We start from the raw sequence: 49,818 nt of genomic DNA on the forward strand, positions 1-49,818 counted from the left end.
TTTTTAGGCTTGATGCTCATCAGCAGTTGTTTAAGGCGGGCGCGTTCTTCGCTCGATTTAATTTTTTGTGATACCGAAACCTTGTCGTTGAAAGGGATTAATACCAAATAACGTCCGGCGAATGACAATTCGCAGGTTAGTCTGGGCCCCTTGGTCGAGATAGGTTCCTTTACAATCTGCACAATAACTTCCTGACCTTGCTGGAGGGTGGTTGAAACCGTCCCTTCCTTTTCGATATCAGGCAGCATAGTAGCTTTTGTGATGGGAAAAAGTTTTTTACGGTCGCTTAAAACTTGCTTCAGATACTTCTGATAAGAATGAAATTGAGGACCTAGGTCTAGATAATGAAGAAAAGCATCTTTTTCAAAGCCGACATCCACGAAACAGGCATTAAGGCCGGGCATCAGTTTCTTTACCCGTCCCAAATACATATTTCCCACATTGAAGGAAGCACTTCTCCCTTCTTTCTGAAATTCCACCAACGCTTTATCTTCAAGGAGTGCGATGGAAATCTCTTTGGGTTGTACGTCTACTACTAGTTCGCTTGTCACTTTTGTATTCTTAAATTGTTCACTTTCCTCATTAAACAAAGAACAAACCCGAAAGACTTTTGTTGCTTTGCAAGGTTTGTTCTTTATTTGTCGTCACAGACAGACTACAAATTATTTTTTGCTTTTATGTCTGTTCTTTCTTAGTCTTTTTTTACGCTTGTGAGTAGACATTTTGTGTCTTTTCTTCTTCTTTCCGCTTGGCATAGCTTCAAATTTTATGGGTTAATACTCTTGTTTATTATTTCTTTACTGATAATGTAAATGTCTTAGCTGGTTTAAATGCCGGAATATTGTGCTCCGGAATAATGATTGTAGTGTTCTTTGAAATATTGCGAGCAGTCTTCTGAGCTCTTTTCTTTACTACAAAACTTCCAAAACCACGCAGGTACACATTTTCCTCTTTAGACAATGAATCCTTTACTGTATCCATGAAAGCCTCAAGTGTGGTTAACACTGTCACCTTGTCAATACCGGTATTTTTCGTAATTTCGTTTACGATATCTGCTTTAGTCATTTCGCTAAATAATTATTGTTATACTTATATCTTAATTTTTTGGACTGCAAATATATAGCTTTTCTCCCTCTTTAAGAAATATATTCAGAATAAATTTCCTAAAAAAAGCATCTTCTTCCATTTTCTTGGTTTACTTTTGCGGAAATATTGCATAGAATGTACTTTTATATAATACTGATATGGAGAATTTTAGCAGAAAATTGATAGATTGGTACAGGGAAAACGGACGTGATTTGCCGTGGAGAAGGACAAAAAATCCTTATTTGATATGGATTTCGGAGATTATTCTACAACAAACCCGTGTGGCTCAGGGATATGATTACTATCAACGTTTCGTAACTCGTTTTCCTGATGTGTTCGCACTGGCTGCAGCCGATGAGGATGAGGTGATGAAATATTGGCAGGGGCTGGGGTACTATTCTCGTGCGAGAAATTTGCATGCTGCGGCCAGAAGGATGGCAGAGGCAGGAGGGTTTCCTGTAACATACGCCGGGGTGCGTGCTTTGAAAGGAGTGGGGGAATATACGGCGGCGGCTATTTGTTCATTTGCTTACGATATGCCATACGCTGTGGTGGATGGTAATGTGTACCGGGTACTGTCCCGCTGGTTGGGCATTGATACTCCCATTGATTCGACGGAAGGAAAGAAACTGTTTGTCCGGATTGCCGATGAGTTGCTGGACTGTGAGTGTCCCGGTCTCTATAACCAGGCTATCATGGATTTTGGAGCTTTGCAGTGTACTCCGGTGGCGCCCGACTGCCTGTTTTGTCCGCTAAGCGATTCTTGTGTGGCGCGCCTGAAGGGGATTGCCAGCTCTTTGCCTGTGAAGCAACATAAAATCAAGGTGACCAATCGTTATTTTAATTATATATATGTACGCATGGGCGCGTATACCTTTATACATAAGCGCAGCGGAAATGATATATGGAAAAATTTGTATGAACCGCCTTTGGTAGAAACAGATCGTGAATGGACGGAAGAGGAACTGTATGCATCGCCACAGTTTCGCGGGATGCTGTCTGGGGGAGAGGAGCCCATAGTGCGGCTGGTGCGGAAAGGGGTGAAGCACGTGTTGTCCCACCGGGTGATTTACGCAAATTTTTATGAAGTGATTCTCCCTGAGAATTCGGCTTCTTTTGCGAAGTATCAGAGAATAAGCGTGGAAGATTTGCATAAATTTGCCGTATCGCGTTTGGTGAATCAGTTTTTTTCGCTAATTTTGGAGCCTAATAATTAAAAAGGAATAATAGAATGTCAGTAAATAAAGTCATTTTGATTGGAAATGTAGGAAAGGACCCTGATGTGAGATATTTGGATACCGGCATTGCCGTTGCCACTTTCTCGTTGGCTACCACCGATCGTGCCTATACGTTGCAGAATGGAACACAGGTTCCCGAACGTACGGAATGGCATAATATCGTGTTATGGAGAGGGCTGGCTCAAACTGCGGAAAAATATGTCCGTAAGGGCGACAAACTCTACATAGAAGGAAAAATCCGTAGCCGTTCATACGATGATCAGAATGGTATAAAACGCACCATTGTCGAGATTTTTGCTGATAATATGGAGATGTTGACCCCGCGTAACGCCTCACAGCAACCGGGTACGGGATATGTGCAGGCACAAGCGGTATCCCGGCAGCAGATGTCTGCACAAGTAGCTCCGCAACAACAGCAAACTTCGGATAATAGCCTGACAGACGATTTACCTTTTTAAGTAAGAGAACTTGATGTTTAACTAAAACCAGATTCCTTGGACCCTGACTCGTATTTATGCCGCTTGGCGGATTTATTTGACGGTGTAACCGTAACGGCTCCTACCATAGGAGCCATCATAGCTATCTTATTAGCTGTTTTATTGTTGTATGCCTCAGGCTTTGTGTCTGCTTCGGAAATAGCTTTCTTTTCCCTTTCACCTGTTGATTTAAGTGAGATAGAGGAAGGAAAACATACTTCGGACAGGCGTATCAGCGCCCTGCTGAATGATTCCGAACGCTTGTTAGCGACTATTCTTATCTCTAATAATTTTGTCAATGTAACCATTATCATGCTGTGCAATTATTTTTTTGCCAGCACCATACACTTTGGAAATTCCGTGATTCTGGAATTCCTGCTAATAACGGTTGTCCTTACTTTTCTGCTATTGCTTTTCGGTGAAATCATGCCTAAAATTTATTCGGCACAGAACACGTTGAAGTTTTGCCGTAAGGCAGCTCCTGCCATTTCTTTTTTAAAGAAATTCTTTTCACCTTTGTCGGCATTGCTGGTCCGTTCTTCCTTTTTGGTGAACAGATGTGTGGCAAAAAGGAATTATAATATTTCTGTCGACGAGCTTTCACAGGCTTTGGAATTGACGGACAAGAGTGAGATTTCAGAGGAAAGCAATATTCTAGAAGGTATTATCCGTTTTGGTGAGGAAACGGCCAAGGAAGTGATGACTTCCCGGCTGGATATGGTGGACTTGGAAATCAATACCCCTTATTCCGAAGTGTTGAAATGCATTGTGGAAAATGCCTATTCCCGTATTCCGGTATATGCCGAATCGCGGGATAATATAAAGGGGATTCTTTACATAAAGGATTTGCTTCCTCATTTGGGCAAAGGCGACAACTTTCGTTGGCAAACATTGGTCCGTCCCGCTTACTTTGTGCCTGAAACAAAGATGATTGATGACCTTTTGCGTGATTTTCAGGCAAACAAGATCCATATTGCCATTGTTGTCGATGAGTTTGGAGGTACTTCGGGTATTGTTACAATGGAGGATATCATCGAGGAGATTGTGGGAGAGATTAATGATGAATACGATGATGAAGAGCGTACGTATGTGAAACTGAATGACCGTACCTATATATTCGAGGCAAAAACCTTACTGTCCGATTTTTATAAAATTATGAAAGCTGATCCCGCTCTTTTCGAGAAAGTGGAAGGAGATGCGGACACTTTGGCCGGTTTGTTGCTGGAAATAAAAGGGGAGTTTCCTGTATTGCACGAGCGGTTGGATTACGGGAATTATCATTTTGAGGTACTTGAAATGAATACGCGCCGCATTTTGAAAGTAAAAGTTATCATTGACCCTTCCCACTCCATGGAAATGGAAGAAGGAAAGAAATAGATTTTATCATGCCTTTATACCGTACTTATAGCGAAGGGGAATTTCTGCTTGGAATATGGAAGTCTGATGAAACAACGGAACAACTGCTGGCATCATTGGAGCATAAAGACTGGTATAGGGAGAAACTGGCTGTTTTTTCCGAAAGACGGAAGCATGAATGGTTGTCGGTACGTGTGCTGCTGAAGGCTTTGTGTGGAGAAGAAAAGGAGATAGCTTATTACTCTTCGGGAAGGCCTTATCTAAAGGATGGAAGCCGGTATATCAGCATCTCGCATACTCGCGGTTATGTAGCGGTGGCACTTCATTCTTCCTGTGAGGTGGGAATGGATATAGAGCAGTATGGAACCAGAGTGCGGAAAGTAGCTTCCCGTTTTATTCGTTCCGATGAAGAGTCCGCAATGATGGAAGGAGATGAAGTTTATGCTTTGTTGCTCCATTGGTCGGCCAAGGAGGCACTGTTCAAACTGATGGGAGTAGAGGAGGTGGATTTCATTCGTCATCTTCGTATTTTTCCTTTCAGCCTGTCGGAAGAGGGGGAGTTCGAGGCATGCGAATATCGTACAGGCCGGCAGGGACGTTACCGGGTCCGTTATGTCACTCATCCCGATTTTGTATTGACTTGGATTATAAAATAATGCTCAGGCGAATCACTTCGGCTGAGCATTCCAAATAAACTTGGCAGAGTTTACTTTAAAATAAATGTTCTTTTTACCTGATACTCTTTTCCGGACAGTGAAACGGAGAAAATAGCGGATGTGATTAAAGGCATCCCTTACGTTCAGTGTTCCAAGCTCTTTCCTCGAAAGCTTCAGATTTGATAAATGCACAGGCAGGTCTTCTGACTCGTTTCCGCTATAAGCACCTTCCCGGAAATTATCCCAGTGGTTATTGGCATTTTGCTTATGCGTTTAGTGAAACATACAGCAGCGGGACTGTTCAGGATTCTCACCTTGATTCCCTTTTAATCATTCACCTCGGAGGGGAGATAAATGAACCGATGCACCGCAAAGATACAGTTTATATTTAAGAAAACAATTATCTTTCTTTATTTTTTAGAGCCTGTTTAAATTTTGAAGAAAATTTAGAAACAGGTGCTTGTCATCTTCTCATTCTTTACTCAGTGTAAATATGAATTCCAGACCTCCACCGGGGGTGTTCTTGGCGAAAATGGTTCCTCCATGCAGAATGACAGCGTTTTTCACAATGGCCAGTCCCAGGCCTGTGCCGCCCAGTTTGCGTGAACGTCCTTTGTCCACCCGGTAGAAACGCTCGAACAAACGGCTTAGATGTTCGGGATCTACTCCTACGCCTGTGTCCGAGAAACTGAAATAGTAAAAACGTTCGTCTTCACGGAAACAGCGGATGGTTACGGAAATATGACTTCCTGCGTATGCAATGGCGTTGTCCGTCAGATTCCGGAAGATGGAATATAGCAGGGAAGAATTGCCTTGTACGGTCAGTCTTTCAGGCAGCATATTGTGGGCAGTGATCTGCTTTTCTTCCAGTTCCAAAGTTACTTCGTTCAGGATATTCCGCATCATGGTGGTGAGGTTTACCGGTTCTGTCTCGATCATGTTCGGAGCTTCTTCCATGCGGGTAAGTACGGAGATATCCCGTAACAGATGTGCCAGCCGGTTACTTTGTGCATAGCTTCTCTCCAAAAAAGCATTGATTTTCTCACGGGGCAGGGTAGGGTTGTTTACTATGGTTTCCAGATATCCCTGTATGCTGCTTACAGGGGTTTTCAATTCGTGGGCAATGTTCTGTGTCAGCTGTTTTTTCAGAAGTGCTTGCTCCTTTTCCTGAGTGATGTCATTGATGGAGATTTCAAAGCTGTCATCTTGAAAGATAATGCACTCCACGGCAAAGATACGTCCGTTTTTGTCTATGTTTAATGACATCCGTTTCTCTCCTTTGCCGATACTGCGTTCCTTGTTTTTTGTAATGAAACGGGTGATGGGCTGCAATTCGGGGATGGAGAAGATTTCTTCCGTAGAACTCAGATTTTTGTCTGAGATAAGGTTGGCATATTGTGTGAACAGGTTATTTACCAGAATCTCTTCTTTGCGGTGGTTGAATACGCCTAAACCTTCGTGCGAGATTTGGAGATGGGTGATCAGTTTCTCGCGTTCGATATATAAATCTTCTTTTGCCTGATGCAGACGTTTGTAAATTTGGATGATATGTTGGGATATCTCGCCCAGTTCGTTTTTGGGAAAGGTATCCTGCATATCAGTGTCTATCGGTTCATTGCGGTCGGCTTTCATGGCGAATTGTTGCAATTTGGTGATAGACATTCCCAATTTATGTGTGAACCGGTAGAATATAATTATTAATATCAGGCTGATTATCAGTGTAAACCATACATAATGGGAGTCTGCTTTCAAGTGTCTCATCAGACTGACATTATAGGGAAGGGCCGAACGAATGATATAGTCCAGGTTAGGATAATACTTGGCCGAATAGAAAAATTCACCGCCCAGGCTTTCCGATTGTCTGTTAATGGAATAGCCGCTGCCATAAGTGATGGCTTCTTTTATTTCCTGACGGTTATGGTGGTTCTCGAAGTGGCTGGGATCTTTTTCCAGATTGTCATAAATTACAGTACCATTCTTGTTGATCAGTGTCACACGTAGATCTTCAAAGGTGTGTTCGCATACATAGTCGTCCAATTGTTGAATATTCAGCGTATCCCTGCCACGGAGAAAATCATTCAGGCGGTCGTTGTAATTCTGGAGTTGTGTGTTCAGCAGCTCTATTTTGTATTCCTTCTCCCTGCGATATTGGAATGCCATGAAACAGATGGCGAATGCTATGAATAAGGAGATTACCGACAAGAATAGTTTCTTGTTGAATGACAGGACGTGGCTGGATAATTCAATAGTCATGGAAAGGTACAGGTTAGGTTATTCGCATTCAAAACAGTATCCGTATCCTAGGCGGGTGACGATGCATTTTCCGTATTCGCCTATTTTCTTACGCAGGCGAGTAATGTTGACGTCAATGGTACGGTCCAGCACATAGACTTCCTCTTGCCATACTTTAGCCAGAATATCTTCGCGTGAGAATACGCGGCCTTTGTTTTGTAACAACAGCAACAGGATTTCGAATTCTTTTTTTGTCAGGGAAATTTCTATACCGTCTATGCTGACTTTCTTCTTGGTGATGTCGACTAAAAGCCCTTTGTATTGCAATTGTTCCTGCACTTCTTTTCCCTGTGTGGGACTGGTACGTCGAAGGACAGCCTTGACGCGTGCTATAACTTCGCGCAGTGAAAATGGCTTCGAGATATAGTCGTCGGCTCCTAGGTTGAATCCTGTCACAGTATCGTTTTCAGTATCTTTAGCAGTGATGAATATAATGGGAATAGAAGCGGTAGCTTTATTCTTTTTCAGCATGTTCGCCATTTTGAATCCTGAAATTTCTCCCATCATCACATCCAGCAACAGCAAGTCGTATTGGGTCAGTTCCATCTTCAGGGCTTCTTCGGCGGAGTTTGCTGTATCCACAAAATACCCTTCGTTTTCTAAATTGAATTTAAGAATCTCGCATAGATCTTCTTCATCGTCAACTACTAAAATGCGGTAATCGTTCATATATCCATCTTTTTAATACTACAAAACTAATCTTTTCTGATCAGCATTGCAAAGATGGAGCATTTTTATTACTATTTGATGAAACAAATATTACAAAAAGATTACATGTTATAAAATCGTTAAGTTTTCATTGCAGATTACACCATTTTAATGATTCTGTAATCATCCCGCCGGATAATAATTGGAACGCAATAAATTATGATTTCGTAAACTCTCCGGCTACTGGAATACTCATTTGGTAACGTATTTCTCTTTCACTTTTTCCGTGTCCCAAAAGGAACATCAGTTTGGTTAGAACGGATTCCACCGTACTGTCGTAGCCGCTGATGACCCCTGCGTCCAGCAGATGGAGTCCGGTTTCATATCTTCCCATTTCCACTGTTCCGGTAGAGCATTGGGAGATGTTGACAATGATGATTCCCCGTGAAGTGGCATCCCTTAGAAGTTCGATGAACCATGGCTTTTGCGGAGCGTTGCCCGAACCGTAGGTTTTTAATACCACTGCGCGTAATCCCGGTGTATGCAGGATATTGCTGATCATGTTTTCCTGGATGCCCGGGAAAAGGGTCAGTATAATTACATTGGTATCATAAAGATAGTGTGGTTTTAATGGCAGATTGGGATCGGCTTTGTGAATACGGTCATATTCATATTTTATGTGGATGCCTGCTGTCGCCAGCGAAGGGAAATTGTATGAACGGAACGCATTGAAATTCTCCGCATTTATTTTTGTGGTACGGTTTCCGCGCAACAGATGGTTTTCGAAGAAGATGCATACTTCGGGTACAATAGCAGTGCCGTTCGGATGTTTGGCAGCGGCTATTTCTATGGAAGTGATCAGATTTTCCTTTCCATCGGTGCGCAACATGCCGATGGGCAGCTGGCTGCCAGTCAGGATAACCGGCTTGCTCAGGTTTTCCAGCATGAAGCTGAGCGCTGAAGCGGTGTATGCCATGGTGTCTGTACCGTGCAGAATGACGAACCCGTCAAAATTATCATAATTGTATTTGATGATCTTGACTAACTTGGCCCACAAGGCAGGTTCCATATCCGAAGAGTCAATGGGGGGATTGAATTGGTAAGAGGAGATGCGATAGTTGAACCGCTTCAATTCGGGGACATTGTCTTGTAACTGGTCGAAATTAAAGGCTTCTAGTGCACCTGTCTCAGGATTTTCAATCATGCCGATCGTACCGCCTGTGTATATTAGCAAAACGGAAGGATATTCACTCTGTATCATGCGCTTCTCTTGTTTAATTTTGGCACAAAGATAGTAATTATGTATAAGTATGACAAAAATAAGAGGGAAAAATAACAAAATGTTTTCTCTATGGACCGAGGCTGGTTTTCCCGGATAGGGTGGGTGGAAGATATGGAAAGATTACGTGTAAGATTATATATCTTATGCTTGTAAGATATATAATCTTATGCCTGCAAGGTACTGTATCTTTCACCTTCATCGTACTGGCCTTTCAGGTGAGCTTTGAAGAGGAGGGCATTATGAGTGAATGCCGTAAACGCAGATGCAGACGCAGCAGACGCAGGCCCTTTTTTCTCACACACGTGCGCGTATAATACAAGGTGGGGAAATAGAATAAACTACCGTAAGGTGGAAGACCCTATTTTAGAGAAAATGAACTTTGAATCTGAAACTTGTACTTTCAACCGACAATAAAAGAGTCGTATTCACTCTACATTTGAATAAGGATACAACTTTTTTATGTTGTTCAGTTACAATCTGTATCTTTTTCAGAGCGTTCATCTTCGTTTTGACCTCCCTCTCTGATGACAGTTAAAACAGGTTATTAAAAATAGATACACATTTACATATATAATGTACGCGCACGTGTGTGAGAAAAAAGGGCCTGCGTCTGCTGCGTCTGCGTCTGCGTTTACGGGTTGTGGAAGATCAGTTTTTCAAAGCTTCCAGCAGCTTGTCTGCCGCTTTTTCCGCATTCCCGTTTTCCTCGTCCAATAAGGTCACGAATTTACTGCCGATGATGGCTCCTGCGGCATGAGCGGATGCGGTTTCGAAGGTTTGTTTATTGGAAATTCCGAAACCTATCATGCGGGGATTGCGTAAATTCATGTCGGCGATGCGTTGGAAATAGGCTTGTTTCTGTGCGTTGAAATCTTTTTGAGCACCGGTGATAGCGGCGGAAGATACCATATAGATAAAACCGTCGGTGTGTTCATCAATCAGGCGGATACGTTCTTCGCTGGTTTCCGGAGTGATGAGCATGATGATTCTCACATCCTGTTCCTCGGCTATGGAACGATACTCTTCCATATAATCTTTGAAAGGCAAGTCGGGGATAATCACCCCGTCGATTCCCGTCTCCCGGCAAGTGCGGCAGAAATCCTTGAATCCATATTGCATGATGGGATTGAGGTATCCCATCAACACCAGCGGAATCTGTACTTCTTTACGGATATCTTTCAGTTGGTCGAAAAGAAGTTTCAGTGTCATGCCGTTTTTCAAGGCGCGGGTGGCGGCGTGCTGGATAACGAGACCGTCAGCCATCGGGTCACTGAAAGGAATGCCGATTTCAATCATGTTAATCCCTTTTTTTTCCAGGACTTTGATGGTGCTTGCCGTACCTTCTAAAGTAGGAAAGCCTGCGCAAAAATAAATAGAGAGGATATCTTTTTGCTTGATACTGAATAACTGGTTGATTCTGTTCATTGTATTTTTTGTTTTAATTGGTTTATAAATGTGTGGACGGCGGCGGCGTCTTTCAACCCCGGAGCAGTCTCGAATCCGCTGTTCAGGTCGATGCCTGCCCACTGTTCATGTTTGAACTGCAACAGAGAGGAAAGGCTGCCGGGACGGAGGCCGCCACTCAGCAGGAAAGGCGTTTTTCCCCGATAGGCTTGCAGGATATTCCAGTTGAAAGTTTTGCCGGAACCGCCATATCCGGAACAGGCAGTGTCGAAAAGAAAGTAATCGCAAATGCCCTCATAACAGCCGACGGGTCGCAGGTCAATTTCCCGTGCAATGGAAAACACCTTAATGATTCCTAATCCGGCGGCTTTTAATTTGCGGCATTGTTCCGGTGTTTCCCTGCCATGCAACTGGATATGGTGCAGACCGAATTCCTGTGCTTTCAGCAGGATGTTTTCGCTGCTTTCGTTGACGAAGACTCCGATCCGGCGGCATTGTTCCGGCAGGTATTCCGGACGATGTGATACGTGGCGGACAGACTGGGGGAAGAAGATGAATCCCATCCAGTCTGCTCCGGCTTGCTCTATGGCGCGTATGTTTTCGGGCTCGCGCATACCGCATACCTTGATAATCATTGTTGTTGCATCCTAACATTTCTCTAGTTTGGTTATAAATTCTTTTAAGGCTTCTCCAGGTGCGGGTGTTTTCATAAAGTTTTCCCCTATCAGGAAGCCTCGGAAGCCGGCAGCTCGGAGTTGTTTAACTGTTTCGGGGCTGGAGATGCCGCTTTCAGAGATCCGGAGTATTTCTTCGGGTAGTTTTTCCGCCAGGCGGAAAGAGTTTTCCACCTCTGTGTGGAAGCTTCCCAGATTACGGTTGTTGACTCCTACCATGTCAATGTTCTCGTCTATATATTCCAGTTCTTGCTCGTTGTGGATTTCCAGCAGGACTTCCAGTTCCAGTTCATGGGCTTTGAGGGCCAGGGCTTTGCATTGCTCTTTCTTCAAAGCGGCGGCTATAAGAAGGATAGCGTCCGCTCCTACGATGCGTGCCTGATAAAGTTGGTATTCATCTATAATGAAATCTTTCCTTAGAATGGGAAGTTGCACGTGGGGGCGTGCCGAACGGATATCTTTCAGAGTGCCGCCGAAGTATTTTTCATCGGTGAGGATGGAAAGTGCGGAGGCTCCGGCCGCCTCGTAAGCGGGAGGAATAGTATCTGCCTGTGCGTCTTCTTTTATCCATCCTTTGGAGGGGGAGCGACGCTTGAACTCGGAGATGATGCCGTAAGGAGAAGAGGCAAGACTGGCACGCATACTGATACGTGGCATGGGTTCGTTACAATTGTTTATCAGCATTTCTTTGCTGATGGCAGCCTTTTGCAGTTCGATCTCGATCTGCTTGCAGGCGATGATTTCTGTTAATATATCTGTCATTGTATGAGGCGTTTGGTAGTGGAATACTGGGTGTGTAATCAACTGTTCAGTTCCACAAATTTTTTCAATGTATTCAATGCTTTTCCGCTTTCCAATGATTCACGGGCGATGGCCACGCATTCTTCTATCGGTTTGGCCGGTTCCATGGCTTGTATGGCAAAAGAAGCATTAATCAGCACACAGTCTGTCTGGGCTTTGGTGGCTTTGTTCTCCAGTACGTTATTGAAGATTTTTGACGCTTCTTCGGGAGTGTTCCCACCATAGAGCTCTTCTTGTCTGGCAAGGGAGAAACCTAGTTCAGATGGCTTGTAGATGGTTTCGTAGCGATTGGTCATCACTTTGAATTCATCGGTCAGTGAGATTTCGTCGTAACCGTCCAGGTTGTTTACTACGGCAAAGCCAATGCCTAGTTTCTGGAATACGTTGGTGTAAAGGCGCATTTGCGGCAGATCGGCGACCCCTAGAAGTTGGTAAGCCGGAAGACATGGATTAACCAGCGGACCTAGCAGGTTGAATATGGTACGTACTTGCAGTGCTTTGCGGACAGGGCCTACACTTTTCATGGCAGGATTGAACAACTGGGCATGCATATAGACCATTCCACATTCTTCCATAGAACGGGTCAGCTTATCCGGATTATTAGTGAATTTTACGCCGTGTTGTTCGATGACATTGCTGGCTCCGCTGACGGAAGTCGCGCCATAGTTGCCATGTTTGGCAACATGATATCCGGCTCCCGCTACAATGAAGCAGGCGCAAGTAGAGATGTTGAAGGTATTTTTTCCATCACCGCCTGTACCTACAATATCAATAGGGGTGTAAGCGGAAAAGTCTATAGGTATGCGGGTGGTGAGCAATGCTTCACGGAAACCTATCAATTCTTCTACTTTGATGCCGCGCATTTGGAAAACGGTCAGCAGAGCGGCTATCTGTGCGTCGTTATACATTCCCCGGGTTATGTTGAGCAGCAAATTCTTTGCTTCTTTTCGGGTCAGTTCCTCGTGATTGAAGAGGCGGGATAATATAGCTTTCATATTTATTATGTACGGTTTGGTTTATGCGTTTAGAAAGTTGGCTATCATGGTTTTACCATCGGGGGTTAGTACGGATTCGGGATGAAACTGGATGCCGTGGATATCGTATTCTTTATGTTTCAATGCCATAACGAGACCTTCCCGGCTTACTGCGGTTATTTCAAGGCACTCAGGGAAACCGTCCGTATCTACCACCCATGAGTGATAACGTCCTACCGGCACTTCATCCGGCAGTCCGTTGAAAATGTAATCGGTTTTCTCTCCTTTGTCTTTTAATTGATTCTTTTTAATTGAGATGGGGGTCTGTACGCCATGAAATACTTCGCTCAGATTGGTCAGTTTGCCGCCAAAAGCTTCTCCTATGGCCTGTTCTCCCAAGCATACACCCAGAATCGGTTTCTTGCCGGCATATCTTTTAATTACTTCGAGCAGCAGGCCTGCTTCTGATGGAATACCGGGACCGGGTGAAAGAATGATTTTATCGAATTTTTCCAATTCTTCCAGTTGGAAAGCATCGTTACGTAATACGGTAACTTCGGCTCCCAGTTCTTTTACCAAATGACTCAAGTTGTAGGTAAATGAGTCATAGTTGTCTATAATTACTGTTTTCATGATGATTCGTTTTTACATTTGTTCTGCCAGGATGATTGCTTTTTTAAGTGCTCCCAGTTTGTTGTTTACTTCTTGTAACTCGTACTCTTCATTGCTCTTAGCTACGATGCCGCCACCGGCTTGAAACCATAGTTCGTTGTTGCGGCTGACGAATGTACGAATGGTAATAGCTTGGTTCAATGTGCCGTTCAGCCCGATAAATCCGATGCAACCTCCATAGGCTCCACGGCTGTGAGGTTCGTATTCGCTGATCAGTTGCATGGCTTTTACCTTCGGAGCGCCACTCAGAGTTCCGGCCGGGAAAGTATCAATAAATGCTTTGATGGGATTGGCTTTGGGGTTCAGTTCGCCACTGACCCGGCTTACCAGATGAATGACGTGGCTGTAATATTGAGCTTCTTTGTAAAATTCTACTTGTACATCGTGACAATTGCGGCTCAAGTCATTGCGTGCCAGATCTACCAGCATTACGTGTTCTGCATTTTCTTTGGGATCAGCCAATAGGTTGGCGGTGAGTTCAGCATCTATTTTCTTGTCTCCGTTGCGGCGGGTGGTTCCGGCGATAGGGTCGATGGTGGCACGTCCGTTTTCTATTTTACAGTGGGTCTCGGGAGAGGAACCGAAAATACGGAAGCCCCCGAAATCGAAGTAAAATAAGTAGGGGGACGGGTTGATGCTGCGTAAAGCACGGTAAAGTTTGAAATCATCTCCTTCGTAACGTTGGATAAAACGGCGTGAAAGGACGATTTGGAAAACATCACCGCGCATACAGTGGGCAATGCCTTTGCGGATGTTCGCCTTATGCTCTTCATCGGTCAGGGTGCTGGTAGTTTCGCCCACGGCACGGAAGTCGTAAGTGGTATAGTTACGGTTGTGGATTGCTTTTTCCACATAATCCAGATGGCTGTCCTCACCGTCCTGCAACATTTCCAGTAATAACATTTCGTTGCGGAAGTCATTGAAGACGATCAGGTATTTATATAAGATATACAACATATCCGGAGCATCGTTCTTAGGGTCACGGCTGTCTTTTACATTGATATGTTCGAAGTAGCGTACGGCATTGAACGTGGTATAACCATACAGTCCGCAGTAGTTGTTGTATTCTCCGCTTACCTTGAAACGATTCAGAAAATCGGAGATCGCATGGTCTGCCCGGAAATGTTCGGTGATGGGATGTTCTTCCATGCTGCCGTCAGGGTAGGTGGCAGTGGCTATGCCATGGTTGATTCCGATGCTGGCTACAGGATTCAGTCCGATGAAAGAACGGTTGTTCTCACTTCCATGATAGTCGGAACTTTCCATCAGCGCACTCTGTGGGAAAATGTCGCGTACTTTCAGATAAGTACTGACCGGTGTATGTAGGTCACCCAGTATGGTTTTGTATCGGGTGGTATAGGTAAAAGTTTTCATTGTTTCTTTTCTGTTTATAGTTGTCCGTATAAGATTTTTACTCTCGTGGGTTTCTATGTGTTATTGCAGGGAGGCCCTTGTGCTGGATTCTTTCAAGTAGGTTTCAATATCCTTATCTCCGCGTCCTGATACGGTGAGAACCACTATATCCGTTGGCTTGAATCTCATTTTGTCCAGTGCTCCCAATGCATGAGCCGATTCCAATGCAGGAATAATACCTTCCAGCCGGGTCAGTTCAAATGCGGCACGGATGGCTTCATCATCGTTTATGGCGAGTACCAAAGCGCGTTGCTGTTTGGCTAGATTGGCATGCATGGGGCCTATGCCCGGATAATCCAGACCGGCAGAGATGGAGTAAGGTTCCTCTATTTGTCCGTCCTCGTTTTGGATAACCAAGGTCTTTGCTCCGTGGATAATTCCCATTTTCCCCAGTTGGATGGTAGCGGCCGAGAAACCGGTGTCTATGCCTTTGCCTCCTGCTTCGGCCAGGACAATCTGCACACGTTCATCATCTATATAGTGATAAATGGTTCCTGCCGCATTGCTTCCTCCTCCTATACAAGCCATCAAGTAATCGGGATATTCCCTTCCTTCCTGTTCTTTCAGCTGCTTTTTGATTTCTTCGCTGATAACGGATTGCAGACGTGCCACCATATCAGGGTAGGGATGAGGGCCTACGGTAGAGCCGATGACATAGTAAGTATCTGCAGGGTGGCAACACCAATCGCGGATGGCTTCGTTTGTAGCATCTTTCAGTGTCATGTTGCCGGAAGTGACCGGGCGGACTTCGGCTCCCAGCATTTTCATCTTTTCTACATTGATATGCTGGCGTTCTACATCGGTCTTGCCCATGTAAACAATGCATTGCATGTTCATCAAAGCGCATACCGTGGCGGTGGCCACACCATGCTGTCCAGCTCCGGTTTCTGCAATGATACGTTTTTTCCCCATACGTTTTGCCAGTAACACCTGGCCGATGGCATTGTTGATTTTGTGTGCTCCGGTGTGGTTCAAATCTTCACGTTTCAGGTAGATTTTACAGCCGTATTGTTCGCTTAGCCGGTTTGCCAGGTATAGAGGTGAAGGGCGTCCCACATAGTCGTGTAGTAACTGGTGGAATTCTTTTTTGAATCCTTCACTTTCCAATACTTTGGAATAGGCATTTTTTAACTCTTCCACACAGCGATGAAGGATTTCGGGAATATAGGCCCCGCCAAATTCGCCATAATAACCTTCTTTGTTTACCTGATAAGTTTTCATTGTCGTTCTATATTAAATTTTGATTGTTAATTGCACTAACGAAAAAAGGCCTGTCGTAAGTACGACAGGCCTTCAGTTTGAATATCCTTATTAGAATGTCAGGTATATATACATGGTCTGGTTCCCTTACGACTTGTTTAGTTGTAAGAAACGCCACCAATATGTATTTACCATGATTCTATTCATAAAATCTGTTTTTATTTTGGGGCAAATGTAAGCGTTTTGTTTTAAACTCCAAAGAAAAACTTACTTTTTTTTTATTTATTTGCAGCCTCGTGTATTTTCCCTTTCACTTCTTCCACTTTCTCACCTACTTTTCCGGCTACTTCACTGCTTACTTGTTCTGCTTTATGTTTTGCATGATGAGCCAGGTCTTTTGCATCTTCTTGTAAGTCCTGAATGGCATCATACACGTCTCTTCTCAATTTGCGGCCTCTGTTGCTGTGCGCAAAACAACTTAATGCACTGCCGACCAGCGCTCCTAGTGCCAGTCCGGCAAAGAATTTTCCATTATTCATAATCTTATTACTTTAAATTGGTTTTATAAATGAACATTTCGGGTGGCGGAATGGTTTTAATACATCAGTTAATAAATCATTAAAATGAAGTGTATGAAACGTAAACTTTGGATAAGGATAGGTGCCGTGTTGTTGGCAGGATTGCTGTTATGGTGGCTCTTTTGGGCTATTTTGATCGATGAGGACGAGAATGAACAAAGTCTGCCTGAAACAGAACAGATAGAGTGATTTGCCATATGATAAAAGGATGATCTTCAGGCATGGGTACGAAAGAACATATTGGAATAGTCGGTAGAATATTCTGTTTGCTAAAGTCTATAGAACAATAGAATGTAGTTCTAAGCTTATGACAGGAAAATCTGTTCCGGCTTTCTTCTTTTGTTCTTCTGTCTGAAAAATTAATATCCATTTTGCATCTGTCTTCTCAGAAATAATCAGTATATTCGCTTCATTAACCAATTAGACATGATTGAATATGAAAACAATGAATTATTCTATAATCAGATGTATCTGTGCATTGGTCATCGGTGTGTTGCTGGTGGCATGGCCTGAAGCTGCCATTCTTTATCTGGTTATTACAATCGGTGTCCTGTTTCTAGTACCGGGACTCTTTTCTGTATTTGGGTATTTGATTCGTGGCAAGCAGGATGGCAGCAGTTTCCCTATTGCCGGGCTTGGTAGCCTTTTGTTCGGATTATGGTTGATGATTATGCCGGCATTTTTTGTCGGTATTCTGATGTATGTGCTGGGTGCTGTTTTGGTACTGGCGGGAATCAGTCAGATTGTGAATTTGTCTGCTGCGCGTAGTTGGACGGTGGTACCGGGAGGTTTCTTTGTGATACCTGTGTTGGTGCTGATTGCAGGTATTGTGGTATTATTTAATCCATTTACGGCGGCGGCTGTTCCATTCATCATTCTGGGAGTGAGCAGCATTGTATACGGACTGTCCGATTTGATAAACATCATCCGCTTCCGTCAGAAGAAAGAACCGGGTATGCCTGAAATAGAGGATATTACTCCTATAGAAGAGATAAAAGACTAATCCGATTGATATGAAAATACGAGGGGGCTATATTTTATATCTTTTGATTTTATGTGCGGTTGTAGGTTGTAAGGGAACTTCTTCACCTTCCACCGCATCCGAAACGGATAAGTATGCTGGGACATGTGAGGGGGAAAAAGCGAAAGCTATTTTGTGGGTGGATTATAAAAGAGGACGTAAGATAGCGGACGGGACTCCGATAAGAACGGTAAAAGTCTATGCGGATGTTCATGCCGATGGAAGTCTGAAAGTGCTTTCTTGGTGTAAAAAGCAGCCGATGAAGGTAGAAAATTACTTATTGAAAAGGGTGGCAGTTTACCGGATCAGGAAAGAAATGTTCGAAGGGGGGTATCTGAAACCGGGAGAACAGTATTTGCAGTTGCGCTATCTGCCGGGAGAGGTGAAATAATATGTTGTAGGAAGCATTGAAATTCGTAGAAAAAGGTTTTTGTTTCTTTTATATTTCGTATCTTTGTGTAACACAAATTGTTAGAAATATGAAGAAACAAATCTTATTGTCTTGTGCTCTTGCCTGGGCTGTGATGGCAGGTGCTGAAACGATTGACATTACTACTTTCCGTTATGCCGGACCCTACATTGTACAGGCTCCTTTTCAGGTAGACAGCGTGGATGTGAATTCAAAGACTTTTGTATCCGGACGTTTGTTAGATACTCATCTTTCTGTGGACGTATTGCAGCAGGGAACTTTATTTACAGGCGGAGTTTTGCCGGGAAGTGACTCGGGATATGCCTTGCACATGGTGGGCTTTGTGTTGGAGAATACTCGTTATGCTACGGCCAAGTTGAAGATTGACGGTCTGAAAAAATACCAACTTTATGTAGATGGGAAAAAGCAGGAAGGGACTGAACTCGCTTTGGAGCCGGCCACCCATTCTGTAGTTGTTAAATATCTTTCTGAAACAGGGAAAACAGATTCCTTGAAAGTGAGTGTGGATACGGATCAAGAGGGAAGCATTTCACTTAAGCAAGATAACAAAAAGCTATATACTTTAGCGGATGTGTTGCATGGAACTCGTTTTGCCGGAGTAGGACTTTCTCCTGATGGCAGATATCTGATTACTAATTATCGTACGACTTGTGTAGGTGGCCGGTCGGCCGGCAGTACGCGTATTACTGAACTTGCCAGCGGTAAGGTTTTGGCGGAGCGTACTGAGAATATGCAATGGATGCCTCGTTCTAACCGTTATTATTATACCCGTACAGGAGTGGATGGCAGGCAGCTGATAGTTGTGGATCCACTTACCGGAGTGGAGGCCGTGCTGGTGAATAAATTACCTGACGGGTATTTCCAGTTCGCACCTACGGAAGACTACCTGCTTTTCACCATGACCCAGGAAGGACCGAAAGAACGTAAAGAAATTTATGAGGTACTGGAGCCGGATGACCGCCAGCCGGGATGGCGTAACCGTTCTTATCTGGCTAAATATGATTTGAAGATCGGTTTGTTGCAGCCACTGACTTTCGGTTATCACAATGTCTGGGCTGCCGATATTTCCAATGACGGCCGGTATCTTTTGATGATGACCAGTCAGAGCCGTCTGACCAAGCGTCCTACTACTTTATTCTCACTATATCGGTTGGATATGCAGACTTTACAGGCGGAATTGCTGATAGATAAAGATGGTTTTATCAGTGGAGCCCGTTTTTCACCTGACGGAACGCAGGTATTGGTATCCGGCTCGCCTGAATCGCTGGGTGGAATAGGGAAAAATGTAAAGGAGGGGCAGACTCCGAGTATGACGGACGGTCAGCTTTATTTGCTGAATATAGCTGATAAGAGGGTCACTCCGCTGACGAAAGATTTTAATCCCAGCGTACAGCGTGCCGTGTGGAATAAGGCCGACGGGCAAATATATTTCACGGCCGAGAACCGTGACTGTTACAGTTTGTACCGGATGAATCCCGCTGATGGGAAAATTCTGCAACTGGAGGTTGCAGAAGATTTGGTCAATTCATTCTCATTGGCGCAAAATGCTCCGGTTATGGCCTATTATGGACAAAGCGCCTCAAATTCCGACCGTTTGTACACCATGAATACCAAAAAGATGAAATCATCTTTGTTGGAAGACTTAAGTAAGGACATCTTGAAAGATGTGGAGCTGGGCGAATGCAAGGCTTGGAGTTTTACCAATTCGCGTGGTGATACCATTTACGGCCGTTATTACCTGCCGCCTCATTTTGACGCTAACCGGAAATATCCTATGATTGTGAATTATTATGGTGGGTGCAGTCCGGTCAGCCGTAATTTTGAAAGCCGTTATCCGCATCATGCATACGCGGCATTGGGCTATGTGGTGTATGTGATAGAACCTAGCGGTGCTACCGGTTTCGGACAGGAATTCTCTGCCCGCCACGTCAATACAGCCGGGGAAGGGGTGGCACAGGATATTATAGAAGGTACAAAGCTGTTTTGTAAAGAACATGCTTTTGTCAATGACAAGAAAATAGGCTGTATAGGTGCGTCCTATGGCGGCTTTATGACACAATACCTGCAAACACAGACCGATATTTTTGCAGCGGCCATCTCTCATGCCGGTATCAGTGACCATACCAGTTATTGGGGGGAAGGATATTGGGGATATTCGTACAGTGAAGTTTCCATGGCGGATAGTTATCCGTGGAGCAATCCTGATCTTTTTGTAAAACAAAGCCCGTTGTTCAATGCGGACAAGATACATACGCCTTTGCTGTTCCTGCATGGTGATGCGGATGTGAATGTACCGGTGGGAGAGAGTATTCAGATGTTTACAGCACTGAAATTGCTGGGACGCGAAACAGCTTTTGTGGCGGTAACGGGGCAAGATCATCATATTGTAGACTATGGCAAGAGGATCCAGTGGCAGAATACAATCTTTGCCTGGTTTGCCAAATGGTTGCAGGACGATGCGACTTGGTGGAACGCTATTTATAAGCCGAAAAACTTATAACTTTTATGGTGTAAGAGACTTTGGACATGTGTTTTTACATTGTTAGTATGTATAAGCTTATACGTTAGTATATGTAGGCTTATACGTACTGATGTATGACCTTACACGTACTAACGTGGGCTGAGTCTGTTTTCACTATCCGTTTTCCCTATACTGTTTCGGTGACATTCCTGTATATCTTTTAAAATATTTCCCAAAGAATGAGATATCTGGGAAATTAAGTGAATAGGCTATCTCCTGAATAGTAAGATCGGTGGATTTTAGTTTGGCTTCCGCATCTGTTATCACTAGTTTGGCGATGATATCTGTAACAGTTTTTCCCGTAATCTTATTGACAGTAGTGCTGAGGTGCTGAGGGGATATATGAAGCAGATCGGCATAAAAAGCTACACTCCGTTCTTTCGTATAATGTTTGATGATATATTGGACCAGACGTTTTACAATTTCTTCTCCACGATTGAAAGTACGTGTGGTTACATTGGTGTTCTGATGAATGCTGCCTACACCATGCAATATAGTGAGCAGCATGGTGCTGATTAAGTCTTTATTGGGCTTGGCTCCCATACGTTTCATTTTTATCAGCAACATAAAATAGTCTTGAAACAACTCGGTTATTTCGGGACGCAGAGGAATAATGGGCGTGTCAATCAGGGCTGAAAGATAGTTCATGGTGGAATTGAAGAGGTTTATTCCATTCAGCAACTCTTTGTTGAACCCTATCAGGTACAGACGGCAGTCGGGACTTTGCCGGTGGACATGTACAAAGGTTTCTGGCAAAATAGTGACAATGTCGTTCTTTTGTATCTTGTGTTCAGACAGATGGATCGTTATGTCACATTCACCTCGCAGGCACAGAAGGAACAAGCATCCTTCCATTCGTTGCGGGTAGTGGTAAATACGGCCTAATGATCCTGTCATGTCAATTTCTGCAACGAAATCCTTATTTGATTTAAATAGGTTAATGTCATCTATATACTTCATAAAAATAAAGAAGATTTTGATTATGCACCACAAATATAGGACAGTTAAAGCAGATAACAAAGAAAATGCTTAAAAATAGACTAATATATCTTACTGTTAGCACTTGTACGCCTTTAATAATTATGAGAACTTTGCAGCGGAAACTAATAGTGAAGATTAACAGTATGAAAGGTAAAAATTTGTCTATCATGGCAATGATTGCAGCAGTGTTCTGTTCTTGCGGACAGCAACCTGCACAAGAACGCGGTCCCCGTCCCGTGAAATTGGCGGAAGTGACCTCGTTAAGCAGGATCGAAAAATCGTATTCAGGTGTTGTGTCGCCTGATCAGTTCAGTGACTTGGCCTTTAAAATGTCCGGTCCGCTGGTAGCAATGAATGTACTCGAAGGACAGCGGGTAAAGAAAGGACAGGTAGTGGCCGAAATTGATCCGACAGATTACAAATTGGATTATGACGCTAAGAGGGCTTCATTTCAAAAGGCGGCATCACAGATGCAACGCGCGGAGAAACTATTGGCTAAGAACGCCATTTCCATGCAAGAATTTGAAACGACCCAAGCTTCGTATACCAATGCCAAATCGGCATTTGAAGATGCGCAAAACACATTGAATGACACAAAGCTACGCGCTCCATTTGATGGTTTCATCCAAAAAAAATACGTTGAAAACTATCAGCGTGTACAACCAGGACAAGGAGTAGTGTGTTTGATTAATCCGGCTAAATTGCAAGTGGAGTTCACTATCCCCGAAACGAATATTTCTTATGTAACTTCTCCTTCTACTATTTACGTAGAATTTGATGCCTATAAAGGAAAATTATTTCAAGCAAAAGTAAAGGAGTATGTAGAGGCTTCTCCTGATGGGGCAGGAGTTCCTGTATTCCTTTACATTGATGATCCGGAATTTGATTTGAAAAAATACAAGGTATCGGTGGGGTTCTCATGTCGTGTTATTGTCAATATTGAGAATGATGTGGTAAAAGAAGGGATTACAGTACCTTTGTCTGCTGTAGTGTTTGACAATACATTGAATAGTAAAAAAGTATTTGTTTATAATCCATCCACACAGAAAGTGGAACAACGCAAAGTCAACGATAAGGGTACTATTGTTGGACGTAATGACTTGATTGTTACCGGAGATGTGAAAGCGGGTGAACAGGTCGTTTCTGCCGGAGCCTCTTATCTTGTGGATGGCCAGCAAGTAAAAATATTAACAGAATAAAAAAGGAGAAAGCATATCATGAATATTCCAAAATATTCTTTGGAGAACCGGAAGGTTATCTATTTCTTTTTGGCTATTTTGCTGATAGGTGGAGTAATCTCCTTCTTCAAGCTGCCTAAGAAAGAAGATGCGCCTTTTGTGATAAAGACTGCGGTATTGGTTACCCAGTATCCGGGAGCGAACCCACATGAAGTGGAGAAACTGATTACGGAACCGATTGAACGCGAAATTCAGTCCATGACAGATGTATATCAGATTAAATCGGAATCTTATTTCGGACTGTCCAAGATTTCTATTGAACTTCAGCCTACGATTGATCCGGATTATATGCCTGTGAAATGGGATGAATTACGTCGTAAAGTGGCGAATATACAACCCAAATTGCCCAGTGGGGCGTCTACCATTACAGTGAATGATGACTTTGGTGATGTGTATGGCATTTATTATGCTTTGACCGCTGATGAGGGATTCTCGTATACTGATTTGCGTGACTGGGCCCAGCGTATCCGTACCCAGTTGACTCCGATTGAGGGAGTGCAGAAAGTGATGTTGTATGGGGAACAGACAGAAGTGATCAATGTCAAGATATCCACCTCCAAACTTTCGGCACTGGGCATTGATCCCACTTCAATTATGGGCATCTTGCAGAAGCAGAATATACAGGTGAATACGGGAGATATAGCGACAGAAATTTATCAGTTGCGCTTGCGTACGGAAGGAACTTATACCAGTCTGGAAGATATAGAAAATCAGTTGATTATCAGTAAGGACGGACGGGAAGTCCGTTTGGGGGATATTGCAACAGTGGAGCGTGGATACTATGATCCGCCTTCAACCTTGATGCGGGTCAATGGTAAACGTGCTATTGGTATAGGTGTGGCCAGTGGAGCAAAGGATAATGTGGTAGCTGTGGGTAAAGCAGTGGACGAAAGGTTGGCGGAAATAGAGCAATTGTTGCCTATCGGTATTGAACTTGCCTCCCTTTATCCTGAGGATAAGATTGCCGATGAGGCGAATAATGGCTTTATCCTGAATTTGATAGAATCATTGGTTATTGTTATCCTGATTATCTTTGTGGTGATGGGATCGCGTGCCGGTATGCTGATAGGTAGTTCGTTACTTTTCTCAGTAGGTGGTACTTTGCTTATTATGTTGATGTGGGGAGTAGGATTGAACCGTACTTCTTTGGCGGCATTTATTATCGCCATGGGTATGCTGGTGGATAATGCCATTGTGGTGACAGATAATGCGCAAATAGGTATCAAGCGCGGAAAATCACGTTATCAGTCATTGATAGAGGGGGCCATCAAGCCGCAGTGGGCATTGCTGGGCGCTACTTTTATTGCTATCTGCTCTTTCTTGCCTTTGTATCTGGCACCGGCATCCGTGGCTGAGATTGTGAAACCGCTATTTGTTGTATTGGCTGTGTCACTGGGATTGAGTTGGATTCTGGCTTTGTGCCAGACTACGACTTTTGGTAATTTTATTTTGAAAGAAGCTGTTCCCGGCGGTGCAATGAAAGATCCGTATGATACTAAACTCTATCATAAATTCGAGAAGTTTCTGACCTTGCTGATTAAACGCCGTTTTGTGACATTGACCACCGTCTTTGTGACTTTGGTGCTTTCTTTGGTTATTATGGCTGTTATGCCTCAGAGTTTTTTTCCGAAAATGAATAAGCCTTATTTTCGTGCTGATCTGGTATTCCCTGAGGGATTCAGTATTCATGCGGTAGATCAGGATGTGATGAAGGTGGAGGGTTATTTGAAGAATCATGAGAAAGTTAAATCATATTCGGTGACATTGGGTGGTACTCCGTTGCGTTACTATTTGGCAAGTTCTTCTTTTGGACCGAAGTCTAACTATGCTAATGTGATGGTGGAAACTAAAGACCCCGAAGATGCAGCCGAAGTAGAACAGCAGTTTTATGAGCACATGACCCAGAACTTTCCCAATATCATTACCCGTTCGGCACTTTTTGCTTTGTCTCCGGTGCCTGAAGCTGCTATTGAGATCGGTTTTATCGGTGAGAATCCCGATACATTGACCGCATTGGTTGAAAGGGCGAAGAAAATAGCCCGCCAGTGTGATATGGTGACGGATATCCGTTCTAATTGGGGAGATAAGGTGCCTGTGTGGAAACCGATGTTCTCTCAACAGAAAGGTTTACGCTTGGGAATTACCCGTCAGCAGGTTGCTAATTCATTCCGTACGGCTACCAATGGTTTGCCTTTGGGAGAATATCGTGAGGGGGATGTTTCCTTGCCTATTCTGTTGAAAGATGAGGATGTGGAAAAAATGAACTTGAATGATGTGAAAAGTGTGCCTGTATTCAGTACGAAAGGAAATTCCGTGAAAGTGGAACAGGTGATCGATAATTTTGCTTTGGGTTATGATTATAATGTAGTCCGCCGCTTTAACCGCGAGCGTTGTATGATGATGCAATGTGAACCTAGACGTGGAGCCAATACGATGGCTGCGTTTAAACAGGTGCTCACTGCCGTACAAGAGCAGATGCGGTTGCCCGAAGGGTATAAAATGAAATATTTCGGCGAGCAGGAAACACAGGATGTGAGTAACGCTGCATTGGCGAAGAATATTCCGCTGACCTTCCTGTTGATTTATGTGGTTCTGCTGTTTCTTTTCCCCAGCAACTACCGCAAGCCGGTATTGATTATGCTTATGTTGCCGCTGGTGTTTATTGGTGTGGTATGGGGATTGCTTTTGTTTGGTAAGTCATTGGACTTCTTTGCCATCCTCGGTCTGTTGGGATTGATTGGTATGAATATCAAGAACGCCATTGTGCTGGTCGATGAAATCGGACTTCAGTTGAAGGATGGAAAGGGTGCTGTGCCTGCCGTGGTCGAGGCTACCAAGACGCGTATCGTTCCGGTGACCATGGCTTCCGGAACTACTATTCTGGGTATGCTTCCATTGTTGGGCGATGCCATGTTTGCAGGTATGGCGGCTACCATTATGGGTGGTTTGTTCGTATCAACGATACTGACCATTTTTGTTCTTCCGGTAACTTATTGTATTTTCTTTAAAATCAGAGCAGACAGATAATGAAAACTAAGATGATCTATATTATAAGTATGGCTTGTATGACCGGTACACTTTCGGCTCAGACTGTCGTGGATTATTCTACCTTTGAACAAAAGGTACTGGATTATAGCCAAACCTTAAAACAGAGTGTGGCGCAACGTACAGCTATGCAGAAGGCTATGAAAGCGGCAAAAACCGCTTTCTTTCCGGCTGTTGATGCAACGGGAAGCTATCAGTATCGTATTAACAAATACGAGATGGATTTTGGCGGAATGGCTGTTCCTATGGAGCACGATTCATACAGTGCCGAAGTAGGGGTATCACAACCTATTTATGCCGGTGGCAGTATCTATCACAATTATAAGGCTTCCCAAATACAAACTCAGATGGCGGATAAGTCGGTGGATTTGACAACGGATAATATTATCTATGCCGCTGAAGCCAGTTATTGGGGAACAGCCGCACAAAAAGAAATGTATGAAACGATGTGCCAGTATGTACAGATTATTGAGCAGTTGACCAAAGTGCTGCAAGATAAGTACGATGATGGCTATATCAGCAAGACGGATCTCATTCAGATGCAGACTCGTTTGAAAGAGGCTGAATTGCAACGTTCCAGCAGCTATCAGTCTTATCAGGTCGCCTTGCAGAATATGAATGTACTGATGGGATTGGAACCGCTGGCTGAAATGGATTTGACGGATTCTATTTCTACCATATTGCCTATGCCTGCCTTTGTTGGAGCGGAAACAGCCTTGAATGTGCGTCCCGATTATGCTATCTCCCAATTGGATGTGGATTATCAGAAAAGACAGGTAAGTCTGGCTGCCGCCAAGTACAACCCTTCTCTTTCTATCGGTTTTAAAGAGACATGGGGAACACAGATGTTGAACATTTCGGGCGAAACTATGTTTAATAGTAATGTGTATGCCTCTATTAAATTGCCGATTTTCCATTGGGGAGCCCGCTTTAAATCGACGGCTGCACAGAAGGCTATTTTATTGGGCAAGCAGTATGCATTGCAAGATAAGCAAGACCAAATAAGCAAAGAAGTGGCGAAGGCGTGGACTAGTCTGACAGAGAATACCCGTCAGATAAGTATTGCCGAGGAGAACTGCAAACTGGCAGAAGAGAATTTGGATTTGAACACTTTTAGTTATACTGAAGGTAAGTTGACTATTTTGGATGTGCTTTCTGCACAGCTGACATGGATACAGGCATATACAAACCTTATCCAATCTTATTATGAGCAGAAGATTGCGTTGGCTGATTACAGAAAAGCGACCGGTATAAGGTATTTAGGACAGAAATAGGTAAATTCAGACCAGATTCTTATTATAAAAAAAGTCACAATAAAGCAGGTTTGGCTATCTTTGTATCCCAATCTGCTTTATTTGTTTTTATCAGTTTATGTTTACTGTAAAGCTTGTTTTAACAGTGGAAAAAATAACAGGTTACAATGAAGAAAATATCATTTTTGATCGTAATCTTTATATGTATGGCAGATGCGGCTTTGGCAGTCACGCAAGAGGGCGGTCTGTTTTATTTGCCTGAAGATACGACAACGCAACACAAAGACAGCACAGTACAGAAAAGGACTTTTTTCAAAAGATTTCTGGACTATTTTAATGATGCTAATAAAGATAAGAATCATAAGAAATTTGATTTTAGTATTATTGGCGGACCACATTACAGTACGGATACCAAACTGGGGCTTGGACTGGTGGCAGCGGGGCTTTATCGTGCTGATAGAAGTGACATGCTTCTTCCCCCGTCCAATGTATCTTTATTTGGAGATGTTTCCACTGTTGGCTTCTATATGTTGGGGATACGCGGAACTCATATCTTTCCGCAGGACAAATACCGGCTGGATTATACTCTTTATTTTTATTCCTTTCCTTCCAAGTTTTGGGGAATAGGGTACGATATGGGTAATGTAGATGCCAATGAATCTGATTTAGATCGCTGGCAAGCACAAATTAAAGCTAGTTTTTTGTTTCGGATAGCGGATAATTTATATATAGGTCCTATGGCATCTTATGATTATGTGCATGGTAAGAATATGGAACGCCCCGGATTACTGGAGGGAATGAACCTTACTACTGCTAATTATGGAGTGGGCCTTTCTTTGGCATATGATTCGCGCGATGTGTTGACTAATCCCCATAAGGGATATTATTTGAATATTACCCAATGTTTCCGTCCTAAGTTTTTAGGAAACGATTATGCATTCAGTACTACGGATTTGCGTACCAGTTATTATCATCCTGTATGGGAAGGAGGATTGTTGGCAGGAGAATTACGCGGTACTTTTAATTTCGGTAATCCGTCGTGGGCTATGATGGCGCTGTTGGGAAATTCGTATTCCATGCGTGGTTATTACGAAGGGCGCTATCGTGACAAGCATAAAATAGAGGGGCAGGTGGAATTGCGTCAGCATGTATGGAAACGTAATGGTGTTGTAGTTTGGATAGGGGCCGGAACTGTATTCAATAAGTTCAGTGCTTTGCGCATGGACAGAGTGTTGCCTAATTATGGAATAGGTTATCGTTGGGAGTTTAAAAAGAATGTAAATGTTCGTCTGGACTATGGATTTGGAAAAAATGGACAGTCTGGTTTTATTTTTAATATAAATGAAGCATTTTAAAGAATTTATTCAGTGGTGTTGTGAGCCACAACGATTGTTCGTTCTGTTCATCGTTGTCTTGGCCATTCCCAATGTGGCATTGTTTTTTACAGAACAACAAATGACACTTTTGGCACGTATTTGTAATGTCATTCTGCCGGTATCGGTTTATTGGTTGATTATGACATTGGGGCGTAAACCTGGAAAGACTATTTGGATCTTATTTCCGTTTGTTTTCTTTGCGGCATTCCAATTGGTATTGCTATACCTGTTCGGGCGTTCTATCATTGCAGTAGATATGTTCCTGAATCTGACAACTACTAATTCCGGGGAGGTGATGGAACTGTTGGATAATTTACTGCCGGCTGTAATTGGTGTTTTTGTTGTTTACATTCCTGCTTTGGTCTTGGGAGGTTTCTCATGGGCCCGAGGTAATCAGTTGGAATATTCTTTTATTCGTTCTCAACGTAAGTATGCCTTGGCAGGCATTGTTGCAGGAGTGTTATTGACTGTTATCTGCTATGCGACGCAACGTGATTATCAAGTAAAGATTGAAATGTATCCGGCTAATGTATGTTATAATTTAGTATTGGCTGCAGAACGTGCGGGCGAAACTGCCGGATATGCGGAAACTTCAAGGGATTTTACTTTTAATGCCAGTGCCGCACATGATGAAGACAGCCGGGAAGTTTATGTCTTGGTGATAGGGGAAACGGCCCGTGCCTGTAATTTCGGACTTTATGGTTATGAAAGGAATACCACTCCATTACTTGATAAAATGGAGGGGTTGGTAACTTTCACGGATGTGCTTACCCAGTCTAATACTACTCATAAAAGTGTGCCTATGTTGCTTTCGGCAGCTTCGGCTGAGGATTATGACTGTCTTTATAGACAGAAAGGAATCATTACCGCTTTCAAGGAGGCAGGATTTCATACAGCCTTTTTTTCGAACCAGCTTCCTAACCATTCTTTTATTGATTTTTTGGGGATGGAGGCAGATGATTGGAAGTTTATCAAGAAAGACACTCCGAAAGGAGCCAATATTTCGGATGACGAACTATTGTTTCTAGTAGAAGAGGAGCTAAAGGCAGGTCATCAAAAATTATTTATCGTGCTGCATGCCTATGGATCACATTTTAATTATAAAGAACGTTATCCCGAATCCATGTCTGTCTTTAAACCGGATAATCTGACAGACGCCAAATATGAGAATAAAGAGTATTTGATGAATGCATACGATAACACTATCCGTTATACAGATGGTTTTCTGGCTTCTTTGATCACTTTATTGCAGAAAATGAACTCTTTTTCGGCTATGCTTTATACTTCGGATCATGGAGAGGATATTTTTGATGATAATCGAAAATTATTTTTACATGCATCCCCGGTCCCGTCTTATTATCAACTGCATGTACCATTTTTAATTTGGTTGTCCAAAGCATATAGAGAAGAGAATGTGGAAGTACATGAAGCTATATTGCAGAACCGTGAAAAACCGGTAGCAGGAAATGCTTCTGTGTTTCATACCATGCTGAATTTGGCAGGGATACAGACACCTTATAGGGCAGATAGCCTATCGGTAGCAAATAGACAATATCTCATTCGTCCGCGTTATTATCTTAATGATCATAATCTTCCTAAGTCATTGGATAAGATAGGATTAAAAAAGGAAGACATAGAACAGTTCAGACGAAATAATCTTGTTTATCCTTGATGTGAAAAAGATTTAAAATGGTTGGAGAATTATAATAGAATTACGTATTAATGATTAATTTCGCACAGCTTTGTTATTGTATTTATTACGAAAACTATTATAATTCTTTTATTATGAAAAACAAGAAAAACAATTTCTATCTGATGGGAGTGGTGTTTATAGCCATTCTCGGCGGTTTACTTTTCGGTTATGATACAGCTGTTATTTCGGGAGCGGAGCAGGCTCTGCAAAAACATTTGGGATTAGATGCTTTCTGGCATGGCGTGACTGCTTCCAGTGCATTGATAGGTTGTGTCATTGGTAGTGCTTTTTCCGGTTATTTTGCTTCGGGGTTAGGACGTCGTAATTCGTTGCGTCTGGCTGCTTTATTGTTCTTTCTGTCTGCTTTAGGCTCTTATTATCCCGAATTTTTATTTTTCTCTAAAGGAGATACTTCGTTTGCATTGATCCTTGCTTTTAACTTTTATCGTATCATCGGGGGGATCGGTGTAGGACTTGCCTCTGCTGTTTGTCCGATGTACATTGCCGAAATTGCTCCTTCCGAAATTCGTGGTAAATTGGTTTCTTGTAATCAGTTTGCTATTATTTTTGGCATGTTGGTAGTCTATTTTGTGAATTATATGATTAAAGATGGTATGCCGGATGAAGTGCTTGTTTCCGATGGTTGGAGATATATGTTTGGTTCAGAAGCGGTTCCGGCTGCATTATTTGGCATTTTATTGTTTTTGGTTCCTGAAACTCCGCGCTATTTGGCTATGACCCATCAGGATGATAAAGCGTTTTCTGTACTTGAAAAAGTAAATGGAACAGATAAGGCTAAAACTATTTTGTCTGAAATAAAGGCTGTGACTTCCGAGAAAACAGAGAAACTGCTTACATACGGGTTGACAGTTATTGTAGTCGGTATCTTGCTTTCTGTATTTCAGCAAGCTATCGGTATTAATGCTGTGCTTTATTATGCACCGCGTATTTTTGAGAAAATCGGTGGCGGTGGTGATGGTATGATGCAGACTGTGGTAATGGGGGTAGTTAATATTCTCTTTACATTGGTTGCTATCTTTACCGTAGAGAAGATGGGACGTAAACCCTTGTTGATTGTTGGTTCTATTGGTATGGCTGTAGGTGCATTCTGTGTTGCATTTTGTGATGAGTTTCAGGTGGGAGGTATTCTTCCTGTTCTTTCCATCATTGTTTATGCTGCATTTTTTATGATGTCATGGGGACCTATCTGCTGGGTGTTGATTGCAGAGATATTTCCGAATACTATCCGCGGCAAGGCAGTGGCTATCGCTGTAGCTTTCCAATGGATATTCAATTATCTGGTCTCTTCCACTTTTCCTGCCATGTATGAATTCAGTCCGGTGTTTGCCTATGGGCTTTATGGCGTGATTTGTGTGCTTGCAGCGCTGTTTGTATGGAAGATGGTTCCTGAAACAAAAGGAAAGACTTTGGAAGATATGACTCGTCTTTGGAAAAAAAGAGCGAAGGAGGCTTGAGAATCTTTCTTCTGATCAAGAACTATTTCATATTGTTTCCTTTTGATAATATCGTCCGACGGATATAAAGCGTATGTCTTATATTCATCGGATGATCGCTTTATAAAGGTTGGATGAGCCATCTTTGTCTTGGACGGATGTGAATAGAGCAAGAAAAAAGACAGGCATGCGAAAATATTTTCGCATCTGTCTTTTTTCTTTTTTATCAGGATGGGATTGTTTTATTTCTTTTCCCCTATTGTTTTCAGCATTTCTTGTACGGCTGCTTCCAACTGCTGGTCTTCACCTGCCAATGCCTTTTCTGGAGTATTATAAACTTCAATGTCTGGAGAAAGTTGGTGATTTTCTGCATATTGTCCACGCATATCCATGCAACCCACCTGAGGAATACCGAACACAATGCTCGGATCGATTTGGTTTTCCCACCATACGGCAGTCATTGTGCCCGGAACCGGTGCGCCAATCAGTTTGCCTATCTTTAATTCCTTGTAAACCCATGGGAAGCCATGTGCGTTACTGTAATTGTCCTCGCATACCAATACGCAGGATGGCTTGAGCCATTTATTGAATGGGTCGCTGCCTATGTATTGTCCGCGTGGAACGAAACGCTGATATTCCTTGCCGCTTAATAAAGTGGCCAAGTCATCATGTAGCCAGCCGCCTCCATTGTGGCGTGTGTCTACAATAATAGCTTCTTTGTTGCGGCAGCGTCCCAATACTTCACTATATACTTCGCGGAAACTTTGACTGTCCATACCTTTTACGTGTACATAGCCTATGCGGCCTTCGGATAATTTATCGACTATATTGCGGCAACGTTCTACCCAACGTTTATACAGCAAGTTACTTTGTTCGCCCGTGCTGATAGCTTTGATGGTGATATCAAAACGTTTGCCGGTAGCCGGATTATATATGGCCAGTAACACTTTTCTTCCGGCTTTGCCTTCCAGTAGCGGGAAGTAGTCTTGTCCTTTTACGATAGGTTTGCCGTCAATTTTCTCGATGATGCAACCAGGAGTAACATCCGTTTTTTTCACGGCAAATGGACCTTTTGCTAATATTTCTTTAATTTTTAGCCCGTCACCATCATAAGTTTCGTCATAGAATGCTCCTAGGGTCGCTGTGGATAGTGTAGGACCGTTTGAGTAGTAACGTGCTCCGGTGTGTGAACCGTTTAACTCACCCAGCATTTCACTCAGCATTTCCTGAAAATCATAATTGTTATTGATGTATGGAAGAAAGCGTGCGTATGCTTTGTGATAGCCTTTCCAATCTACTCCGTGCAGATCTTTTACATAGAATTTATCTTCTACTTGTTGCCATACATGATCGAAAATATATTCGCGTTCACCATAGGGTTGGTAGTCGAAGAAAGCTTCGAATTCTACAGGTTTGGTTTCACCACTGCTGACAGTAACTTTCTTGATACCACCTTGGCTGCAAAGGAACAGATTCTCGCCTTTCTTATCAGGAAGCAGGGCTCCGCCACCGACTTTTTTCATGACGATTTTAGTCTTGTTTTCTTTAAGATCGTGTTCCCATAAATCATATCCGCTTTCGAAGGCTGCTTGATAATATAGTTTGTCACCCTTCGGAGTTAATACAGCATCTCCCAATCGTGAAGAATTTACAGTTAGACGAATCACACGGTCACGGCTGTTTTCAAGGTCGAAAACCAGTGGTTTTACTTCCTTCTTGTCATCTTCTTTCTTGGAGTCTTTCTTTTTATCTTTTTTATTATCAGCCTTCTTTTTCTCTTCACTCTTCTCTTTGTCTTTCTTTTCTGATTCCTCCAGCAAAGCAAGTTCTTCCTTGCTCATTCTGAAACGGTCGTATGCGTCCAAGTCGAAGAACATGATGTAGATATCCGCTTCAGCGCCCCAGCTTCCGTGGCTGCGGAATCCTGCGCGGTCACTTTCCCAAATCATGGCTTTTCCATCCAATACCCATTTGGCATTGCCGTCACTGTATCCACTTTCGGTCAGATTATGAATTTCTCCGTTGCCAGATGCGTTGACCAGTGCAACATCCTTGTTATTCCATCCGCCAATACCTATGTAGTTGGTAAGAATCCATTTGCTGTCCGGACTCCATTGATACCATTGGTCACCGTCGCTGTATGAATATTCATAGTTGCCATCCATGACGGTTCGTACAGCTTTTGATTTCAGATTCAGAACACGGATGGTAGTACGGTTTTCAAGAAAGGCTACTTCTTTGCCGTCAGGACTGTATTGAGGTTGGAATGAAGTGATATCCGAATTGGTCAGTCTTTCCTCTTTGATATCGGTTGCGTAAGCGAACTGTTTTTCTTCCTTTTTAGCTAGACTGGTTTGATAAATCTGCCATAATCCGTTTCTTTCGGAAGCGTAAACAATACTTCTTCCGTCCGGAGAAAAGTGAATATCGCGTTCCTGTTGCGGAGTATTGGTGATTTGTTTGGTGGTGCTGTATTCTGTTGATGTGACATATACATCTCCGCGTAGTACAAAAGCAATTTCTTTTGCATCGGGTGAAAGGGATATTTCTGTTGCTCCGCTACGCTTAATCTGGCGGATGAGATCTTTGTCGTTCTTGTCGGTGACAATGGAAATCTGAACTTTTTGCGGAATGGCACCTTCTTTTACCGTGTAGATTTCGCCATCATATCCATAGCATAATGTTCCATTGGAGGCGGCACTCAGGAAGCGTACCGGATGTTTGGTATGGTTGGTGATTTGTTTGGATGTATTACCGTCAATATCACGTTTGAAAATATTAAATGAGCCTTTTTCCTCACTTAAATAATAGAATGATTTATCATCTGAAGCCCAAACGGGAGTGCGGTCCTCACCATTGAAAGTAGTTTGTTTGCGAAAGGTACGGTTTCCATTCAGAGAACACAGCCAAATATCGCGGGTAATGGATGAAGTGTGATGTTTACGCCAAGGATCTTCATATCCTTTTTTGTCATGGTAGAGCAAAGTATTACCTGTGTGATTGATACTGATATCTTCCATCGGCATGGAAGAGAAGAGGGCAGGGCGTCCTCCTTCGGTATTAACTTCATATACTTGTTGGAATTGTCCGGAGGGGAATTGTGCGTCTTCTACAGTTGGCATTATATTGGCTAGAAACAGAATGTGTCCGGCGTCTTTATAAGCCACCGGTGTTTCATTACCCGAATGGGTGGTTAATCTTTTGGGGATACCTCCTTCCTTGTTTACCTCAAAAATATCCATACTTCCCATGCGGTCTGATGCGAAAGCAATTTTTTTTCCGTCAGGACTCCAGATAGGTTTGGTGTCGTGGGCAGGGTTGGTTGTAATCTGACTGGCCCTGCCTCCTGTAGAGGGTACTGTGTAGATGTCACCTTTATAGGTGAATGCGATGGTGGTTCCATCCGGAGAAATGGCACAATAACGCATCCATAATGGATTGTCCTGTGCATACGTGGAAATTGACAACAAAATTGCTGCCACACCTAGTAGCTGTCTTTTCATGTGGATAAAATGTTGTGGTTAATACTAAGTTATTTCTTCTTTTTCAGGAAATATCCTCTGATTCTTTGCATGATCTTGATACCGGTCCGTACTCCGTCATAAACGGCGATTCCTGTATTGATATGTTGCATAATGCCTTCTACGCCTCCTTTTTGTTCTACAGGCGCAAAAAGTTCATGTATGGTTTGTACCATTTCTTTTTTAGCTTGCTGTACTTCTTCCAACTTCTCAGCTTTTCGTTGTGCTATCACTTCCAAAGTGATGATGGGCGTTTTATTAGGAGTATTCTCTTTCATAATCAGTTGTCATTTAAAAGCAGGTTGGCAAGGAAATTTACCATAGGCTGGACAATCAGCCGTTTGCGGAATAAAACGATTAACAGAATCAGCAGAATAATGCATCCGGTAATGATTCCATAGCTAGCCATAAGCCCGCCTACATGAGGTTCGAGTACATAGGCCAATGTAAATGACAAGTAGAAAAGTGCGATAATACCTAATATCAATAATATAAAGACAAGGATGAGGGTTGATATCAGTATAGTAAGTTTTTCTACTAAATGTAATTTTACATAATCCTTTTGTAACTCTGCGTACTTTTTAAGCTCTGCCAGAAGTTGTTGCAGATTATCTATATTTTTATCGTTTGCAAACATGCGTGGAGTTTTGATTTAAAAATTATTGTCATTCCGGATCCAAGTCCGGAATGACAATACACTTTTGTGGGCGTTGCTTATTCTTTTACCTCGGCTGCAATTTCATCGACCAGATTTTCCATATCTGTGCGACTTAATTTGATACCTCTTTTACGTAAAGCATCAGCAATTTTGCTACGAGTGTCTTCTCCGCTTTCAGGAGCAAATAAAATACCTGCTGCTGCACCAACTACGGCTCCGCCTAGGAATGCAGCTAAAATACTTAATCCTTTCATAGTTTTTTTGTTTTTTGTACTTTACAAATCTAACAAATAAAACTGAATGTTGTTGTTTATTTTGTCTATTTTTGAATAGAAATTGGAGATTCTTCTCTGATTAACTAAATTTAACTCCATTCTTGATGTGAAAGCTGTTGATATATTGCTACTTTTGCACCAATATAATGGAATTAAACTAGAGTATTAATTTATAAAAGATTGAGTAATCATGAAAAAATTAGTTGTGTTGGGTATGGGATTGTGCGTAGCCTTGGCATTTTCCTCATGTAAATCTAGCGAAAGTGCTTACAAGAAGGCTTATGAAAAAGCAAAACAACAGGAATTGGCTGAAGCTCCTGCTGATCAGGTAGAAGCAACTCCGGTTGAAGCTGCTCCGGTAGTATCTGCCCCTGTGACAACTGCTCCTGTTGCCGGTCCGGTTCGCGAAGAGAAAGTAGAATTGGTTTCAGGTGACGGCTTAAAAGCATATAGCGTAGTATGTGGTAGCTTTGGTGTGAAAGCGAATGCAGAAGGTTTGAAACAATATTTGGATGGTCAAGGTTATAATGCCAAAGTGGTTTATAATGCTGAAAGAAATATGTATCGCGTTATAGCATCTTCATATGATGACCGTGCGCAGGCTACTCAGGCAAAGGAGGAGTTTAAGGCAAAATATCCTAACCGTGACGATTTCCAGAAGGCATGGTTACTATATAGAGTATATTAATGACTTCTTTTTGGTAAATTAAGAAGAAAATATAGTCTATTTTTCTTTATTAAAAGTGGCAACTGTGAAGTTGCCGCTTTTTTTTATAGCTTTGTCGGTTCTAAACAACAATAAAAACTAAGGGTATGAAATATTATGGCAGATTATCGGTCATTGCTCTTTTGGCTATAGCACCGCTGTATGGCTTTGCCCAGGAAAAGGTGGTGCCTATAAAATACGGAGATATGGATCAGTGGATAATCCGTAAGGTTCATGAGTCCGGTGTTATAGGCGGCAATACCAAACTTCTTTATGAGATAGGTCCTACAAAGGAAATAGATGGTAACAAACCTTATAAAAATATGGGAGGGTCTCCTTGGGGAACCTCTAATGTGATGGCTAAGGTAGTGGGCATTGTTAAAACAAATAATTCTGTTTATAGAGACAAACGGGACAATGGATATTGTGCTCGCCTGGAAACGCATATAGAGAGCGTCAAAGTATTGGGGATGGTGAATATTACTGTATTGGCAGCCGGATCCATTTATTTAGGTGATATGCTGGAGCCTATAACAGGAACTAAGAATGCTGAGAAGAACATGAACTGGGGAGTTCCTTTTACTCAACGTCCCAAAGCTGTCCGTTATGATTATAAGGTAAAGATGTCTGGTGAGAAAGATCGTATCCGGTTGACAGGTTTCAGCAAGAAAGGTCAGGTGGCAGGGCAGGATTGTGCGATAACTGTTTTCTTTTTGCAAAAACGTATGGAGGACGCTGAAGGAAATATTACGGCGAAGAGGGTAGGAACTATGGTGATGAAATATGATAAGGATTCGGATGGTTGGGTAAATGGTGCTACTTATGAAGTGCTGTATGGTGATATAACCAAGCATCCGTCTTATAATCATGAAACAATGGGGTTGAGAGAGAGGGATTATACTAGAAATAGTAAGGGAGAAAGTGTCTTGATTAAAGAAATAGGATGGGCGGAGGCCAATGAAAATCCTACGCACATGATACTGCAATTTTCGTCCAGTCATGGGGGGGCTTTTATCGGTTCTCCTGGAAATACACTTTGGGTTGACAATGTGAAGCTGGTCTATTGAGGATAGTAAATGCTTTTGTTTGTATAATGTTGCTTATATATTAGTCTGTGTCACTATACGATAGAATATTTTAAAATCGTCTTGAGCTTTTTTAAAAACAACAGGATGTATTTAAAAAAGCTCTTGTTCTTTTCTAAATACGTCCTGTTGTTTTTATGTATCAGTTTTTTGCTTGTATAGCCCGATATCTTGTTACAAGATTCGGTAAATACTACCTCAAGTTTCCAGAATTGTATAGCCAAGATCTGTAGATTCTTGTTATATGATTTATTTGCTGTTGCTGCTTATGTGATCAAAAAAGCAGTTGAAGAAAAAGAGGGAGCATCGTTTGTTACGATACTCCCTTCTTTAATCTATCAGAGTTTTATCAGGTATCAATGATTATTTTACTTCCAAGATAACTACGCGGTTCAAATAGTTCTTACCAAACATGTTATCTGTTCCACCCATAGCAACTTTTTCAAGCTGGCTTTCTTTTACGCCTTCTGCAACCAATGCATCGTAAACAGCCTGAGCACGTTTTTCAGACAAAGTCTGGTTGAATGAAGCAGATCCTGTAGCTTTATCAGCGAAACCTGCAATTTTGTACTTAGCGTTAGGATTAGCTTTGATTGCTTTAGCCATTAACTGTACATTAACCATACCTTCCGGACTGATCTTTGCTTTACCGATCTTGAAGAAGATAGCAACTTCTGCAGCGCTAGGAACTTCTTTAATCACTTCCTTAACTACTTCTTTCGGAACTTCGCGGATCACTTCCTTGATCACTTCTTTTTCTACTACACGGTCTTCAACTTTAGCAAACTTCTTGCCACCAAAGATGTAGCTGACACCAGCTGTCAACATACCTGTTCCTTCAGCTTTACGGTGGCTACTGATATTACCAAAGATAGAAGGAGCGATGGCGCCACGAGCTTCAACATCGATAGCCCAATATTTGTTAATGTTGAACTTCAAGCCTACACCGGCGGATGCACCAATACGTGCTCTTGCTTTGCTTTCACCTTCGGGAACCATTGTTCCATCATTCTTGATTGTTACGTTCTGTGACTTAGCTACGGAAAGCATAGGACCAGCAAAACCATATACTTCAAAAAAACGGCTAGGATTAGCACCTGCAAACAGAGTTGACAAGTTTACCATAGCGTCAATGTTAGCTCCTACGTAGTTCTTGTTGTGTTCGTAGTAACTGTTATCCAAACACAAGTGTTGTGTGATACCATTTACCTGACCACGTATCCCCCATGTGGGAGTAATTAACTTACCCAAAGAGATGCTGAAGTGAGGAGCTAGCTTATTGAAACCATCGTTTTCAATAGCGTGGATACCTCCACCTACACTGACAAAAATATTGTCACTCCATTTCGGAGTATAATAATTAGTATCTTGTGCCATAACCGTAGTTGCACAAGCTCCTGCCAACAAAAGTGACAGTGTTAAGAATTTATATTTCATTTTTATTATATTTTTTGGTGAATAACTGAACAAATAACCGATAGATGATTAATTATTATCTTCCACCTGCACCACCACCACCTGCGTTGCCGTTATCTCCATGACCGTGTCCGTGACCGTGATCAATAGATTCTGTAGTAGGTTCTGGAACAAATGTACCTACTTTTTCAATGATAACGCTAGGTATAGAATATGCTTTTCCGTCAACTGTTGTAGTAATAGTACAAGTTGTAGTTGTTGAAGTTGCTTTGGGAGATACAGTAAATATGCTTAATGCAGGAATAGAATAAGAACGTTCTATTGTTGTATTTTGAATTCCCGAATTATATGAATTCACTAAAGCGTTTAATACTTTGTTGACTTCAGCTGAAGACATATTTCTAGCAGAAGGAGCTATTGATTCAATATAGTTTTTCACTTCGTCTATATTCGTAATACGTTGTCCTGCTTTAACAGTGAGGCTCAAGTTTTTATCTATAGCTTTTTCCTCAGTGTTGGTGTAAGAAGTTACTTTCAAAGGTTCATCTACAATGATGGTAGTTTCAGGATCTTCTGTTATGACAGGATCTTTGGCAGCAGACAAATATGATTGCAAATAAATATTAGCAGGAATATAAGCATACTGTCCTTTAGCTAAAGCAGGAATAGAAACTGTTACTGAACCTGAAAAATAACCTTCTTTAGAAGCTTCATATGTTTTGGTTGTTGCAGCAATAGTACCATCAGAAGCGGCTGTAATAGTTTCAGTCTTTGATAAATCACTAATAATATTACCAGTAGCTAAATCATAAACAGTTACAACAACAGTTGCACTTGCATTAGGAAGTTCTACCGGTTCTACATTAAATTCTTCTTTTTCGCAGCTTGTAAACACTACTGTTGTTAAAGCCACTGCAGCTAATGCTAATTTAGCACCAATACCGCTCAAAAAACTTTTCTTTTTCATCTCAATAAAATTAAAAATTTAATAATTCTGATTTAATAAAATATGGATTAAAACTATTTTGTTGCATTATATTGTCACTTGCATTACTATATGGCATTTTATAATAATATTTTTCATTTCCTGCATTATATGTTATACCCGTACCCAATGAGGTAGAAACCCTTGGTATATATTTATGTCTTTTATATTTATAAGGTGGTAATGCGACGATGAATTTAAACCCTCCATTACTATTAGCATGTTCTGCTTTTACAGCGTAGAAACCTATACTGGCATAGCGGAAGTGTCTGATCATTTCAAATCTTACCCCTTTTTCTTTTAATAAATATTGTTCAGCTCTCAATTTAAACTGTGTATTATACCTTGGCCAATAAAAGTTTCCCCCTACAGACCAATAAGTAGTGTATTTATCATTATAGCGAAATTTAAAACCATGCCAATATCCGAATCCAACATAGCCAATTCTTCCTTCCAAAGAAAAACGTTCGTCTTTAAACGGATAAAACAAATTTAAATCTGCACCATATGTATTATAATCAAACATACCAATAGTTACTGTACTTTGTATATTATATGGTAATCTAAATTTTTGTGCTAATGTCAAATATCCTGGATGAATTTTTCCGGCTGTTTCTCCATATCCATCATTGTATACAGGAAATACAATCTGTCCGGTAAATTTCATTCCTGGCCAAAGCGACACCTCTACCGCCGGGCTAAACTCTAATAAAGCCTGATATATCTGTGTAATGATATAGTTCTTAAAGTATAGCTGCGGATATACCAATATATCTACTTTAAACAGCGAACTGTTCTTTTTCTTTTCTTTCTTCACCTTGTCCCAACTGTCACCTATATCATAACTGACTTTCCAATCTTCACCACTTACCACTGTTGTGTCACCGGCAAGAGGCTGATAGGTCAGTGAGACCTGAGGTATATTATAGTTGGTAACAATCAACTTACAAGATTTATCCTTGGGTAATCCCATTGACTGTATGATATCTACAGCCTTTCTAATACCCAACGCTTGAATTTTGTAAGCACTGTTTTCAACCACATAAACTCTTTCTTCAGGAGTATCTGTCCATCTTACATTTTCAAATCCCATTTTTACAAGACTATCTGTTGTTAATTCTCCTGTTGATTGACTGAAACTTTTTAATGGAATCATAACAAGCAACAATATAGCTATACAATACAACAAACATCTATATAAAACTCCTTTTGAAGAGCTCTTATTTTTCATTTTATAACAAATACTTGTTTCAATTTAACATTATGCGACCCTTACGTTAAGCCACATATTCGGTGCAAAAATAAGTACTATTTTTTAAATAGCAAATAAAATTAAACGAAATGAATCGTTTCTTTTGAAAAAACAGTTGAAAAAGCATATTTTAATCTTTATATATAAAATAGGTATGGAATAAATTTGTATTTTTGCAAACTATATGAGTAGAATATTAGCGATAGATTACGGTAAAAAGCGCACAGGTGTGGCTGTGACGGATGTTTTGCAAATTATTGCAAACGGGTTAACGACTGTCCCTACACACCAACTACTGGACTTTATTCTGAAATATGTGGAAAAAGAGCCTGTGGAACGCATCATTGTAGGGCATCCCAAGCAAATGAATAATCAAGAGTCGGAAAATATGCGTAATATTGTCCCTTTTGTCAATCAACTAAGGAAAAAATTACCGGATATACCGATAGAGTTTGTTGACGAGCGATTTACGTCCGTATTGGCCCACCAAGCCATGTTGGATGGAGGTTTGAAGAAAAAAGATAGGCAGAATAAAGCTTTAGTTGATGAAATCAGTGCTACGATAATCTTACAGTCCTATTTGGAGTCGAAGAAATATATTTAATAAATAAAAACAGATTAAGAAAAATGATATTACCTATTTATGTGTATGGACAACCGGTGTTGCGTAAAGAAGCAGAGGATATTACCCCGGATTACCCTAATTTGAAAGAGTTGATAGCAAATATGTTTGAAACCATGAATCGTGCAGATGGTGTGGGTCTGGCTGCTCCGCAAATTGGTTTGCCTATTCGTGTCGTAACTATTGATCTGGATGTGATGTCTGATGAATTGCCCGAATTTAAGGATTTCCGTCGGGCTTATATAAATCCTCATATTTTAGAAGTGGGTGGAGAAGAAGTCAGCATGGAAGAAGGTTGTTTGAGTTTGCCAGGTATCCATGAAACGGTGAAACGTCCGGACCGTATTCATGTGACTTATTTGGATGAGGAGCTGAAAGAACATGACGAGTGGGTGGAAGGCTATTTGGCAAGGGTCATGCAGCATGAATTTGATCATTTGGACGGAAAAATGTTCATTGATCATTTGTCTGCATTACGCAAACAGATGATTAAAGGAAAGCTGGGGGCCATGTTGAAGGGCAAGGCGCGTTGTTCCTATAAGGTCAAGACTATAAAATGATAACTCCGCGATTTTGATTTATGCGCCACAGGTGGCGCATTTGTGGGGAAAACCGTATTTTTATAAATACAAAATGATAAAACGGATACTCTATACATTATTAATAATGTTCCCTGTACTAGCTTCGGCACAGATAAATACGGACAGGGTGATGGCGATAGGGCGTAATGCGCTTTATTTTGAGGATTATGTCCTTTCGATTCAATATTTTAATCAGGTGATTAATGCAAAGCCTTATTTGTCTGATCCTTATTTCTATAGAGGTCTGGCGAAGATAAATTTGGATGATTTTCAGGGGGCGGAGAGTGACTGTTCAGAAGCTATTGAGCGGAATCCGTTTGTGGTAAGTGCTTATCAGGTACGTGGATTGGCACGGATCCAGCAGAATAATTTTGCGGGAGCTATAGAAGATTATACCAAGGCATTGGAGTTTGATCCTGAGAATATAGGGGTATGGCATAATATGGCCCTTTGCCGTATCAGGCAGGAAGATTATAAGGGGGCGAAGAATGATCTGGATAAGCTGATCGCTATTTCCCCCCGATATACAAAGGCCTATTTGATGCGTGGTGAGGTGGATTTGAAGCAGAAGGATACTTTGGCTGCCGAAAAAGACTTTGGTAAGGCGATTGAAATAGACCGTTATGATGCAGATACATGGGCCAGCCGTGCTATCCTTCGTCTGCAGCAACAGAGATATAAAGATGCGGAAGCTGATTTTGATCATGCCATCCGTCTGTCCACCCGGAATTCAGGTGTCTATATCAATCGTGCTTTGGCCCGTTACCATCAGAATAACCTGAGAGGAGCGATGAGTGACTATGATATTGCATTGGATATTGATCCCAATAATTTCATCGGCCATTATAACCGGGGCTTATTACGTGCACAAGTAGGCGATGACAACCGGGCTATTCAAGACTTTAATTTTGTTATCGAAATGGAGCCTGACAATATGATGGCTATTTTCAACCGTGGTCTGTTATTGGATCAGACAGGAGATTATAAAGGGGCAATTAAAGATTATTCTACGGTGATAAATGAATATCCCAATTTTTTGCTGGGCTATCAGTACAGAGCGCAGGCACGTAGGAAAATAGGGGATGTAAAAGGTGCTGATGCAGATGAATTCAAAGTGTTGAAAGCACAACTGGATAAACAGAACGGAGTAGATCCTAATAAGCAGACTGCCGATAATACAGAGAATAATAAAACCCGTAAGAAGTCCGACAAAAACATGAACAACTATCGTAAGATTGTGGTTGCCGACAACGAAGAGGGAGAAGAAAAATATAAGAGTGACTATCGTGGACGCGTGCAGGATAAGAATGTGAATATTGTTCCCCAGCCTATGTTCGTGCTTACCTATTATGAAAAGCACGATGATGTGAAACGACAGGTCAACTATTATAAGTTCATTGAAACATTGAATAATCAGAAAGTACTTCCCGGTCGTCTGATTATAACTAATGAGGAAGCTCCTCTGACGGAAGAACAAGCTACAAAACATTTTGCATCCATTGACGAACAGACTGCTGCTATTGTGGCTGATCCGAATGATGTGAACAAACGTTTTGCACGTTCATTGGACTTTTATCTGGTGCAGGATTTTGCAAGTGCCATTGAAGATTTGAATCAGGCTATTATTATTGAGGGTAATTTCTTTCCGGTTTATTTCAATCGTGCTTTAATCCGTTATAAGCAGCTGGAATACCAGAAGATGGAAAAAGAGTATGATTTGAAAGTCAATCCGGGAGAGAAGAGTGCTGTGAAAGCTGCGGACTATGAAATGGTAAAGCGCGATTTGGACAAGGTGATTGAGCTGGCTCCGGATTTTGTCTATGCTTATTATAATAGAGGTAATGTGCTTTCTATCTTGAAAGACTATCGTGCGGCAATTGTTGATTATGACAGAGCCATCCAGTTGGATCCTAAATTTGCGGATGCTTATTTCAATCGCGGCTTGACACATATTTTCTTGGGTAACAACAGGCAAGGTATACAGGACCTGAGTAAAGCAGGTGAGTTGGGACTTTTCTCTGCTTACAATATAATCAAACGCTTTACGGAACGAAAAGAATAACATTTTTTTGCTAAAAAGAGGATAAGTCAAAAAGATTTCGTTATTTTTGCATCCTCAAGAAAGAAAATAAATAGAAGATTATGATAAAGATAACATTCCCCGACGGCTCTGTTCGCGAATATAACGAAGGAGTTACTGGTCTGCAGATTGCAGAAAGTATCAGTTCACGGCTGGCGCAAGATGTTTTAGCTTGTGGCGTGAACGGTGAAACGATTGATTTATCTCGCCCTATCAATGAAGATGCAAACTTCGTTCTTTATAAATGGGAAGACGAACAGGGCAAACATGCTTTCTGGCACACTAGTGCCCACTTGCTGGCCGAAGCATTGCAAGAACTTTATCCAGGCATTCAGTTTGGTATCGGTCCGGCCATTGAAAACGGTTTTTACTATGATGTAGACCCGGGTGAAGCAATCATTAAGGAGGCAGATTTGCCAGCTATTGAGGCCAAGATGGCCGAGTTGGCTGCAAAGAAAGAAATATTGGTGCGTCAGAGCATTGCTAAAGAGGATGCGTTGAAGAAATTCGGTGAAAGAGGTGAGACTTATAAATGTGAATTGATCTCCGAACTGGAGGATGGACACATCACCACTTATACACAAGGTGCGTTTACCGACCTTTGCCGTGGTCCCCACTTGACCTCTACTGCTCCTATCAAAGCTATCAAGCTGCTTTCTGTGGCCGGTGCTTATTGGAGAGGGCAGGAAGACCGTAAGCAGATGACACGTATTTATGGTATAACTTTCCCGAAGAAGAAAATGCTGGACGAATATCTGGTAATGCTGGAAGAAGCCAAGAAACGCGACCATCGTAAGATAGGTAAGGAAATGGATTTGTTCATGTTTACCGATATGGTGGGCAAGGGACTTCCCATGTGGTTACCGAAAGGTACTGCCTTGCGTATCCGTTTGCAAGATTTCTTGCGCCGTATCCAGGCCCGTTATGATTATCAGGAAGTAATGTGTCCGCCTATTGGCAACAAGAACCTGTATATCACTTCCGGACACTACGCCAAGTATGGTAAGGACTCGTTCCAGCCTATTCATACACCCGAAGAAGGGGAAGAATATTTCCTGAAACCGATGAACTGTCCTCATCACTGTATGATTTATAAGAATTCTCCACGTTCTTATAAAGACCTGCCGTTGCGTATCGCGGAATTCGGAACCGTATGCCGCTACGAACAGAGTGGTGAATTGCACGGACTGACCCGTGTGCGCAGTTTTACGCAAGATGATGCTCACTTGTTCTGTCGTCCCGACCAAGTGAAGGAAGAATTCCTTCGCGTGATGGATATCATTAACATTGTGTTCAAGTCTATGAATTTTGAGAATGTGGAAGCTCAGATTTCTCTTCGTGACAAGGTGAACCGTGAAAAGTACATTGGTAGTGATGAGAATTGGGAAAAAGCCGAACAAGCCATTATTGAAGCTTGCGAAGAAAAAGGCCTGACTGCGAAAGTGGAATATGGTGAAGCTGCATTCTATGGACCTAAATTGGACTTTATGGTGAAAGACGCTATCGGCCGTCGCTGGCAATTGGGAACAATTCAGGTAGACTACAACTTGCCCGAACGATTCCAGTTGGAATATATGGGTTCAGATAACCAAAAGCATCGTCCGGTAATGATTCACCGTGCACCTTTCGGATCAATGGAACGTTTTGTTGCCGTATTGATTGAGCACACTGCCGGTAAATTCCCGCTGTGGCTGACTCCTGATCAGGTAGCTATTCTGCCTATTTCTGAGAAATTCAATGAGTATGCGGAAAAAGTGAAAGCAGAACTGAGAAAATTCGATGTTCGTGCTATTGTGGATGACCGTAATGAAAAAATCGGCCGTAAGATTCGTGACAACGAAATGAAGCGTATTCCTTATATGTTGATTGTAGGTGAGAAAGAAGCTGAAAACGGTGAAGTTGCAGTCCGCAAGCAGGGCGAAGGCGACAAAGGAACTATGAAAATAGAAGAATTCGGAAAAAATATTGCCGAAGAAGTTTCTAATATGATAAATAAATGGTAACTTTGCAGCCGTTTGCAAAAGAGCACATTGTTAAACCTTTATGTATTCTTTTGCGTTAAGATAAAGAAATACTAATTAAAATAAGAAGAAACAAACAGGAACTAAAAGTTTTTTAATGAAGAATGACAGTTTAAAAGGGCAACACAGAATCAATGAACAGATTCGTGCCAAAGAAGTCCGCATAGTGGGCGACGATGTAGAACCGGCAGTTTATCCGATAGCTCAAGCTTTAAAAATGGCTGAGGATCATGAGGCTGACCTAGTTGAAATTTCACCCAATGCTGTTCCTCCAGTTTGTAGAATTATTGATTATTCTAAATTTCTTTATCAATTAAAGAAACGTCAAAAGGAACAAAAGGCTAAACAGGTAAAAGTAAACGTAAAAGAAATCCGTTTCGGACCTCAAACAGATGATCATGACTACAACTTCAAGTTGAAACATGCCATCGGATTCTTGCAGGACGGAGACAAGGTGAAAGCATATGTGTTCTTTAAAGGTCGTTCCATTCTTTTCAAAGAACAAGGCGAAGTATTATTGCTTCGTTTTGCGAATGACTTGGAAGAATATGCAAAAGTAGAGCAGATGCCCTTGTTGGAAGGTAAGAGAATGACTATTTCTTTGGCTCCGAAGAAAGCGGGCTCTCCGAAGAAGGCAGAAATGGATACTGCTAAAAAGGAAAATCCGAAAAAGGCAGTAGAAGCAAAAGAATAAAAAAAGAGTGCGTAACGCGCCGGTATAGTGCGTTACCACCATTTGAATAATAATTTAAAATTAAAAACAAGATGCCAAAGATCAAGACTAACTCCGGTTCTAAAAAAAGATTCGTTCTTACCGGAACAGGTAAAATCAAAAGAAAGCACGCTTTTCACAGTCATATTTTGACTAAGAAGACTAAAAAGCAGAAAAGAAACCTTGTACACTCAGGTCTAGTAGCTAATGCTAACTTGGATCAAGTTAAGGAATTGCTTTGCATGAAGTAATCTAAAAACAACGAAAGCGTAAACGTATTATTTAAAGTATTAACCGAATGTCTTTAGCTTGAAGTTCACCGTGTGAAACAGTGACGCTAACATTCAAAAAGAATTAAAACTATGCCAAGATCAGTAAATCATGTTGCTTCTAGAGCAAGAAGAAAGAAAATTTTAGGTCTTACCAAAGGTTATTTTGGTGCAAGAAAGAATGTATGGACAGTAGCAAAAAACACTTGGGAAAAAGGTTTGACCTACGCATACCGTGACCGTAAGAACAAGAAACGTAACTTCCGCGCTTTGTGGATTCAGCGTATCAACGCTGCGGCTCGTCTGGAAGGAATGTCTTATTCTAAATTGATGGGTGCATTACACAAAGCTGGTATCGAAATCAACCGTAAGGTGTTAGCTGATTTAGCTATGAACCATCCGGAAGCATTCAAAGCAATTGTTGCTAAAGCAAAAGTAGCTTAATTCTTCTGTAAACGGTGATATAAAGATTTATTAAAAGAGCAATCTCTATGAGGTTGCTCTTTTTTATTGCGGATGCTTTGTGATGTTTCATTAAGAATTTGAAATAACAATAAGCAGAATTACAGAGAGTTATTTTCTTGCTTATTATTTTTAACAAACAAATCCTGCTATACTCTTGTTTATATCATAAAAAGGACGTATATTTGTCATACGGAAAGAGATGAAAAGCGAGCCGCATTAGTTGGATTGGGAAACTCATCAAACTAATCTGAAAACCGAGACATAGCTTCATCTTCCAATGGCGGGCCACGCCTTCGGGTAGCATTTATGCCGGTGGATTACAAAGGAGGAGAGCACTCAAAACCTGTCATTCGGAGTTTCATCGCATCACTGGTGCGGCTTCATTATAAGGCGATGTTAATTCAAGAGATTAGCATCGCTTCTTTTTTATAAAAATAATACGGATATGATATTTTATTTTTCAGGTACAGGTAATTCAGCTTGGGTGGCAAGGCAGCTGGCGGAAGGACAGAATGAGGAATTGTTCTCCATCGCTGTGGAAATAGATAAGAATAAGGAGTATAAACTAAGAGAAGGAGAAAAAGTAGGTTTTGTCTTCCCTGTGTATGCATGGGGACCTCCGGAGATTGTACTTCGTTTTATCCGTCGGTTGAAGATGACTAAGCCGGAATATCTTTTCTTTGTCTGTACTTGTGGAGATGATACGGGTCGGACTGCACAACTCTTTTCTTCTGCTGTTGCCCGGAAGGGATGGCGGTGTGCTGCCGGTTACTCGGTCACCATGCCGAATACTTATGTTTCTTTGCCAGGTTTTGATGTAGACGATGAAGATGTGGAAACCCGGAAAGTGCATAATGCTGTTGCCCGTGTACGCTTTATTAACGAGGAGATAGCATCAAGGGTTCAAACGAAACATTATAATTGCCATGAAGGTGCGCTTCCATTTACCAAATCCTATTTTTTGCGTCCGTTTTTCAATACTTTCCTGATGTCTCCTAAACCTTTTTATGCTACAGAGGCTTGTATTGCTTGTAAAAAATGTGAGAAAGCTTGTCCTGTGAATAATATAAAAGTGACGGATCGTCCTGTTTGGGGAGATAACTGTACCCAATGCCTTGCTTGTTATCATATTTGTCCGGTTCATGCTGTGGAATATGGAAAAGTTACTGCGAAGAAAGGACAATACAAAGGACGGCTGCTGAAAGACTTATAAGTGCGAGAAATGGTCTGTATTGGTTTTATATTCTAAAGAAGAAGATTCTATACATAGACATTAAGTTATCTATCCATTTGGAAGGTGTGTCGAAACCCTCATGAACTAAAAATCACCCTCGTTACAGAAGTTGAACTGCACTCCTAAAGTTTTGTGTCCAACTTTTAGGGTGCAGTTCAACTTCTGTAACGAGGG

General features: G+C 41.9%; 44 protein-coding genes, 1 pseudogene and 1 riboswitch. Of the genes and pseudogenes, 24 read left to right on the top strand and 21 right to left on the bottom strand.

The annotated features are described in order from the left end of the window. Positions 1–551 (bottom strand): annotated as a pseudogene (locus AB5935_RS01295) (ribonuclease E/G); the annotation flags it as partial. 238 nt (positions 552–789) lie between these two features. Continuing rightward, positions 790–1,065 (bottom strand): HU family DNA-binding protein, encoded by a 276-nt coding sequence (locus tag AB5935_RS01300; protein WP_005839749.1) that lies wholly within the window; start codon positions 1,063–1,065, stop codon positions 790–792. Positions 1,066–1,244: 179 nt separating this feature from the next. Between AB5935_RS01300 and mutY the strand changes: the two genes are divergently transcribed. The 4 genes from mutY to AB5935_RS01320 are packed head-to-tail and all read left to right on the top strand — an operon-like array spanning position 1,245 to position 4,812. Further along, positions 1,245–2,303, top strand: a complete 1,059-nt coding sequence (gene mutY / locus AB5935_RS01305; protein ID WP_007840060.1) for an A/G-specific adenine glycosylase — start codon at positions 1,245–1,247, stop codon at positions 2,301–2,303. Between the two features lie 14 nt (positions 2,304–2,317). Continuing rightward, on the top strand, positions 2,318–2,782 hold the full coding sequence (locus AB5935_RS01310) for a single-stranded DNA-binding protein (RefSeq protein ID WP_007832113.1): 465 nt from the start codon (positions 2,318–2,320) through the stop codon (positions 2,780–2,782). A 36-nt stretch (positions 2,783–2,818) separates the two neighbouring features. After that, complete coding sequence (gldE, locus tag AB5935_RS01315; protein WP_007840062.1) at positions 2,819–4,177, top strand: gliding motility-associated protein GldE; 1,359 nt, start codon at positions 2,819–2,821, stop codon at positions 4,175–4,177. An 8-nt stretch (positions 4,178–4,185) separates the two neighbouring features. Then, the gene (locus tag AB5935_RS01320) at positions 4,186–4,812 is read left to right on the top strand and encodes a 4'-phosphopantetheinyl transferase family protein (RefSeq protein ID WP_007853809.1); all 627 of its coding nucleotides are present in this window, start codon (positions 4,186–4,188) and stop codon (positions 4,810–4,812) included. Between the two features lie 175 nt (positions 4,813–4,987). Next, a riboswitch (cobalamin riboswitch) is annotated at positions 4,988–5,191 on the bottom strand. 92 nt (positions 5,192–5,283) lie between these two features. On the opposite strand, the gene AB5935_RS01325 is transcribed toward AB5935_RS01320, so the two are convergent. The 11 genes from AB5935_RS01325 to AB5935_RS01375 all read right to left on the bottom strand — a co-directional run bounded on the left by AB5935_RS01325 (position 5,284) and on the right by AB5935_RS01375 (position 16,711). Beyond that, positions 5,284–7,065, bottom strand: a complete 1,782-nt coding sequence (locus tag AB5935_RS01325) for a sensor histidine kinase (RefSeq protein WP_007846292.1) — start codon at positions 7,063–7,065, stop codon at positions 5,284–5,286. An 18-nt stretch (positions 7,066–7,083) separates the two neighbouring features. Continuing rightward, positions 7,084–7,773 carry a response regulator transcription factor gene (locus tag AB5935_RS01330; protein ID WP_007832119.1) on the bottom strand — a complete coding sequence of 230 codons (690 nt, stop codon included), beginning with the start codon at positions 7,771–7,773 and terminating at the stop codon, positions 7,084–7,086. A gap of 196 nt (positions 7,774–7,969) precedes the next feature. Beyond that, entirely contained in the window at positions 7,970–9,013 is a 1,044-nt protein-coding gene (locus AB5935_RS01335; RefSeq protein WP_005839772.1) for an asparaginase, read from the bottom strand. A 669-nt stretch (positions 9,014–9,682) separates the two neighbouring features. Continuing rightward, positions 9,683–10,459 (bottom strand): tryptophan synthase subunit alpha, encoded by a 777-nt coding sequence (gene trpA, locus AB5935_RS01340; protein ID WP_038610564.1) that lies wholly within the window; start codon positions 10,457–10,459, stop codon positions 9,683–9,685. After that, positions 10,456–11,073 (bottom strand): phosphoribosylanthranilate isomerase, encoded by a 618-nt coding sequence (locus tag AB5935_RS01345; RefSeq protein WP_038610561.1) that lies wholly within the window; start codon positions 11,071–11,073, stop codon positions 10,456–10,458. The genes trpA and AB5935_RS01345 overlap by 4 nt, the downstream gene beginning before the upstream one ends. A 12-nt stretch (positions 11,074–11,085) precedes the next feature. Beyond that, positions 11,086–11,874 carry an indole-3-glycerol phosphate synthase TrpC gene (gene trpC / locus AB5935_RS01350; protein ID WP_038612473.1) on the bottom strand — a complete coding sequence of 263 codons (789 nt, stop codon included), beginning with the start codon at positions 11,872–11,874 and terminating at the stop codon, positions 11,086–11,088. 38 nt (positions 11,875–11,912) lie between these two features. Beyond that, positions 11,913–12,908: an anthranilate phosphoribosyltransferase gene (trpD, locus tag AB5935_RS01355; RefSeq protein ID WP_005839783.1), complete on the bottom strand. Its 996-nt coding sequence runs from the start codon at positions 12,906–12,908 to the stop codon at positions 11,913–11,915. Positions 12,909–12,929: 21 nt separating this feature from the next. Beyond that, positions 12,930–13,520 carry an anthranilate synthase component II gene (locus AB5935_RS01360; RefSeq protein WP_007832144.1) on the bottom strand — a complete coding sequence of 197 codons (591 nt, stop codon included), beginning with the start codon at positions 13,518–13,520 and terminating at the stop codon, positions 12,930–12,932. Between the two features lie 12 nt (positions 13,521–13,532). Further along, the gene (locus AB5935_RS01365; RefSeq protein ID WP_007832146.1) at positions 13,533–14,933 is read right to left on the bottom strand and encodes an anthranilate synthase component I family protein; all 1,401 of its coding nucleotides are present in this window, start codon (positions 14,931–14,933) and stop codon (positions 13,533–13,535) included. A gap of 60 nt (positions 14,934–14,993) precedes the next feature. Further along, on the bottom strand, positions 14,994–16,193 hold the full coding sequence (trpB, locus tag AB5935_RS01370; protein ID WP_368327314.1) for a tryptophan synthase subunit beta: 1,200 nt from the start codon (positions 16,191–16,193) through the stop codon (positions 14,994–14,996). A gap of 257 nt (positions 16,194–16,450) precedes the next feature. Continuing rightward, positions 16,451–16,711, bottom strand: a complete 261-nt coding sequence (locus AB5935_RS01375; protein WP_007832151.1) for a YtxH domain-containing protein — start codon at positions 16,709–16,711, stop codon at positions 16,451–16,453. 93 nt (positions 16,712–16,804) lie between these two features. Between AB5935_RS01375 and AB5935_RS01380 the strand changes: the two genes are divergently transcribed. The 4 genes from AB5935_RS01380 (at position 16,805) to AB5935_RS01395 (ending at position 20,701) form a co-directional block, all read left to right on the top strand. Then, positions 16,805–16,939 carry a hypothetical protein gene (locus AB5935_RS01380; protein WP_255323745.1) on the top strand — a complete coding sequence of 45 codons (135 nt, stop codon included), beginning with the start codon at positions 16,805–16,807 and terminating at the stop codon, positions 16,937–16,939. Between the two features lie 247 nt (positions 16,940–17,186). Further along, complete coding sequence (locus AB5935_RS01385) at positions 17,187–17,753, top strand: HdeD family acid-resistance protein (protein ID WP_007832154.1); 567 nt, start codon at positions 17,187–17,189, stop codon at positions 17,751–17,753. A 10-nt stretch (positions 17,754–17,763) separates the two neighbouring features. Then, complete coding sequence (locus AB5935_RS01390; protein WP_007832155.1) at positions 17,764–18,162, top strand: DUF4891 domain-containing protein; 399 nt, start codon at positions 17,764–17,766, stop codon at positions 18,160–18,162. Positions 18,163–18,250: 88 nt separating this feature from the next. Next, on the top strand, positions 18,251–20,701 hold the full coding sequence (locus tag AB5935_RS01395; RefSeq protein ID WP_038610557.1) for a S9 family peptidase: 2,451 nt from the start codon (positions 18,251–18,253) through the stop codon (positions 20,699–20,701). 135 nt (positions 20,702–20,836) lie between these two features. Here AB5935_RS01395 and AB5935_RS01400 read toward each other — a convergent pair whose 3' ends face one another. Further along, the gene (locus tag AB5935_RS01400; RefSeq protein ID WP_007832158.1) at positions 20,837–21,682 is read right to left on the bottom strand and encodes a helix-turn-helix domain-containing protein; all 846 of its coding nucleotides are present in this window, start codon (positions 21,680–21,682) and stop codon (positions 20,837–20,839) included. Positions 21,683–21,846: 164 nt separating this feature from the next. On the opposite strand from AB5935_RS01400, the gene AB5935_RS01405 reads away from it, so the two are divergent. From AB5935_RS01405 to xylE, 6 genes are all read left to right on the top strand, one after another. Then, positions 21,847–22,902 carry an efflux RND transporter periplasmic adaptor subunit gene (locus AB5935_RS01405; RefSeq protein WP_008653642.1) on the top strand — a complete coding sequence of 352 codons (1,056 nt, stop codon included), beginning with the start codon at positions 21,847–21,849 and terminating at the stop codon, positions 22,900–22,902. Positions 22,903–22,920: 18 nt separating this feature from the next. Next, a complete protein-coding gene (locus AB5935_RS01410; protein WP_149940626.1) occupies positions 22,921–25,968 on the top strand; it encodes an efflux RND transporter permease subunit in 3,048 nt (1,015 codons plus the stop codon). Continuing rightward, entirely contained in the window at positions 25,968–27,260 is a 1,293-nt protein-coding gene (locus tag AB5935_RS01415; RefSeq protein WP_007832161.1) for a TolC family protein, read from the top strand. The genes AB5935_RS01410 and AB5935_RS01415 overlap by 1 nt, the downstream gene beginning before the upstream one ends. Positions 27,261–27,406: 146 nt before the next feature. After that, a complete protein-coding gene (locus AB5935_RS01420) occupies positions 27,407–28,594 on the top strand; it encodes a BamA/TamA family outer membrane protein (RefSeq protein ID WP_087388168.1) in 1,188 nt (395 codons plus the stop codon). Beyond that, positions 28,581–30,287, top strand: a complete 1,707-nt coding sequence (locus tag AB5935_RS01425) for a phosphoethanolamine transferase (protein ID WP_132040010.1) — start codon at positions 28,581–28,583, stop codon at positions 30,285–30,287. The genes AB5935_RS01420 and AB5935_RS01425 overlap by 14 nt, the downstream gene beginning before the upstream one ends. A gap of 50 nt (positions 30,288–30,337) precedes the next feature. Beyond that, entirely contained in the window at positions 30,338–31,783 is a 1,446-nt protein-coding gene (xylE, locus tag AB5935_RS01430; protein ID WP_007846311.1) for a D-xylose transporter XylE, read from the top strand. 221 nt (positions 31,784–32,004) lie between these two features. Here xylE and AB5935_RS01435 read toward each other — a convergent pair whose 3' ends face one another. From AB5935_RS01435 to AB5935_RS01450, 4 genes are all read right to left on the bottom strand, one after another. Further along, complete coding sequence (locus AB5935_RS01435; protein ID WP_007846313.1) at positions 32,005–35,265, bottom strand: S41 family peptidase; 3,261 nt, start codon at positions 35,263–35,265, stop codon at positions 32,005–32,007. Positions 35,266–35,294: 29 nt separating this feature from the next. Next, positions 35,295–35,561, bottom strand: coding sequence for a hypothetical protein (locus AB5935_RS01440; RefSeq protein ID WP_007832173.1), 267 nt, complete (start codon positions 35,559–35,561; stop codon positions 35,295–35,297). A gap of 2 nt (positions 35,562–35,563) precedes the next feature. After that, on the bottom strand, positions 35,564–35,920 hold the full coding sequence (locus AB5935_RS01445; protein ID WP_007832180.1) for a phage holin family protein: 357 nt from the start codon (positions 35,918–35,920) through the stop codon (positions 35,564–35,566). Positions 35,921–35,997: 77 nt separating this feature from the next. Continuing rightward, on the bottom strand, positions 35,998–36,195 hold the full coding sequence (locus tag AB5935_RS01450) for a YtxH domain-containing protein (RefSeq protein WP_005847090.1): 198 nt from the start codon (positions 36,193–36,195) through the stop codon (positions 35,998–36,000). 211 nt (positions 36,196–36,406) lie between these two features. Here AB5935_RS01450 and AB5935_RS01455 point away from each other — a divergent pair, with 211 nt between their 5' ends. Together AB5935_RS01455 and AB5935_RS01460 are read left to right on the top strand one after the other, a co-directional pair. After that, on the top strand, positions 36,407–36,904 hold the full coding sequence (locus AB5935_RS01455; RefSeq protein ID WP_007832186.1) for an SPOR domain-containing protein: 498 nt from the start codon (positions 36,407–36,409) through the stop codon (positions 36,902–36,904). 125 nt (positions 36,905–37,029) lie between these two features. Next, entirely contained in the window at positions 37,030–37,989 is a 960-nt protein-coding gene (locus tag AB5935_RS01460) for a PCMD domain-containing protein (RefSeq protein ID WP_007832188.1), read from the top strand. Positions 37,990–38,370: 381 nt separating this feature from the next. Here the strand turns inward: AB5935_RS01460 and AB5935_RS01465 are convergent, their stop codons facing one another. Genes AB5935_RS01465 through AB5935_RS01475 form a run of 3 tightly spaced genes read right to left on the bottom strand, consistent with a single transcriptional unit; the run spans position 38,371 to position 41,639 of the window. Beyond that, positions 38,371–39,444: an OmpA family protein gene (locus AB5935_RS01465; RefSeq protein WP_007853831.1), complete on the bottom strand. Its 1,074-nt coding sequence runs from the start codon at positions 39,442–39,444 to the stop codon at positions 38,371–38,373. 55 nt (positions 39,445–39,499) lie between these two features. After that, the gene (locus AB5935_RS01470; RefSeq protein WP_368327315.1) at positions 39,500–40,390 is read right to left on the bottom strand and encodes a DUF3869 domain-containing protein; all 891 of its coding nucleotides are present in this window, start codon (positions 40,388–40,390) and stop codon (positions 39,500–39,502) included. Between the two features lie 10 nt (positions 40,391–40,400). After that, complete coding sequence (locus tag AB5935_RS01475) at positions 40,401–41,639, bottom strand: hypothetical protein (RefSeq protein ID WP_008671996.1); 1,239 nt, start codon at positions 41,637–41,639, stop codon at positions 40,401–40,403. Positions 41,640–41,844: 205 nt separating this feature from the next. Here AB5935_RS01475 and ruvX point away from each other — a divergent pair, with 205 nt between their 5' ends. From ruvX to AB5935_RS01515, 8 genes are all read left to right on the top strand, one after another. Then, positions 41,845–42,264 (top strand): Holliday junction resolvase RuvX, encoded by a 420-nt coding sequence (gene ruvX / locus AB5935_RS01480; RefSeq protein ID WP_007832198.1) that lies wholly within the window; start codon positions 41,845–41,847, stop codon positions 42,262–42,264. Positions 42,265–42,287: 23 nt separating this feature from the next. After that, positions 42,288–42,842, top strand: a complete 555-nt coding sequence (gene def / locus AB5935_RS01485) for a peptide deformylase (protein ID WP_007832201.1) — start codon at positions 42,288–42,290, stop codon at positions 42,840–42,842. Between the two features lie 73 nt (positions 42,843–42,915). Then, positions 42,916–44,925, top strand: a complete 2,010-nt coding sequence (locus AB5935_RS01490; protein WP_022186052.1) for a tetratricopeptide repeat protein — start codon at positions 42,916–42,918, stop codon at positions 44,923–44,925. Positions 44,926–45,005: 80 nt separating this feature from the next. Continuing rightward, the gene (thrS, locus tag AB5935_RS01495) at positions 45,006–46,946 is read left to right on the top strand and encodes a threonine--tRNA ligase (RefSeq protein ID WP_007832205.1); all 1,941 of its coding nucleotides are present in this window, start codon (positions 45,006–45,008) and stop codon (positions 46,944–46,946) included. Between the two features lie 115 nt (positions 46,947–47,061). Then, a complete protein-coding gene (infC, locus tag AB5935_RS01500; RefSeq protein ID WP_007832207.1) occupies positions 47,062–47,658 on the top strand; it encodes a translation initiation factor IF-3 in 597 nt (198 codons plus the stop codon). A 71-nt stretch (positions 47,659–47,729) separates the two neighbouring features. After that, the gene (rpmI, locus tag AB5935_RS01505; RefSeq protein WP_005851390.1) at positions 47,730–47,927 is read left to right on the top strand and encodes a 50S ribosomal protein L35; all 198 of its coding nucleotides are present in this window, start codon (positions 47,730–47,732) and stop codon (positions 47,925–47,927) included. A gap of 111 nt (positions 47,928–48,038) precedes the next feature. Beyond that, entirely contained in the window at positions 48,039–48,389 is a 351-nt protein-coding gene (gene rplT, locus AB5935_RS01510; protein ID WP_007832208.1) for a 50S ribosomal protein L20, read from the top strand. A 466-nt stretch (positions 48,390–48,855) separates the two neighbouring features. Next, positions 48,856–49,623 (top strand): EFR1 family ferrodoxin, encoded by a 768-nt coding sequence (locus AB5935_RS01515; RefSeq protein ID WP_038610551.1) that lies wholly within the window; start codon positions 48,856–48,858, stop codon positions 49,621–49,623. The last annotated feature ends 195 nt before the right edge of the window (positions 49,624–49,818 follow it).

The organism is Phocaeicola sp. RTP21198st1_B8_RTP21198_201120 (genome assembly GCF_040929485.1).
GTDB lineage: Bacteria > Bacteroidota > Bacteroidia > Bacteroidales > Bacteroidaceae > Phocaeicola > Phocaeicola dorei.

Bases quoted from the DNA above. Each gene is read 5' to 3' on its own strand.
- AB5935_RS01300 (WP_005839749.1), bottom strand. From the start codon at position 1,065: ATGACTAAAGCAGATATCGTAAACGAAATTACGAAAAATACCGGTATT.
- mutY (WP_007840060.1), top strand. From the start codon at position 1,245: ATGGAGAATTTTAGCAGAAAATTGATAGATTGGTACAGGGAAAACGGA.
- AB5935_RS01310 (WP_007832113.1), top strand. From the start codon at position 2,318: ATGTCAGTAAATAAAGTCATTTTGATTGGAAATGTAGGAAAGGACCCT.
- AB5935_RS01320 (WP_007853809.1), top strand. From the start codon at position 4,186: ATGCCTTTATACCGTACTTATAGCGAAGGGGAATTTCTGCTTGGAATA.
- AB5935_RS01325 (WP_007846292.1), bottom strand. From the start codon at position 7,065: ATGACTATTGAATTATCCAGCCACGTCCTGTCATTCAACAAGAAACTA.
- AB5935_RS01330 (WP_007832119.1), bottom strand. From the start codon at position 7,773: ATGAACGATTACCGCATTTTAGTAGTTGACGATGAAGAAGATCTATGC.
- AB5935_RS01335 (WP_005839772.1), bottom strand. From the start codon at position 9,013: ATGATACAGAGTGAATATCCTTCCGTTTTGCTAATATACACAGGCGGT.
- trpA (WP_038610564.1), bottom strand. From the start codon at position 10,459: ATGAACAGAATCAACCAGTTATTCAGTATCAAGCAAAAAGATATCCTC.
- AB5935_RS01345 (WP_038610561.1), bottom strand. From the start codon at position 11,073: ATGATTATCAAGGTATGCGGTATGCGCGAGCCCGAAAACATACGCGCC.
- trpC (WP_038612473.1), bottom strand. From the start codon at position 11,874: ATGACAGATATATTAACAGAAATCATCGCCTGCAAGCAGATCGAGATC.
- trpD (WP_005839783.1), bottom strand. From the start codon at position 12,908: ATGAAAGCTATATTATCCCGCCTCTTCAATCACGAGGAACTGACCCGA.
- AB5935_RS01360 (WP_007832144.1), bottom strand. From the start codon at position 13,520: ATGAAAACAGTAATTATAGACAACTATGACTCATTTACCTACAACTTG.
- AB5935_RS01365 (WP_007832146.1), bottom strand. From the start codon at position 14,933: ATGAAAACTTTTACCTATACCACCCGATACAAAACCATACTGGGTGAC.
- trpB (WP_368327314.1), bottom strand. From the start codon at position 16,193: ATGAAAACTTATCAGGTAAACAAAGAAGGTTATTATGGCGAATTTGGC.
- AB5935_RS01375 (WP_007832151.1), bottom strand. From the start codon at position 16,711: ATGAATAATGGAAAATTCTTTGCCGGACTGGCACTAGGAGCGCTGGTC.
- AB5935_RS01380 (WP_255323745.1), top strand. From the start codon at position 16,805: ATGAAACGTAAACTTTGGATAAGGATAGGTGCCGTGTTGTTGGCAGGA.
- AB5935_RS01385 (WP_007832154.1), top strand. From the start codon at position 17,187: ATGAAAACAATGAATTATTCTATAATCAGATGTATCTGTGCATTGGTC.
- AB5935_RS01390 (WP_007832155.1), top strand. From the start codon at position 17,764: ATGAAAATACGAGGGGGCTATATTTTATATCTTTTGATTTTATGTGCG.
- AB5935_RS01395 (WP_038610557.1), top strand. From the start codon at position 18,251: ATGAAGAAACAAATCTTATTGTCTTGTGCTCTTGCCTGGGCTGTGATG.
- AB5935_RS01400 (WP_007832158.1), bottom strand. From the start codon at position 21,682: ATGAAGTATATAGATGACATTAACCTATTTAAATCAAATAAGGATTTC.
- AB5935_RS01405 (WP_008653642.1), top strand. From the start codon at position 21,847: ATGAAAGGTAAAAATTTGTCTATCATGGCAATGATTGCAGCAGTGTTC.
- AB5935_RS01410 (WP_149940626.1), top strand. From the start codon at position 22,921: ATGAATATTCCAAAATATTCTTTGGAGAACCGGAAGGTTATCTATTTC.
- AB5935_RS01415 (WP_007832161.1), top strand. From the start codon at position 25,968: ATGAAAACTAAGATGATCTATATTATAAGTATGGCTTGTATGACCGGT.
- AB5935_RS01420 (WP_087388168.1), top strand. From the start codon at position 27,407: ATGAAGAAAATATCATTTTTGATCGTAATCTTTATATGTATGGCAGAT.
- AB5935_RS01425 (WP_132040010.1), top strand. From the start codon at position 28,581: ATGAAGCATTTTAAAGAATTTATTCAGTGGTGTTGTGAGCCACAACGA.
- xylE (WP_007846311.1), top strand. From the start codon at position 30,338: ATGATTAATTTCGCACAGCTTTGTTATTGTATTTATTACGAAAACTAT.
- AB5935_RS01435 (WP_007846313.1), bottom strand. From the start codon at position 35,265: ATGAAAAGACAGCTACTAGGTGTGGCAGCAATTTTGTTGTCAATTTCC.
- AB5935_RS01440 (WP_007832173.1), bottom strand. From the start codon at position 35,561: ATGAAAGAGAATACTCCTAATAAAACGCCCATCATCACTTTGGAAGTG.
- AB5935_RS01445 (WP_007832180.1), bottom strand. From the start codon at position 35,920: ATGTTTGCAAACGATAAAAATATAGATAATCTGCAACAACTTCTGGCA.
- AB5935_RS01450 (WP_005847090.1), bottom strand. From the start codon at position 36,195: ATGAAAGGATTAAGTATTTTAGCTGCATTCCTAGGCGGAGCCGTAGTT.
- AB5935_RS01455 (WP_007832186.1), top strand. From the start codon at position 36,407: ATGAAAAAATTAGTTGTGTTGGGTATGGGATTGTGCGTAGCCTTGGCA.
- AB5935_RS01460 (WP_007832188.1), top strand. From the start codon at position 37,030: ATGAAATATTATGGCAGATTATCGGTCATTGCTCTTTTGGCTATAGCA.
- AB5935_RS01465 (WP_007853831.1), bottom strand. From the start codon at position 39,444: ATGAAATATAAATTCTTAACACTGTCACTTTTGTTGGCAGGAGCTTGT.
- AB5935_RS01470 (WP_368327315.1), bottom strand. From the start codon at position 40,390: ATGAAAAAGAAAAGTTTTTTGAGCGGTATTGGTGCTAAATTAGCATTA.
- AB5935_RS01475 (WP_008671996.1), bottom strand. From the start codon at position 41,639: ATGAAAAATAAGAGCTCTTCAAAAGGAGTTTTATATAGATGTTTGTTG.
- ruvX (WP_007832198.1), top strand. From the start codon at position 41,845: ATGAGTAGAATATTAGCGATAGATTACGGTAAAAAGCGCACAGGTGTG.
- def (WP_007832201.1), top strand. From the start codon at position 42,288: ATGATATTACCTATTTATGTGTATGGACAACCGGTGTTGCGTAAAGAA.
- AB5935_RS01490 (WP_022186052.1), top strand. From the start codon at position 42,916: ATGATAAAACGGATACTCTATACATTATTAATAATGTTCCCTGTACTA.
- thrS (WP_007832205.1), top strand. From the start codon at position 45,006: ATGATAAAGATAACATTCCCCGACGGCTCTGTTCGCGAATATAACGAA.
- infC (WP_007832207.1), top strand. From the start codon at position 47,062: ATGAAGAATGACAGTTTAAAAGGGCAACACAGAATCAATGAACAGATT.
- rpmI (WP_005851390.1), top strand. From the start codon at position 47,730: ATGCCAAAGATCAAGACTAACTCCGGTTCTAAAAAAAGATTCGTTCTT.
- rplT (WP_007832208.1), top strand. From the start codon at position 48,039: ATGCCAAGATCAGTAAATCATGTTGCTTCTAGAGCAAGAAGAAAGAAA.
- AB5935_RS01515 (WP_038610551.1), top strand. From the start codon at position 48,856: ATGATATTTTATTTTTCAGGTACAGGTAATTCAGCTTGGGTGGCAAGG.